We start from the raw sequence: 57,671 nt of genomic DNA, 5'->3' as shown, positions 1-57,671 counted from the left end.
GACCGGCTACTCCTCCCAGATCTACGGCTCCACCCAGCTGGAGTCCCTCGACCAGTCCGTGCTCGACGGCTCCGACCCCCGGCTGAAGAACCCCGGCCAGGCGCTCCTGCGGGAGCCCCCGAAGCCCGGCGATGTGATCACCACCATCGACCCGGCCGTGCAGAAGGCCGCGTACCAGGCGCTGGGCGGCAAGACGGGCGCGGCCGTCGCGCTCGACCCCGCCACCGGCAAGATCCTCGGCATGGCCAGCACCCCCTCGTACGACCCGAGCTCCTTCTCGGGCATGTCGGAGGCCGACCAGAAGGCGTGGGAGAAGCTCCAGAAGGACCCCGCGCAGCCCATGGTCAACCGCGCGCTGCGGCAGCCGCTCGCGCCCGGCTCGACCTTCAAGCTGGTGGTGGCCGCGGCGGCGCTGGAGAACGGCCTCTACTCCTCCATCGACGACAAGACCAAGACGCCCGACCCCTATCTGCTGCCGGGCACCCACACCTATGTGCACAACGAGAGCGCCGCGGACCCCTGCGAGAACGCCAGCCTCCGCCAGGCGCTCCAGTACTCGTGCAACACCGTCTTCGCGAACATCGCGGTCCACCTCGGCGAGCACAAGCTCAGCGAGCAGGCGGCGAAGTTCGGCTTCGACGACAACAAGATCGACGTCCCGACGCGGGCCTACAAGAGCGTCTTCCCTTCGGGGATGAACGCGGCCCAGACCGGCCTCTCCGGCTTCGGCCAGTTCGACGTCACCGCCACGCCGCTCCAGATGGCCATGGTCACCTCCGCCATCGCCAACGACGGCAAGCTGATGTCCCCCTACGTGGTGGACCGCACCACGGACGGCAGCTCCGGCGCGCTGGACGTCACCGAGCCGCGTACGTACAAGGACGGCCGGGTGATGTCCGCGGACACCGCCCACCAGCTCCAGTCCGCCATGCGGACCGTGGTCGAGAAGGGCACCGGCGGCAACGCGAAGATCGGCGGGCTGACCGTCGGCGGCAAGACCGGCACCGCGCAGCACGGCGTGGACAACAGCGGCAAGCCGTACGCCTGGTTCGTCTCGTACGCGCAGGACGGCCACGGCAAGCGGGTCGCGGTCGCCGTCATGGTCCAGTCCAGCGACGCCGAGCGGGCCGAGGTCTCCGGCAACGGCCAGGCCGCCCCCGTGGCGAAGGCCATGATGCGAGCCGCCCTGGGGTGACCCCCAGCACGACCGCGTTCTCCGTAGACTGGGCGGTGTGAGTGAGCGCCCCCGAAACGACGACGCCCAGAGCGACGGCCCCGACCGGTTCGACGAGGCCGGCGAGGCCGGAGCGGTCGATGAGTTCGACGAGATCGCAGCGGCCGAGACCGGCCGCGACCCCGACCTGGCCGTGATCGAGGCGGGCAGCCGGACCCTGCGCGCCCAGTCGGGGCCGCCGCAGGGCGACGGCGTGCCCGCCCGCCCGGCCGACCCCGAGGTGGAGCGCGCGCTGCGCGAGGTGGAGACGGAGCTCGCGGGGCGCTGGGGCGAGACCAAGCTCGACCCGTCCCTGGTGCGCATCGAGGCGCTGATGGACATCCTGGGGCAGCCGCAGCGCGCCTACCCCTCGATCCACATCACCGGCACCAACGGCAAGACCAGCACCGCCCGGATGGTCGAGGCGCTGCTCGGCGGCTTCGACCTCCGTACGGGCCGCTACACGAGCCCGCACGTCCAGTCGGTCACCGAGCGGATCAGCCTGGACGGCGCGCCGATCGCGCCCGAGCGGTTCGTCGAGACGTTCCGGGACATCGAGCCGTACGTCCAGATGACCGACGAGCGGCAGGGCTTCCGGCTCTCCTTCTTCGAGGTGCTGACGGCCATGGCGTACGCGGCCTTCGCGGACGCCCCGGTGGACGTCGCCGTCGTCGAGGTCGGCATGGGCGGCACCTGGGACGCGACCAACGTCATCGACGGATCGGTCGCCGTGGTCACCCCCATCTCCCTCGACCACACCGACCGGCTCGGCTCCACGCCCGGCGAGATCGCCTCGGAGAAGGCCGGGATCGTCAAGAAGGACGCCACGGTCGTCCTCGCGCAGCAGCCGGTGGACGCCGCCCAGGTGCTGCTCAAGCGGGCCGTCGAGGTGGACGCCACGGTGGCCCGCGAGGGCATGGAGTTCGGCGTGGTCTCCCGCGAGGTCGCGGTCGGCGGGCAGCTGATGACGCTGCGCGGGCTCGGCGGCGAGTACCCGGACATCTTCCTGCCGCTGCACGGCGCGCACCAGGCGCACAACGCCGCGGTGGCGCTGGCGGCCGTGGAGGCGTTCTTCGGGATCGGCTCGGAGCACGCCCGTACGCTCGACATCGACGCGATCCGCACGGCCTTCGCCTCGGTCGTCTCGCCGGGCCGGCTGGAGACCGTGCGGAGCAGCCCGTCCGTGGTGCTGGACGCGGCCCACAACCCGGGCGGCGCGCGGGCCGCGGCCGAGGCGGTCACCGAGGCGTTCGGCTTCAGCAGGCTGATCGGCGTCGTCGGGGCGAGCGAGGGCAAGGACGTACGGGGGCTGCTCGAAGCTTTTGAGCCGATTTTCACCGAGGTCGTGGTGACCCGGAACTCCAGCCACCGCGCGATGGACGCGGACGAGCTGGCCGCCGTCGCGGTCGAGGTGTTCGGGCCGGACCGGGTGCAGGTCGAGCCGCGCCTGGACGACGCGCTGGAGGCGGCGATCACGCTGGCCGAGGAGGAGGGCGAGTTCTCGGGCGCGGGGGTGCTGGTGACCGGGTCCGTGATCACGGTCGGCGAGGCGCGCATGCTGCTGGGGAGGGCCTGACATGCGTACGTTGTGCGCTTCCACTCTGATCGGTGAATTCTTCGTGATCGGCTTCGCCGGGCTGGTCGCCATGCAGACCAGCGACCTGTCGGCGGGCACGGTCTGGGCGGTCAGCGGCACCGCGATGGTGCTCAGCGTGCTGCTGTGCGGAATGCTGGGGCGGCCCGGCGGCGTGCAGCTCGGCTGGCTGCTCCAGATCGGGCTGGTCGCGAGCGGGTTCGTGGTGCCGATGATGTTCATCCTGGGCGTGGTCTTCGGCGGGCTGTGGTGGGCGTCGGTCCACTTCGGCCGGAAGGTGGACGAGGCCAAGGCCCGGTTCGCGGCGTCGCCCGACGCCGCGTAGCGACGCTGCGTAACGGCCTGTCCGATCCCCCCTGTAGCCTCAGAGGACTCTTAGCCGTACGCACCGAAGGAGCCCACCCCGTGAGCCAGCGCACCCTCGTCCTCCTCAAGCCCGACGCGGTCGCGCGCGGACTCGTCGGCGAGATCATCGGCCGTATCGAGCGCAAGGCGGGCTGGACGATCAGCGCGCTGGAGCTGCGGACCCTGGACCGGGCGATCCTTGAGCAGCACTACGCCGAGCACGTGGGCCGGGAGTTCTACGAGCCGCTGCTGGCCTTCATGTCCTCCGGCCCGGTGGCGGCGCTGATCGTCGAGGGCGAGCGGGTCATCGAGGGCGTGCGGACGCTGGCCGGGCCCACGGACCCGATCAAGGCCCAGGGCGGTTCGATCCGTGGCGACTTCGGCACCATCACCCGGGAGAACCTCATCCACGCCTCGGACTCCGAGGAGTCCGCGGAGCGCGAAATCAAGATTTTCTTCCCGGCCGCCGCCTGACACCCGATCAGCTCCATACCTTTCTGACCAGGGGCGACCGATACCCATCGGTCGCCCAGCGGTCCTTTCCGCGGCGAACGGGGGAACCCGTCACCCCGACACGGCGTCACCATTACTGGGGCAGGCTCATATTCCGCCGACAATGGCGGAGGAACCCTCGCACCGCGTTCGAGCGGGCGAGACTACGATGGAGGCTCCCGCGCCCCTTGGCGCACCACCACCTGCCGCCCTCAAGTAAGCATCGCTCCAGCTGGGAAGGCCAGACGTATCCTCATGGGGAACAACATGTCGTTCATCGGCCGTGACATGGCTGTCGACCTCGGGACCGCCAACACGCTGGTGTACGTCAGAGGCCGCGGCATCGTCCTCAACGAGCCGTCGGTCGTCGCCATCAACACCAACACCGGCGGCATCCTGGCGGTCGGCGCAGAGGCCAAGAAGATGATCGGCCGGACCCCCGGCAACATCGTGGCCGTGCGCCCCCTCAAGGACGGCGTGATCGCGGACTTCGAGATCACCGAGCGGATGCTCCGCTACTTCATCCTCAAGATCCACAAGCGCCGGTGGATGGCCCGCCCCCGCGTCGTGGTCTGCGTGCCCTCCGGCATCACCGGCGTCGAGCGCCGCGCGGTCATCGAGGCGTCCACCCAGGCCGGCGCGCGCCAGGTGCACATCATCGAGGAGCCGATGGCCGCCGCGATCGGTTCCGGCCTGCCGGTCCACGAGGCCACCGGCAACATGGTCGTCGACATCGGCGGCGGCACCACCGAGGTCGCCGTCATCTCGCTCGGCGGAATCGTCACGGCGCAGTCCATCCGCGTCGCCGGCGACGAGCTGGACAACGCGATCATCCAGCACATCAAGAAGGAGTACAGCCTCCTCCTCGGCGAGCGCACCGCCGAGAGCATCAAGATCACCATCGGCTCGGCGTACGACCTGGACAAGGACGAGCACACCGAGATCCGCGGCCGCGACCTCGTCTCCGGCCTCCCCAAGACCGTGGTGATCTCCGCCGCCGAAGTCCGCAAGGCCATCGAGGAACCCGTCAACTCCATCGTCGACGCGGTCAAGACCACCCTCGACAAGTGCCCCCCGGAGCTGTCCGGCGACGTCATGGACCGCGGCATCGTGCTCACCGGCGGCGGCGCCCTGCTCCGCGGCCTCGACGAGCGGCTGCGCCGCGAGACCGGCATGCCGATCCACATCGCCGAGGACCCGCTGGACTCCGTCGCCCTCGGCTCCGGCAAGTGCGTCGAGGAGTTCGAGGCCCTCCAGCAGGTGCTGGACGCCCAGCCCCGCAGATGACCACCGGCGCGGCCCCCTCCCGACCCGGCCACCGCCCGGCCGGGAGGGGCACACCGGGCACGGCCGACGACCATCTGCGCGGCGGATCGTTGATATACAGGCACGAGGGCCACTCCGCCCCCTGATCCACCCTGATCCCCAGGACAGGTCCTAACGCTCCCGATGACCGGTCCGGGCCCGCAGCCGACCGGCCCGACGAGAAGGGCACGCCGCCGCACGTGAGGGACACACGAGAGAGCCGGCTGCTACTGGTGCTGCTGGTCGCCATCGCGTTCGCACTGATCACGATGGATATCCGCGGCGGCGAGCAGTCCCCGCTCGACGGCGCCCGCAAAGCCGCCGCATCCGCCTTCGGCCCGGTCGAACGCGGCGTCGCAGCCGCCGTCGACCCCGTCGGCAACGCCGTCGCCGCCGTCCGCGACTCCGGCGGCCGGCACAGCCGGATCAGCCAACTGGAGCGCGAGAACACCGCCCTGCGGCAGAAGCTCGGCAGCGACGACCGCAACCGCGGCCGGGTCCGCGAGCTCGACAAGCTCCTCAAGACCGCCGGAGCCGGCCAGTACGGCATCAAGGGCGCCCAGGTCATCGCCATAGGAGCGGCCCAGGGCTTCTCCTGGACCGTCACCATCGACGCCGGCGGCAACGACGGCCTCAAGCGCGACATGACCGTCATAAACGGTGACGGCCTCGTCGGCCGCGTCACCACCGTCGCGCCCTCCACCGCCACCGTGCTGCTCGCCGGCGACCCCAAGTTCACCGTCGGCACCCGGATGGAGAAGACCGGCGAGATCGGCTTCGCGGGCGGCCAGGGCGAAGGCGCCCTGAAGGTCGAACTCCTCAACGGCAAGGCCGCCGTGAAGAAGGGCGACCGCCTCGTCACCTTCGGCTCCAGCAAGGACAAGCCCTTCGTCCCCGGCGTCCCGGTCGGCGAGGTGACCCGCGTCGACCCCTCGCACGGCGACCTGACCCGCACCCTCCAGGTACGGCCCTTCGTCGGCTTCACCAAGCTCGACATCGTCGGCATCGTCGTCCAGCCGCCGCGCCAGGACCCGCGGGACACCGTGCTGCCCCCGAAGTCCACCCCCAAGCCCACGCCGACGGTGACGGTCACCGCCACCCCCACCACGGGCGCCACCCCCAGGAGCTGACCGATGCGCCTCAACCGGACCCTGCTCGCCACGCTCCTGGTCGTCGTCGCCCTCGTGGTCCAGGTCTGCGTCCTCGCCCGCCTCCACCTGCCCGGCGCCGTTCCCGACCTGCTGCTGCTCGTCGTCGTCAGCCTCGCGCTCGTCTACGGGCATGTCGCGGGCTGCCTCATCGGCTTCGGCGCCGGACTCCTCGCCGACCTCGCGCCGCCCGCCGACCACGCCGCCGGCCGCTACGCCCTCGTGCTCTGCCTGATCGGCTACCTCGCCGGGCTGGTCAAGCCCGACAACGGCAGGCTCCGTTCGGCCGCCGGCCCGCTGGTCGTCGTGTTCGCCGCCGCCGTCGGCTCCACCCTGCTGTACGCGGGCGTCGGCTCCCTCGTCGGCGACTCCGCCGCCCGCCACGTGGGCGTCACCAGCCTCGTGTTCACCGCCGCCCTCTACGACGTGCTGCTGGCCCCCTTCACCGTGCCGCTGATCATGGCCCTGGCCCGGCGCACCGAGTACGACCCCCTCGCGGGAGAGGGGACCTCGGGATCGGCCGGCGGCGACAGCGCCTGGCTGACCTCGTACAGCACGGGCCGCGGCGGCAAGCTCGGCAAGGGCTCCGGCATCGGCGGCCAGCGCGGCGGGCTGCTCACCAAGCCGGCCAAGGGCAAGCCGGGCCGGCTCAAGGGGGTCAAGCGCCTGTGACGCCCCCTTCGAGGCCGCCCGTCCCGCTCTCCGCCCGGCCGCGGCCCCGCGCCGCCGGCCCGTACCGCGCCCGCCCGGACCAGGAACGGGACCACGGCCAGGACCACGACCAGCGACAGGAAGGGGCATCGTGACCAACATCCCGGAGACCGGCCGGACGTCCCGCGTCAACATCCGGCTCATCATCATCCAGGTGCTGGTCTTCTCCCTCCTGCTGACCCTCGGCGGCCGCCTCTGGTACCTCCAGATCCGCAACGGCGACGAATACACCGCCGAAGCCGCCAACAACCACATCCAGCAGGTCGTCGACCCCGCCACCCGCGGCTCGATACTGGACGCCCGCGGCGTGCCGCTCGCCGACAACGAGACCCGGCTCGTCGTCACCGCCGACCGCACCGAACTGATGCGGATGAAGGACCGCGGCAAGGCCGTGCTCGGCCGCCTCGCCGACGTCCTCGGGCTGAACGCGAAGGACGTCGCCGCCAAGGTCCGGCTCTGCGACGCCAAGACGCCCCGCCCCTGCTGGAACGGCTCGCCCTACCAGCCCATCCCCATCACCGACGAGGCCACCACCCAGCAGGCCCTCCAGATCCGCGAGCGCGCCGAGGACTTCCCCGGCATCACCGCCGAGCCCACGCCCGTACGCCGCTACGCGGGCCCCGGCAAGTCCAACACCGCCCAGGTGCTCGGCTACCTCTCGCCCGTCACCGACGACGAGATCACCAAGGCCAAGAACACCCGCTCCCCGCTGCTGCGCTCCGACCAGATCGGCCGCTCCGGGCTGGAGCGCCAGTACGACTCCGTGCTGCGCGGCAACGCGGGCGTCACCCGCTACGAGGTCGACAACCTCGGCCGCGTCATCGGCAAGGCCAAGAGCGACAAGTCGCAGCCCGGCTCCAACCTCGTCACCAGCATCGACGCCCGGGTCCAGGCCATAGCGGAGAAGGAGCTCAACCAGGCGATGAAGGACGCCCGCAAGGAGTTCGACAAGAACACCGGCCGCAACTACAAGGCCGACGCGGGCTCGGTCGTCGTGATGGAGGCCAAGACCGGCCGGGTCGTCGCCATGGCCTCCAACCCCACCTACGACCCCAACGCCTGGGTCGGCGGCATCTCCGGCAAGGACTACAAGCAGCTCACCGGCAAGGACTCCAACTACCCGCTGCTCAACCGCGCCATCCAGGGCCAGTCCGCCCCCGGCTCGGTCTTCAAGGCCATCTCCGCGACCGCCGCCGTCAACGCCGGATACGACTTCGACGGCAAGTACAACTGCTCCAGCTCGTACAGCATCGGCAACCAGGTCTTCAAGAACTTCGAGTCCAAGGGGTACGGACCGATCAACCTCGGCCGCGCCCTGGAGGTCTCCTGCGACACCGTCTTCTACGACCTGGCCTACCGCCAGTGGCAGAAGGACGGCGGCAACAACCCCAAGCACCCCGCCGACTGGTTCTACCGGACCGCCCACCAGTTCGGCCTCGGCAACGAGACCGGCGTCGACCTCCCCAACGAGGTCAGCGGCCGGGTCCCGGACCGCCAGTGGAAGAAGAAGTACTGGGACGCCAACAAGGACTCCTGGTGCCGGCAGGGCAAGGACGACGACAGCTACGCCGGGAAGATCGCCAAGGAGAACTGCGAATCCGGCATGCGGATGCGCGCCGGTGACTCCGTCAACTACTCCATCGGCCAGGGCGACACCCTCGTCACCCCCATCCAGATGGCCACCATCTACTCGGCCATCAGCAACGGCGGCACCCTCTACAACCCCACCGTCGGCAAGGCCGTCGTCAGCCCCGACGGCAAGCACGTCGACGAGATCCAGCCCAAGTCCCACGGCAAGCTGCCCTTCAAGGGCCGCACCCGCGACCAGCTCGACTCCGCACTCGCGGGCGTCGCGACCCGCGGCAGCGCCGCCTGGCGGTTCCAGGGCTGGCCCCAGAAGCAGATCCCGATGCACGCCAAGACCGGTACCGCGGAGGTCTACGGCAAGCAGACCACCTCCTGGTTCACGACGTACACCAAGGACTACACGGTCGTCATGACCATCTCCCAGGGCGGCACCGGCTCCGGCGCCTCCGGGCCCGCGGTGCGCAAGATCTACGACGCCCTCTACGGAGTCGACGACAAGGGCCACATCGACGAGAAGAAGGCGCTCCTGCCGAGCCCCGAGGCGAAGCTCCCCAAGATCGAGAGCGACGGCTCGATCGAGGCCCAGGCCATCGGCGCCGGGAGGCGGAAGCCGTGACCACCGCCCAGAAGTTCTCCATCAGCCGCTACGCGCCCGAGCGCTCCGCCTGGCGCAAGCTCACCGCACGCGACTCCATCGTCCGCCGCCTCGACTGGACGATGCTGCTGGCGGCCTTCGTGCTGTCCGCGATGAGCACCCTGCTCGTCTACTCCGCCACCCGCGGCCGCACCGAGCTCAACCACGGTGACCCCTACTACTTCCTGCTCCGCAACGCCCTCAACATCGGCATAGGGATCGCCCTCGCCGTCGGCACCATCTGGCTCGGCCACCGCACCCTGCGCGGCGCCGTGCCCATCCTGTACGGCATCTCGGTGCTCCTCACCGCCGCCGTCCTCACCCCGCTGGGCGCCACCATCAACGGCGCGCGCTCCTGGATCCAGCTCCCCGCGGGCTTCTCCATCCAGCCCTCCGAGTTCATCAAGATCACGATCACCCTCGGCATGGCCATGCTGCTGGCCGCCAAGGTCGACGCGGGGGACCGCCCGTACCCCGACCACCGCACGGTCCTCCAGGCCCTCGGCCTCGCCGCCCTGCCGATCCTGATCATCCTGCTGATGCCGGACCTCGGCTCGGTGATGGTGCTCGTCGTGATCGTCCTCGCCGCGCTGCTCGCCTCCGGCGCCTCCAACCGCTGGATCGTCGGCCTGATCGGCACGGGCGTCGCGGGCTGCCTGCTGATCTGGCAGCTCGGCGTCCTCGACGAGTACCAGATCAACCGCTTCGCGGCCTTCGCCAACCCCGCCCTCGACCCGGCCGGCGTCGGCTACAACACCAACCAGGCCCGGATCGCCATCGGCTCCGGCCGTCTCACCGGCTCCGGCCTCTTCCACGGCTCCCAGACCACCGGCCAGTTCGTCCCCGAGCAGCAGACCGACTTCATCTACTCCGTCGCGGGCGAGGAGCTCGGCTTCATAGGAGCTGGCCTGATCATCGTGCTGCTCGGCGTCGTCCTGTGGCGCGCCTGCCGCATCGCCCGCGACACCACCGAGCTGTACGGCACGGTCGTCGCCGCCGGGATCATCGCCTGGTTCGCCTTCCAGGCGTTCGAGAACATCGGCATGACGCTCGGCATCATGCCGGTCACCGGGCTGCCGCTGCCCTTCGTCTCCTACGGCGGCTCGTCGATGTTCGCCGCCTGGATCGCCATAGGGCTGCTCCAGTCCATCAAGGTGCAGCGCCCGCTCTCCGCCTGACGGACCGTCACGCGCGGTCCGGCCCCCTCCGCGGCGGCGCCGGCCGTGCTTCCTCCCTCCCGCCCGCCACGCCCTGACAACAGGGCGCGGCGGCGCGAGACTTGAGGGCGCACGACCGGAGCCCGACGACCGCACAGGAGGAGAACGATGCGACACGGTGACATCTCATCCAGCCCGGACACCGTCGGTGTCGCGGTGGTCAACTACAAGATGCCCCGCCTGCACACCCGGGCCGAGGTGCTCCAGAACGCCCGCCGGATCGCGGAGATGGTGGTGGGCATGAAGACCGGCCTGCCCGGCATGGACCTCGTCGTATTCCCGGAGTACTCCACCCAGGGCATCATGTACGACACCGACGAGATGTACGCCACCGCCGCCACCGTGCCCGGCGAGGAGACCGACATCTTCGCCGCGGCCTGTCGCGAGGCGGGCACCTGGGGCGTCTTCTCGCTCACCGGCGAACGCCACGAGGACCACCCGGGCAAACCCCCGTACAACACGCTCGTCCTCATCGACGACCGCGGCGAGATCGTCCAGAAATACCGCAAGATCCTGCCGTGGTGCCCGGTCGAGCACTGGTACCCGGGCGACTCCACCTTCGTCTCCGAGGGCCCCAAGGGCCTGCGGATCTCGCTGATCATCTGCGACGACGGCAACTACCCGGAGATCTGGCGGGACTGCGCCATGAAGGGCGCCGAGCTGATCGTGCGCTGCCAGGGCTACATGTACCCCGCCAAGGACCAGCAGATCATGATGGCCAAGGCGATGGCCTGGGCGAACAACTGCTACGTCGCCGTCGCCAACGCCGCCGGCTTCGACGGCGTGTACTCCTACTTCGGGCACTCCTCGATCGTCGGGTTCGACGGCCGTACGCTCGGCGAGACCGGCGAGGAGGAGTACGGCGTCCAGTACGCGCAGCTCTCCGTCTCCGCCATCCGCGACGCGCGCGCCCACGACCAGTCCCAGAACCACCTGTACAAGCTGCTGCACCGCGGCTACTCCGCGCTCCACGACGCCGGGGAGGGGGCGGTGGGCGTGGCGGACTGCCCGTTCGACTTCTACACGCTCTGGACCACCGACCCCCGCAAGGCCGCCGAGAACGTCGAGGCGATCACGCGCGACACCGCCGGGGTGCCCGGGTGCCCCGTCGGCTCCCTGCCCGTCGAGCGCCCGCGCGAGTGAGTCCGCGGCCGAGCCACGGACGCCCCGCGCGGGGACTGCCCAGACCCGTGGCCCAGGACTAGATTCCGGCCCATGGCGGACACCGTGCGGGAGTACGAGCGGAAGTACGAAGCGGCCGGTACGGCCCGGCTGCCCTCGCTGACCGGCGTGAGCCGGGTCGCGACCGTGGCCGACGACGGCGTCGTCGAACTCGACGCCGTCTACTACGACACCGCGGACCGCCGGCTGGCCGCCGCGGGCATCACCCTGCGGCGGCGCACCGGCGGCGAGGACGCGGGCTGGCACCTCAAGCTGCCGGTCTCCCCGGGCGTACGCGACGAGGTCCGCGCCCCGCTCGCCGACGCCGTGCCGGGCGCGCTCACCGCGCTCATACGGTCGCGGGTGCGCACCGCCCCCCTCGTACCGCTGCTGCGGCTGCGCACGCGCCGGGGCGTACACCGGCTGCTGGACGGCGACGGCCGGCAGCTCGCGGAGGTCGCCGTCGACTCCGTCGCGGCGCGGCGGCTGGACGCCGGAGGCGGTGCACGGACCGCGCGGTGGTCCGAGATCGAGGTGGAGCTGGCGGAATGGGGCGACGAGGCGCTCCTCGACGCCGTGGAGAAGAAGCTCACGAAGGCCGGACTGCGGCCGGCGACGGCCGCTTCGAAACTGGCGCGGGGGCTGCGGGAAACGGAGACGGAACCGGAGCCGGGGCCGGAGCACGAGAGGGCGAACGGCGGCAAGGGGGAACAGGGCGAGAAGACCGGTAAGGGCGGTAAGACCGGTAAGAGGGACAAGGCCGGCGAGCCGAGTGCCCTGTCGGGGGCCCCTTCGGACAAGCCGCCGGACCGGCCCCCGGACCGGCTCCCGGCGGCCGAGTGGACCGCCGCCGACCATGTTCTGACGTACGTACGACGGCAGGTCGACGCCATCGTCGTACTCGACCCGGCCGTACGCCACGACCAGCCCGACTCCGTGCACCAGATGCGTGTGGCGACCCGGCGGACCCGCAGCGCGCTGCGCTCGTACGGAAAGATCCTCGACCGGGCGGCCACCGACCCCATCGGCTCCGAACTACGATGGCTGGCAGGCGAGTTGGGCGTGGACCGGGACCGGGAGGTGCTCGCCGACCGGCTGACAACCGCCCTCGGCAAACTGCCGGGCGAACTGCGCACGGGCCCGGTCCGCACCCGGCTGCGCACCTGGTCCCGCGCCCGCCGCCACGGCTCGCGGCGCCGGCTGCTCGCCGTCCTCGACGGCGAGCGCTACCTGACGCTCCTGGACACCCTCGACGCGCTCGTCGCCGATCCGCCGCTGCGCCCGAAGCGCCCGGAGCGGCCGGAGAACGCGCTGGCCGCGGCCGTACTGCGGGAGTACGAGCGGCTGGGCGGACAGATCGCCGAGGCGCTGGAGGCGCCCGCGGGCCCGCGGCGCGACATCGCCATACACGAGGCGCGCAAGTCGGCGAAGCGCGCGCGGTACGCGGCGGAGGCGGCCGCTCCCGCGCTCGGCGAACCGGCCGAGAGCGTCACCGCGCACACGAAGGCGCTCCAGAGCCTGCTCGGCGAGCACCAGGACAGCGTCATGGCCCGGCTGGCCCTGCGCGAGCTGGCGGCGCTGGCGCAGGAGGCGGGGGAAAGCGCGTTCACCTACGGGGTGCTGTACGGGCGCCAGGAGCGGGCGGCGGCGGACTGCGAGGAGGGGCTGATGCGCAACGGGACGCGGCTGATGCCGGACCGGATCGCGGCCCTCAAGGGTGAGCCCCCGCCGCCCCGCCCGCGCGTGCGCCGGTGGCTCACGAAGGAGGAGGCCGAGGCCATGGCGTCGGGCGCGGACGAGCCGCGGGCGGACTGCGCGCGGTGAACGGACGTACGCGGCCCGTCTCCCGGCCCAGCCGTCCTGGTCCGGCCATCCCGGCCCGGCCGTCCTGATCCGGCCCCCTGGCCCGGCCGCTCTGGCCTGGCTGTTCCGGCCCGGCCGTCCGAACCCGGCCGGACGCCGTACGCCGGGCCGCTCCAGGGGCGTTACGCTAGAGAGTCGCCCCCCAGTCAGCTCAGGAAAGTTCTCGATGTCTGTCGATTCGGTCTTCCCACAGCTCGAAGCTCTGCTCCCGCATGTGCAGAAGCCCATTCAGTACGTCGGCGGTGAGCTGAACTCCACCGTCAAGGACTGGGACGCCTGCGCTGTCCGCTGGGCGCTCATGTACCCCGACGCGTACGAGGTGGGGCTGCCCAACCAGGGCGTCATGATCCTCTACGAGGTGCTCAACGAGCGCCCGGACGTCCTGGCCGAGCGCACGTACAGCGTCTGGCCGGACCTCGAAGAGCTGATGCGCGAGCACGAGGTCCCGCAGTTCACGGTGGACGCGCACCGCCCCGTCGGCGCCTTCGATGTGTTCGGGCTCTCCTTCTCCACCGAGCTCGGCTACACCAACATGCTCACGGCCCTGGACCTCGCGGGCATCCCGATGGAGTCCAAGGACCGCACGGTCGAACACCCCATCGTGCTCGCCGGCGGCCACGCCGCCTTCAACCCGGAGCCGATCGCGGACTTCATCGACTGCGCGGTCGTCGGCGACGGCGAGCAGGCGGTCCTGGAGATCACCGACATCATCCGGGACTGGAAGGCGGAGGGCCGCCCCGGCGGACGGGACGAGGTGCTGCTGCGCCTCGCGCGGACCGGCAGCGTGTACGTACCGCGCTTCTACGACGTCGAGTACCTGGCCGACGGCCGGATCGCCCGCGTCGTGCCCAACCGCTCGGGCGTGCCGTGGCGGGTGTCCAAGCACACCGTCATGGACCTCGACGAGTGGCCCTACCCGAAGCAGCCGCTGGTCCCGCTCGCGGAGACCGTGCACGAGCGCATGTCGGTGGAGATCTTCCGCGGCTGCACCAGGGGCTGCCGCTTCTGCCAGGCGGGCATGATCACGCGCCCGGTGCGGGAGCGGTCGATCACCGGCATCGGCGACATGGTGGACAAGGGGCTCAAGGCGACGGGCTTCGAGGAGGTCGGCCTGCTCTCGCTGTCCTCCGCGGACCACACCGAGATCGGCGAGATCGCCAAGGGGCTCGCGGACCGGTACACGGAGGACAAGGTCGGCCTGTCGCTGCCGTCCACCCGCGTCGACGCCTTCAACATCGACCTCGCCAACGAACTGACGCGCAACGGCCGCCGCTCCGGACTGACGTTCGCCCCCGAGGGCGGCTCCGAGCGCATCCGCAAGGTCATCAACAAGATGGTCTCGGAAGAGGACCTGATCCGGACCGTCTCGACGGCGTACGGCAACGGCTGGCGCCAGGTGAAGCTGTACTTCATGTGCGGCCTGCCCACCGAGACGGACGACGACGTCCTCCAGATCGGCGACATGGCCGTCAACGTGATCGCCGAGGGCCGCAAGGTCTCGGGGCAGAACGACATCCGCTGCACCGTCTCCATCGGCGGCTTCGTCCCCAAGCCGCACACGCCGTTCCAGTGGGCCCCGCAGCTCTCCGCCGAGGAGACCGACGCCCGGCTCCAGAAGCTCCGCGACAAGATCCGCGGCGACAAGAAGTACGGCCGCTCCATCGGCTTCCGCTACCACGACGGCAAGCCCGGCATCGTCGAGGGCCTCCTCTCCCGCGGCGACCGCCGTATCGGCTCCGTCATCCGCGCGGTCTACGAGAGCGGCGGCCGCTTCGACGGCTGGCGCGAGCACTTCAGCTACGACCGCTGGATGATCGCCGCCGAGAAGACGCTCCCCGAGTTCGGCGTGGACGTCGCCTGGTACACCACCCGCGAGCGCACCTACGAGGAGGTCCTGCCCTGGGACCACCTCGACTCGGGCCTCGACAAGGACTGGCTCTGGGAGGACTGGCAGGACGCGCTCGACGAGACGGAGGTCGACGACTGCCGGTGGACTCCGTGCTTCGACTGCGGCGTCTGCCCGCAGATGGACACCGAGATCCAGATCGGCCCTACGGGCAAGAAGCTGCTCCCGCTTGAGGTCAAGAAGTAGCCCGGGTATGGCGGTGCTCCCAGCGGAGCGCCGGGCTGCCGTCGAGCCAGTAGATGTGGGACCGGGCGGTGACGCGGAGCCGTAGGGCGGAGATGCCGGGGCTTCCCGCGTCCCGCCACGCGGTGAGCGTCCGCTCGACGTCGTCCCACAGGTCGACGGGGCCGCCCTGGCGTACGGACCAGCCGTCGCCGTTCCCGTCGCCGTCGGGGGTGAACTCGGCGAACGACTCGCGCTCAGAGTCGAAGAGATAGAACAGCCGGGCCCCGTCCTGGGCTGTCGCGCGGACCAGCTGGGCCCCGAGCGCGGCGAGCTGGGCGAGGGGAAGGCGGGCATCCCTTCCGCCAGCAGAACGGGCGGCACCTCCGCCGCCCGCTCGCTGTCGGCATAGGCCGTACGGGCGGACAGATCCCCGGTCACCGGCCAGGTACACACCTGGCTCCAGGAACAACTCCCGCGGCACGGCCTCGACCGCTGCGCGCCACTGGGAGGTGACGAGGACGCCGGCTTCCTCCAGCCTGGCGGCGAGGGCGCGCCGCTCGGATGCTGTGTCGGCTCCCCGCAGGCGGGAGGTGAACCGTGCGTCGGAAGAAGTCGTCACGTGGACTCCTCGGAGTGGGTTTCGGTTCGTGAACCGTGCCGTGAGGAGAGGGGTGCGTTGCGCGTCGGCGGCAGCGGGTGGCGATCGGTTGACGCTCGCACAGCATTCCGTATTGCCGACTGGATGGGCGAAATGTTTCTGCATTGGTGCTGGCTCGGTATCCTGAATGCGCATTCGCAGCCAATTGCGGCACCCCTTTGAGAGGGCGGCTCTTATGTCCAAGACCATGATCGATATTGATGACGAGGCTCTGGCGTTGGCGGCCGAGGCGTTGGGGACGAAGACGAAGAAGGACACCGTCAACGCGGCGCTCGCGGAAATAGGGGCACGGCTTCGGCGGCAGCGGGCGTGGGCCGACCTGGTTGCCCTGGATGAAGAAGGCGCTTTTGACAAGGCGCGCGAACCTGGGTTCAAGGAGGAGGTCAGGGGGGCGTGGGGGACTGCGGAACGGATTGCTTCTTGATCGATACCTCGGCCGCCGGGCGTATCCACAGGGCGGGTCCCATGGAGAAGTGGGCACCCGTCCTACGTCAGGGGCGCATTGGCATGTGTGCGCCGACGGAAGCAGAACTGCTCTTTTCGGCTCGATCCACCGATCAGTACGAGCGGATACACGAGGGTTTCGGGGCTCTCTACGCGTGGCGGGGAGTTCCGGACGATGCTTGGGCCCGGGTGCACGAGTTGCAGAGCGGATTGGCTCGTGCGGGGTGTCACCGTTCCGCCGGAATCGTTGACCTCCTCGTAGCCGTGACAGCCCTGCACCACCGCCTCACGCTGCTGCACTACGACCGTGACTTCGAGACCGTCGCCGAGCACACGGGGCTCAGGACTCAGTGGGTCGCGGAGCCCGGGGCCGTCGACTGATCTTCTCGGGCGGTTTGCGGGCGTCGGTGCACAATGACCCGATGCCACAGCTCATCGCGCCCACCGCTCGCGTTCACGCCTCTTTCCTCGCCGCCATGGACGAGTTCCGGGCCGAGGGGTACGGGAGCACGGTGCGGCAGTCGACCATGGCCCGTGAGATTCGCGAGTACGACGGGAAGTGGGACGACACCGACGGCTTCGCCGCGTATATCCGGATGCTGGCGGACGGCCTGGCGGGGGAGTCGCAGGGGTGGGTGGCCGTGACCACGCTCTGGTACGTGGACGGGGACGAGTACCTCGGGCGGCTTTCCGTACGGCATCGCCTCACCCCCGAGCTGCTCGAACTCGGCGGGCACATCGGCTACGGCGTACGGCCCTCCGCGCGTCGCCGCGGGCATGCCACCGGGATGCTGCGGGCCTCGCTGCCCGTCGTGCACGGGCTGGGGATCGATCCGGTGCTCGTCACCTGTGACGTCGGCAACACGGCCTCCCGCAGGGTGATCGAGGCGTGCGGCGGTGAACTGGAGGACGAGCGCGGGGGCAAGCTGCGGTACTGGATCGCCACGGCGGGGTGACCCGGCGCCCGGCACGGGGCAGGGCTCGGCACTGGACAGGGGCCCGCGCAGGTCCGGACCTGGCGGCGGGCGGAGCCCGCGGGGGAGCGGTGCGGCGTGGGGCACGTACCCTGGGAACAACGTCCGGGCGCGACTGTTGTCCCCGCCCACGCGGGGGCGATCCGGACAGGACGGCGCTCGACGTGCGCCATCCGGGACGGTCCCCGCCGACGCTGGGACGGCGTCCAGTAGCGCCCCCGCACCAAGGAGAAGTAACACTGGGCAAGCGACAGCCCGAAGGCCCGCCGCCCGCACCCGCGGTGCAGCGCATCCGCCTGCGCTACACCAAGCGCGGCCGCCTCCGGTTCACCAGCCACCGTGACTTCCAGCGCGCCTTCGAGCGCGCGCTGCGCCGCGCCGAGGTGCCCATGGCGTACTCGGCGGGATTCACCCCGCACCCCAAGGTGTCATACGCGAACGCGGCCCCCACCGGTACGGGCAGCGAGGCCGAGTACCTGGAGATTCAGCTCACCACCGAGCGGGACCCCGAGAAACTCCGCGTCCTGCTGGACGAGTCGATGCCCGCCGGGCTCGACATCACCGACGCGGTGGAGGCTCACACCTCGTCGTTCGCCGACCGGCTCCAGGCGTCCGTATGGGAGCTGAGGCTCGACGGCGTACGGGCCGAGGACGCCGAACGGGCCGTCGGGGCGTTCCTGGCGGCGGAGACCGTGGAGGTCGAGCGCCGTACGAAAAACGGGTTGCGGACCTTCGACGCGCGTGCCGCGGTCGTCCGTCTCGAAGCGTTCACGGCCCCGGCCGATAGGCCCGACCTCACTGCCTGTGCGATACTGCGGCTGGTTGTTCGGCATTTGACACCTGCCGTTCGACCCGACGACGTCCTGTCCGGTCTCCGCGCCACGGCCGACCTGGCGCCGCCGGTCCCCGCTGCGGTGACCAGGCTGGCGCAGGGGCTGCTCGATGAGGAGTCCGGCACGGTGACCGACCCGCTCGCGCCCGACCGCGACGCTGCCACGGCCGCCCCACCCACGGCCGCCGGGCTGAGTGCCGCGAAGGCGACGGCCGGGGACTCCCCGCCGAAGGCCGGGGAAGGTTCCGCGTAGGACGGCCGTCGACGCGCCGCCGATCCACCAGGGAGCCACCCGGGCCCGGCAGGCGCACTGACCAGGAGACTTTCGCCGGTGCCGACGACTCGGACCCGGCGAGCGAGACGACAGCTCCCGTGCGGCGCCCGCGCCCCGGAGGCGGAACCGCGCACATCACGCGGACCGCAGACCGGACACAGACGCGGCGCCCGGGAGCGTGACGGGAGAACCGCCCGCATGTTCGAGCCGATCGAACCCAATGAGGCGGCGCGCTACAGCGCTGCCGGGGACAACACAGACGACACCCCCAGCGACACCCTGCCGCCGCGCCGCCGGCGCCGCGCGGCCTCCCGGCCGGCGGGCCCGCCGGCCCCGGTAGCGGGCGATGCCGCCGCACCGGCCGCCGCCGAGCGTGTTCAGCCGGCGTCGGAGAACTCCGCGGCACCGGCCGCCGAGGCCCCGGACGACGCCGCGCCCGCGCGTCCGCGCCGCCGTGCCACCCGCAAGGCGACCGCCCCGGCGGGCGCGCCCCGGAACGGTACGGACGCCGAGGCCCCGGCCGTAGCCGATACGGCGGCGCCGAGTGCTCCGGCCGTGGAGACCTCGGCCGCCGAGCCGGCCGAGGCGAGCGGGGACGCCAAGCCCGCTCGTACGCGCCGCCGTGCCACCCGCAAGGCGGCCGCTCCCGAGGGCGCGCCCCAGACGGCCGCCGCCCAGACGGATGCCGTGCAGACGGATGCTGTGGAGCCGGACGCGGACCAGGCGAAGGGTGAGGCCGCCGCCGAGCGGGCCGAGGCGCCCGTCGAGGAGACGAAGCCCGCTCGTACGCGCCGCCGCGCCACCCGTAAGACGGCCGCCCCGGTGGCGGAGCCCGTGGTCGAGGAGCCCGCGACGGACGAGGCCGAGTCCGAGGATGACGAAGCCGAGGCTGTCTCCGCCGAGCCCGTAGCCCCCGAAGCCGCCGCCCCGGCCGCCGAGAGCTCGAAGCCCGCCCGTACGCGCCGCCGTGCGTCCCGCTCCGAGAGCGCGCCGGAAGCCCGTGCCGAGAGCGCTGAGAGCGCCGCGCCCGCCGTCGCGGAGAAGGCGGAGAAGCCGGAGAAGGCCGAGAAGCCCGCCGAGTCGGGAGAGCCCGGCGAGGACGCGCCGCGCGGCCGTGGCCGTCGCCGCGCCGTCCGGCCGCCGTCGGCCGTCTTCCAGGCGCCGGTGTTCACCGAGCCGATGTTCCAGACGCCGGAGAGCGCCGCGGCCGCGGCCGCCGCCTCCGTGGAGCCGGAGCAGGACGAGCCCGAGGCCGAGACCGAGACCGTGGAAGAGGCTCCGGCCGAGCAGCGGCAGCCCGCCGCGGGCGGCCGTCGCCGTCGCCGCCGTCGCGGTGAGGCCGCCGAGCCCGAGCAGGCCGCTGCCCCCGCGCCCGCCCCCGCCGAGGAGAGCGCGGATGCGGATGCCGACGCGGAGCAGGCCGACGACTCCGAGGACGCCGCGAACGGCGACGACGAGTCGGGCGACCGCCCCTCGCGCCGCCGCCGCCGGGGCGGCCGTCGCCGCCGCCGTGGCGAGGCCGCGGACTCCGACGACGAGCAGGAGCAGGAGAGCGAGAAGTCCGACGCCGAGCCGGAGGCCGGGCGGGACGCCGAGTCCGCCGACGACGACTCCGACGACGAGGACGATCAGGGCGGTTCGGGCTCCGCGAGCAGCCGCCGCCGGCGCCGTCGCCGGCGCCGCAGCGGGGACGGCCAGGACGCCGAGGGCGGCGGCGACGACCCGGAGCGTACGGTCGTCAAGGTCCGCGAGCCCCGTAAGAAGGAGGCCGAGCGCGAGCCCGGCACCGGCTTCGACGAGGTCCAGTCCATCAAGGGCTCGACCCGTATGGAGGCCAAGAAGCAGCGCCGCCGCGAGGGCCGCGAGCAGGGCCGCCGCCGGGTGCCGATCATCACGGAGGCCGAGTTCCTGGCCCGCCGCGAGGCCGTCGAGCGCGTGATGGTGGTGCGCCAGAGCGGTGAGCGCACCCAGATCGGCGTGCTGGAGGACGACGTCCTCGTCGAGCACTTCGTCAACAAGGAGCAGGCCACCAGCTACGTCGGCAACGTCTACCTGGGCAAGGTCCAGAACGTGCTGCCGTCCATGGAGGCCGCCTTCGTCGACATCGGCAAGGGCCGCAACGCCGTCCTGTACGCCGGTGAGGTCAACTTCGAGGCGCTCGGGATGGCCAACGGCCCCCGGCGCATCGAGACCGCCCTGAAGTCCGGTCAGCCCGTGCTGGTCCAGGTCACCAAGGACCCGATCGGCCACAAGGGCGCCCGGCTCACCAGCCAGGTGTCGCTGCCGGGCCGCTACCTCGTGTACGTGCCCGAGGGCTCGATGACCGGCATCAGCCGCAAGCTCCCGGACACCGAGCGGTCGCGGCTGAAGCAGATCCTCAAGAAGATCGTTCCCGAGGACGCGGGCGTCATCGTCCGCACCGCCGCCGAGGGCGCGAGCGAGGACGAGCTGCGCCGGGACGTGGAGCGCCTCCAGGCGCAGTGGGAGGAGATCCAGAAGAAGGCGAAGAGCGGCGGCGGCTCCAACGCCCCGACCCTGCTCTACGGCGAGCCGGACATGACCGTCCGGGTCGTCCGCGACATCTTCAACGAGGACTTCTCCAAGGTCATCGTGAGCGGCGCCGACGCCTGGGAGACGATCCACGGATACGTCGCGCACGTCGCGCCCGACCTCACCGACCGGCTGCAGAAGTGGACGTCGGACGTCGACGTCTTCGCCACGTACCGGATCGACGAGCAGCTGATGAAGGCGCTGGACCGCAAGGTCTGGCTGCCCAGCGGCGGCTCGCTCGTCATCGACCGGACCGAGGCGATGATCGTCGTCGACGTCAACACCGGGAAGTTCACCGGCCAGGGCGGCAACCTGGAGGAGACGGTCACCAGGAACAACCTGGAGGCGGCCGAGGAGATCGTGCGCCAGCTGCGGCTGCGCGACCTCGGCGGCATCATCGTGATCGACTTCATCGACATGGTGCTGGAGTCCAACCGCGACCTCGTGCTGCGGCGGCTGCTGGAGTGCCTGGGCCGGGACCGCACCAAGCACCAGGTGGCCGAGGTCACCTCGCTGGGCCTGGTCCAGATGACCCGCAAGCGGGTCGGGCAGGGGCTGCTGGAGTCCTTCTCCGAGCCGTGCGTGCACTGCAACGGCCGCGGCGTGATCGTCCACATGGACCAGCCGACCGCCGCCGCCGGTGGCGGCGGTGGCGGCAAGCGCGGCAAGAAGAAGGGCAAGTCCGGGGGCGGCGGCCAGCAGCACGACCACGATCACGAGCACGACCACGAGCAGCCGCTCGCGGACGAGCCGGCGGCTGTGGCCGAGCGGGAGCCGCAGCCCGAGCTGGAGCCCGTGGCGGTGACGGAGGCCGAGCTGCGGCCGGCGGTCGAGGCGGACGACGAGTGGTTCGGCAGCCCGGCGGAGGCGCAGGCGGCCGCCGAGTCGCGCGGCCGTGGGCGGGGGCGCCGTCGGGCGACCCGCAAGGTGTCGGCTCCGGCGGGCCCGCCGAAGGCCGAGGCGGAAGCCGACGCGGAGGCCGAGGCCGCGGCCACGGTGGTCGTGCCGGCCGAGCCGGAGCCGGTGGCCGAGCCCGAGCCGGTGGCCGAGGCCCCGGCGAGCGAGCCGGAGGCAGCCTCCGAGCCCGTCGTCCAGCAGGACGCCGAGCCGAAGCCGGTACGTACGCGCCGCCGGGCGACCCGCAAGGCGACCGCTCCGGCGGGCTCCCCGACGGCTGCCGAGGACGCTTCCGTGGTCGTCGTCAGCGCGCCCGCGGAGGAGCCGAAGCCGGAGCCGGAGGCTGAGTCGGAGACGGCGGCCGTCGAACCGGCGGCCGTCGAACCGGCGGTCGCCGAGGCGGCAGAAGAGCCGTCCGCCGACGCCGAGGAGGCCGCACCGGCCAAGAAGGCGGTCCGCAAGAAGGCCGCCGCCACGGCGAAGAAGGCCCCGGCCAAGAAGGCGCCGGCGAAGAAGGCCGCTGCCGCCAAGAAGACCGCGGCGAAGAAGACGACGGCCAAGAAGACGGTCGCCAAGAAGACGACGGCGAAGAAGGCCCCGGCCAAGAAGACGACGAAGAAGGCCGCGGCGGCGGAGCAGCCGCAGTCCTCCGTCTCCGCTTCCACCGAGGACTGAGCCGCAGGCACGTCGTCAGTGCTGCCGGGAACCGATCGTCTCGGTGACCCGCGCAAGGGGCCGGTACGCATCCGTGCGTACCGGCCCCGGCCCGTACCGCCGGCTCCGGCTCGTACGGGCCCGTAGGCTCGTACGGGCGGCGGTACGGGGCAGCCCGTCCGGGGCGGCGGGGGCCGGTTTGACCCCGTGGTCAAGGGCCCCGTAACCTGGAGCGTCGGCGTGTGCAACGCGCCAAACCCCTGAGCACATCCCTTCCGGCTCCGCCGGTAGAGGCCGCTCGTCCATTCGGATCTCACGGGCCGTTCGCGGACCGTGTGAGCGGCTGGCATCAGAGGTCCCGTTTACTAGCGAGAGAGTGAGATCCGCGTGTACGCAATCGTGCGTAGCGGCGGCCGTCAGCACAAGGTTGCTGTTGGTGACGTCCTTGAGGTCGACAAGATTTCCACCGGCAAGGTTGGCGACGCGGTCGAGCTCTCGACGCTGCTCGTCGTCGACGGCGACGCGGTCACCAGCGACCCGTGGGTGCTGGCCGGCGTCAAGGTCCAGGCCGAGATCGTGGACCACCACAAGGGTGCCAAGATCGACATCCTGAAGTACAAGAACAAGACCGGCTACCGCAAGCGGATCGGTCACCGCCAGCAGTACACGGCGATCAAGATCACCGGCATCGACGCGGCTGCTAAGTAAGGGACTGAGGAGACATGGCACACAAGAAGGGCGCATCGTCCACTCGGAACGGTCGCGACTCCAATGCTCAGCGGCTCGGCGTCAAGCGCTTCGGCGGCCAGGCCGTCAACGCCGGCGAGATCCTGGTCCGCCAGCGCGGTACCCACTTCCACCCGGGCTCGGGCGTCGGTCGCGGTGGCGACGACACCCTGTTCGCGCTGGCCGCCGGTGCGGTGCAGTTCGGCACGCACCGTGGTCGCAAGGTAGTGAACATCGTCCCGATCGCTGAGTAATCAGCTTCCGGCACGACCCAGCACCTTTTCCGAGGGCGGACCAGGCTTTCCCGGCGACGGGGAAGCGGGTCCGCCCTCGGCGTGTTAGTACAGAGAACAATCCCGTCCTTATCTGGAGGCAACCGTCATGACCACCTTCGTGGACCGCGTCGAGCTGCATGTCGCCGCGGGTAACGGGGGCCACGGCTGCGCCTCCGTCCACCGTGAGAAGTTCAAGCCGCTCGGCGGCCCGGACGGCGGCAACGGCGGCCGGGGCGGCGATGTGATCCTGGTCGTCGACCAGTCGGTCACCACCCTCCTGGACTACCACCACAGCCCGCACCGCAAGGCCACCAACGGCAAGCCCGGCGAGGGCGGCAACCGCTCCGGCAAGGACGGCGGCGACCTGGTCCTGCCCGTGCCGGACGGCACCGTCGTGCTCGACAAGAAGGGCGAGGTCCTCGCCGACCTGGTCGGCGAGGGCACCACCTTCGTCGCCTCCCAGGGCGGCCGCGGCGGCCTCGGCAACGCCGCGCTGGCCTCGGCCCGCCGCAAGGCCCCCGGCTTCGCGCTGCTCGGCGAGCCGGGCGACTCCGGCGACGTGGTCCTGGAGCTCAAGACCGTCGCGGACGTCGCGCTCGTCGGCTTCCCCAGCGCCGGGAAGTCCTCGCTGATCTCGGTGCTCTCGGCCGCCAAGCCGAAGATCGCCGACTACCCCTTCACCACCCTGGTGCCCAACCTCGGCGTGGTGACGGCCGGCTCGACCGTCTACACCATCGCCGACGTGCCCGGCCTCATCCCCGGCGCCAGCCAGGGCAAGGGCCTCGGCCTGGAGTTCCTGCGGCATGTCGAGCGCTGCTCGGTGCTCGTGCACGTACTGGACACGGCGACCCTGGAGTCGGACCGCGACCCGCTCTCCGACCTCGACCAGATCGAGGCGGAGCTGGCGGAGTACGGCGGGCTGGAGGACCGGCCGCGGCTCGTCGTCCTCAACAAGGTCGACATCCCCGACGGCAAGGACCTCGCCGACATCATCCGGCCCGAGCTGGAGTCCCGCGGCTACCAGATCTTCGAGGTGTCGGCCGTGTCCCGGCTGGGCCTGAAGGAGCTGTCCTTCGCGCTCGCGGGGATCGTGGCCGAGGCGCGCGCCGCCAAGCCGAAGGAGGAGGCGACCCGCGTCGTCATCCGCCCGAAGGCCGTGGACGACGCGGGCTTCACGGTCGTCCCCGACGAGGACGGCATCTTCCGGGTGCGCGGCGAGAAGCCGGAGCGCTGGGTGCGGCAGACCGACTTCAACAACGACGAGGCCGTCGGCTACCTCGCCGACCGGCTCAACCGCCTCGGCGTCGAGGACGCCCTGCTCAAGGCGGGCGCCCGCGCGGGCGACGGCGTCGCGATCGGCAGCGACGAGGACTCGGTCGTCTTCGACTGGGAGCCGACCCTGGCCGCCGGCGCGGAGATGCTCGGTCGCCGGGGCGAGGACCACCGCATGGAGGAGCCGCGGCCGGCCGCGCAGCGCCGCCGGGACCGCGCCGACTCGCGGGACGACGCGGACCAGGAGTTCGACGAGTTCAAGCCGTTCTGAGCGGACGTACGGTCGTGCGGACCGCGGCGGATACGCGATTACGCGGATAACACGGATAACGCGGATATGGGGAAGGCCCCGGGAGATCTCTCCCGGGGCCTTCCCCATGCGGTCGCACCGCGGCTCACACCGTGGCGCGGTTCTCCGGCGCGTCGTCCGAGGCCGGCTGCATCTCGTCGGCCGCCGGGTCCATATCGCGGGGCGAGGGGACGTCGCCGGGGGCGCGGGCCGCCATCCGGGCGCGGCGCTCGTCGGCCTTGCCGCACAGCGCGAGCGCGGCGGCGTTGAAGCGGGTCAGCGAGGGCGGGTCCGAGGGGCCCAGCAGCTCCACCTTCAGCTCGGCGCGGGCCGTGGCGAGGCGGTCCTTGGCGGGGTTGCGCACGGCCTCCAGGAGCGCCGGCACGCCCTCGGCCTGGGGAGAGAGGATGGTGGCCGCGCTGACGGTCGGGAAGCCCGCGACGAACTCGTCCTCCGGCATGCCGCTGGTGTTGGCCACCGCGTACGGCTTCTCGCTGCTCAGGTAGTCCGAGACGACGCTGGACACATCGCTGATGAGCAGGTCGGACTGGTTGAAGCAGGTGTAGAGGGCGGGCCGCGCGGCGGTGATGACCTGGTGCTCCCAGGCCGGCAGCGAGGCCCAGTAGGCGGCCTCCCAGGCGGTGGTGGCCGCCTCCACGGTCGCGGCGCGGCCAGGCTCGGGGGCGCCCTGGAGCATCATCCGCTCGACCTCGTCGGCGCTCTCCCGGAAGGTGCTGGTGGTCAGGCGGTCCAGCTCGGCGGTGCGGCGGGCCAGTTCGGCCGCGGCCTCGGGGCCGGGGCGGGCGCCGGAGCGCTTGGCGTTGGCCTCGCGGACCATCGCCATCATGCGCTCGTTGGCGCGGCCGGCCCGCGGGTCGACGGAGCCGGTCATCGGGTGCGGCTTGTAGATCAGGCGGACCTTGGGGTCGGCGAGGAGCTCCCGGACGATGTTCTCGCCGGCGAGCATCACCGAGGTGTTGCCGGGGTTGCCGTCCCAGCCCTCCCAGGTCGGCGCGTACAGCACGGTGGTGAACTCGCCCTCGGGCGCGCCCGCGTACGGCTGGATGGGGGCCAGCTGCGGGCGGCCGACCTCGACGACGTCCTTGTCCTCGACGCCGATGTCGGCGAGCTGGTAGCGCTCGCGGGCGGCGGGGCCGGCGACCCAGACCTCGTCGTACGCCTTCGAGTACGGGTTGCAGCTGGAGAGCTTGTCGCTCTCGCCGTGGTTGGTGAACGCGTGCTTGATCGAGGGCATGCGCAGCACCTGCGAGGTCTTACCGGAGTTGGCCGGGTGCAGCATCATCTTGATCGACGATTCCTCCAGGGCCATCAGGTGGACGACCTTGGGGATGCAGATGATGGGCACGTCGGTGGCCTCGATCTTCTGCACCATGAACCGCTCGCGGAGCACGATGACCGGGTTGCCGTCCAGCTCGGCGAGGGTGGAGAGCCACATGTTCGCCTGGTAGGCGGAGGAGGTGCCGCCGGAGAAGTACATGCCGACGGTGGGCTGGTACGCGGCCAGCCACTTGTCCAGCCAGGCGAGCGCCTGCTGTTCGAGGGCGATGCGCTTCTTGGGCAGCAGCCAGGTGGCGAGGTAGGCCGTGCCGCCGATGGCGAAGACCAGCGCGACGCCGAGGCCGATCTCGCCCCACAGGGCGTTGCCGGTGGCGGCGGTGGTGAGCAGCCCGGCGCTGGCCGGGGCCGTGAAGCGCAGCAGCCGGCGGCCCTGCTGACGGGACAGCAGGCGCGGCGGGGCGGCGGACAGCCGCAGTCCGGACGCGTCGATGTTGCGGGTCAGGAACGGCAGCGTACGGGCCCGGCGGACGACCACCGCGACGGCCTGGCAGGCGAAGTGCGCGCAGTAGAAGAGCAGCAGCCCGATGAAGAGCGGCGCGTGCTCGTGCGTCGGGTCGATGTTGTGGACGCGCAGCAGCCCGACCATGATCAGCATGTCGCGCAGCAACTGCCGGACCGTGACATCGAGACGGATCCTGCTCAGCAGCGAGAGCAGACCTGGATCGCGGTGCTGCAGAACGAGGTCGAGGGCGAGCCCCGCTGCCGAGGCGGCGACGAAGACCGGCACATTGGGCAGCAGCGCGCCGACGAGCTGGGCGGCGAAGAACACGAGCATCGCGAGCAGCGCCGCGAGCGCTGCGGCTCGGCGGGAGGCTGTTCCGGCAGAAGGCACTGGGCGGGCTCCTGGCAGCAGGACTGGAGGGTTGGGGGCGACCATTATGGGGAACGGTCGACCACTGACCGTATGTCGAGCGTTGGCCTGGTAGCAATCTGCCGTGATGTGAATCACCCTAAAAAGGATTATTCACCTGCGCTCAGGGGGATATCCTCCGCCCTCGCATCGCGGACCCCGTGAACACCCGCGTCCCGTCCGGGGGGCGAAACGCCCCGGCACGACCGTAGGCGCCTGCCGTAGATTTGCGAATCGGACAAGACCGGCAGGACCGGCATCGGCGAGCACAGGGGTTGTACGCGCGTGGCACAGGCGAGACAGGACGTGACGGACGCCCGCAGGGTCGTGGTCAAGGTGGGCTCCTCCTCGCTCACCACCGCGGCCGGCGGGCTCGACGCCGACCGGGTCGACGCGCTCGTCGACGTCCTCGCCGGGGCCCGCGGGCCCCGGCCCAGGGAGATAGTCCTGGTCTCCTCCGGCGCCATCGCCGCCGGCCTCGCGCCGCTCGGCCTCGACCGGCGCCCCGGCGACCTCGCCCGCCAGCAGGCCGCCGCCAGCGTCGGCCAGGGCCTGCTCATCGCCCGCTACACGGCCTCCTTCGCGCGCTACGGACGCCGCGTCGGCCAGGTGCTGCTGACCTCCGACGACACCAGCCGCCGGGCCCACTACCGCAACGCCTACCGGACCCTCGACCAGTTGCTCGCCATGAGGGCCGTACCGATCGTCAACGAGAACGACACGGTCGCGACGGATGAGATCCGCTTCGGCGACAACGACCGCCTCGCCGCGCTCGTGGCCCACCTCGTCCGGGCCGACCTGCTCATCCTGCTCTCCGACGTGGACGGCCTCTACGACGGCGACCCCAGCATCCCCGGCACCGCCCGGATCGAGGAGGTCCGCGGCCCGGCCGACCTCGACGGGATCACCATCGGCAGCGCGGGCAAGGCAGGTGTGGGCACCGGCGGCATGGTCACCAAGGTCGAGGCCGCCCGGATCGCCGCCGCCGCGGGCATCCCGGTCGTCCTGACCTCCGCCAGCCAGGCCGCCGACGCACTGGCCGGGCGGCCCACCGGCACGTACTTCCACCGCACCGGCCGGCGCTCCGCCGACCGCCTGCTGTGGCTCGCGCACGCCTCCGCGCCGCGCGGCGCGCTCACCCTGGACGAGGGCGCCGTACGGGCCGTCCTGGAGCGGCACGGCTCGCTGCTGCCCGCCGGCATCGAGGCGGTCGAGGGGGAGTTCGCGGCGGGGGACCCGGTCGAGCTGCGGGACGGCGCCGGGCGCGCGGTGGCGCGCGGCCTCGTCAACTTCGACGCCAAGGAGATCCCTCAGCTGATCGGCCGCTCCACCAGGGACCTGGCGCGCGAACTCGGACCGGAGTACGAACGCGAGGTCGTGCACCGGGACGACCTGGTCGTGCTGGACACCTGAGCGCGAGCGGGGGCCGGGGGCCGGGGCGCGGAGCGGGGGAGCCGGAGCTGCGGCGCTGGAGCCGGGGAGCCGCGGAGCCGGAGCCGGGGAGAAGTCCGGCCTTTCACCAGTCTTTGTACGGACACCTTCGCGAAAACCGCCACGCGGCCGCCCCCGGACTGGTCAACTTTGAAGAACGGGCCGCCTTGGGCAGCGGCCCGTCCGCAACGGACATGCTGCGAGCAGCAGCGGGCAACAGCACGGAACGGCTCCGCCGCACGCGCGCGGAGCAGCGATCAACAGGAGGCCGCCGGTGAGACGAGGGCGCCCGGGCGCGCTGCCCCGAGGGACGGCGGAGCGCGCACTGACCAGCGTCGGGACAGGCGAGGAGGCACAGGCGCCGGGTGGGGCCGGCACCGCGGAGACGAGCTCCGAACCGCAGCCGCGAGGCGCCGAGGAATCGCGGCTGTGGCACATCACGCTCAGCGTCTCGGGCGCCGAGGCGCCGCTGAAGGAGGTCCGGCGGGCGCTCGAACAGCTCGCGCACGACCACCCCTTTCTGCTGACCAGCCGCTATGCCAACGACCACGCCGAGATCCGCTACTGGGAAGAGGCCAGGGACCTGCACGACGCCGCTGCGGTCGCGCTCCGGCTCTGGGGCGAGCACCGCTCGACGGCCCGGCTCCCGCCGTGGGAGATCGTCGGCCTGGAGGTCATCGACCGCGGGACCTACCACCAGCGCATCGCGGAGGGCTACGGACCGCCGCCGGCCTCTCCGGTGGGCGTGCACCCGTTCTGAGGGGTGCGCCGGGCGCGGGCCCGTTGGGAGAGCCGGGCCCCGCGTGGGGCCGTTGTGGGAGATGTGCCCGGCGCGGGCCTGACGGCCGGGGCCGGACGGGGGCCGGGGCCGCGCACGGTCCCCGCTCCGGCCCGCGGCGGCGCCGCCGCGCTGCTCACGGCCGTGATCGCCGTCTCGCAGTGCGGGATATGCGCCATAAGGGGTGGGACCGGGCCCCGCGCTCAGTAGGCTGCCGTCATGAGCAGTGTCTTCCCCTCGCCCCTGGCCGACCCCATGCCGCAGTCCCCGGTGCTGCGCGCCGCCTACCGCGCCCGCGCCGCGGCCGCCGACCTCGCGCCACTGCCGCGCTCGGTCAAGGACGAGGCGCTGCTGGCCATGGCCGACGCCCTGGAGGTCCGTACGAAGGACATCGTCGCGGCCAACGCGGAGGACGTCGGGCGCTCGCGGGCCGCCGGCACTGCCGAGTCCGTGATCGACCGGCTGACGCTGACCCCCGAGCGGGTCCGCGCCATCGCCAAGGACGTACGGGACGTGGTGGCCCTGCCCGACCCGGTCGGCGAGGTGGTGCGCGGCTCCACCCTGCCGGGCGGCATCGACCTGCGCCAGGTCCGGGTGCCGCTCGGCGTCGTCGGGATCATCTACGAGGCCCGCCCGAACGTGACCGTGGACGCCGCGGCCCTCTGCCTCAAGTCCGGCAACGCCGTGCTGCTGCGCGGCTCGTCGTCCGCGTCCGCCTCCAACGCCGCCCTCGTGAAGGTCCTGCGCGACGCCGTCGGCGGTTCCGGGCTGCCCGCGGACGCCGTGCAGCTGGTGCCGGGGGAGAGCCGGGAGTCCGTACGGGAACTGATGCGCGCCCGCGGCATGGTGGACGTGCTCATCCCGCGCGGCGGGGCCTCGCTGATCCGCGCGGTCGTCGAGGAGTCCACGGTCCCGGTGATCGAGACCGGCACCGGCAACTGCCATGTGTACGTGGACGCGGAGGCCGACCTCGACATGGCCGTCGACATCCTCGTCAACTCCAAGGCGCAGCGCCCGAGCGTCTGCAACGCCGCCGAGACGCTGCTCGTGCACCAGGACATCGCCGCCGAGTTCCTGCCGCGCGCGCTGGCCGCGCTGGCCGAGGCCGGTGTCACGGTGCACGGCGACGAGCGGGTGCTGGAGCTGGCCGAGGGGTCGCCGGCGACCGTGGTCGAGGCGACCTTCGAGGACTGGGAGACCGAGTACCTCTCGTACGACATCGCCGCCGCCGTCGTGGAGTCGCTGGACGCGGCCGTCCACCACATCCGGCTCTGGTCCTCGGGCCACACCGAGGCGATCGTCACCTCCTCGCAGCCCGCCGCACGCCGCTTCACCCGGCTCGTGGACTCGGCGGCGGTCGCGGTCAACGCCTCCACCCGCTTCACGGACGGCGGCCAGTTCGGCTTCGGCGCGGAGATCGGCATCTCGACGCAGAAGCTGCACGCGCGCGGGCCGATGGGGCTGCCGGAACTGACGTCGACGAAGTACATCGTGACGGGGGACGGGCACACGCGCTGAGGTCCCCCCGGCCCGCTGTCCCGGGGCCCGCGCCTCCGCGGCGGGCGGCCTCGGGAAGCGACCCCCGGAACGTACGTCCCGGGGCACACAGCCGCAGGTCTCACGGCCTCCGGACACTCGTTCCGGCATGTGTTAATTGCCGTACTCTCTGCCCAAATTGACGCCTCCGGCGCTACCCTGGAGACGTGCCGGACGACGCGGGGGGCAGGCCGTTCCCGGACGGCGAAGAGCCCGACAGCCAGAACCACGGCCATGGGGACGCGGAAGACCCGTTCGCCTCCGTGGTACTCGACGAGGATTTCGTACGGTCCGCCAAGATCCACGAGCCCAGTGCGGTCGAGCGGATGCTCGCGGCGGCCCAGTCCCGCCGCGCGCTCTCCCCGCCCGCCGACGAGGACGCGTACGACGAGACGTACGACGAGGGCCGCGGCGGCCTCCGCCGCCGCGCGGCGGGCGCCCGCGACCTCGACCCGGACGACGCCTACGGCCCGTACGGGCGCTACGGCGGCCTCCGCCGCCCCTACCGCGGCCACGCCCGCTGGCACCGCCCGGTGGCCTGGGTGCTCGCCGTGCTGATGGGCATCGGCGTGGTCGCCCTCGCCTTCACCGCCGTCTACCGCGGCGCCTCCTCCAACAGCCGGCAGGGCCCGGCGGCCCCGCCCGCCACGAGCGGCGTGGACAGCCCCGCCAAGGAGCACTCGGACCCCCTGCCCTCGGTCTCCGCGGACTCCGAACCGCCCGTGGCCTCGGCCGCGCCCCGCCACCCCTGACGAGCGGTGCGCCACCCCTGTGGAGCGGTGCGCCATCCCCGAGGGGCGGTGCGCCCGAACCGCTCCGACGCGTCAGCTTTCGTCCGAACTTGTCGTGTACCAGGGCGTTTACCTGAGCGTCCGCAGACCTACTCTTGAAGTATGGCCGGGCCTGGAGAGCCACCTGAGGGGACTCCCGAAGGCATCCCCGGAAGCAGCGACGACGAGTACGGTTCCGTCGCCTTCGACGAGTCGTTCGTGCGCGCTGCCCGGCTCCAGGAGTTCTCCGCCCGGGAGCGGATGCGCGACCACGCCCAGGCGGTGCGCAACCGCTCGCCCTGGGCGCGTATCGGCGCCCCGCGCCAAGTGCTCGTGCTGGTGCTGCTGATCGCCATGGCCTTCGGCACCGCCGTCTACCTGGGCGTGCGCCACCCCTACAAGGAAACGCCGCCGCCCGCCGCCGACCCGCTGCGCACCACGCTCATCCCGCTCGCGCCGGCCGGCGCGGTCGTCGGCTCCTTCGCCCGCGACCTCTTCGACCACAGCCCCGCAGCGCAGTTCAGCGACGGCTCCGAGGGCGTGGCGCTGCCCGCCGCCCGCAAGACCCAGCACTTCTCCGAGAGCCAGGTGCTGGCCGCGCTCGCCGCCGCCAAGGAGTACATCGTCAAGTCCTCCCTCGACCCGGGCGTGCTCACCGGCGGCGACACCCGGACCACGCGCGTACTGCTCGACCCCTCCCAACTGGCCCAGTACGACCAGAGCCTCGCCCACCCGCAGGACGACGGGCGGCACGCGGCCACCGGCTGGCTGGTCCGCTTCGACGCCTCGAAGGTCGCCCTCGCGGACACGCCCGTACGGGTCCGGGGCACCCTCTCCGTGACCGAATCGGCCGGCGCGCTGGAGGTCACCGCCGACCACACCTTCGTCTACCCGCTGCGCCCGGCACGGGCCGGCCGCGGCCCGGCGGCCGGGGCGGACCAGGTCTCGCTCTTCACCGTCCGGCGCGAGATGCGCTTCCGCTTCGACCGGGACGACCTGCGCGACCACCACATCGAGGTGGCGCAGGCCAATGTGCAGGCGGGGCCCGAGTCCTGCGCGGCGGACGCGGCCGGGTATCTGCGGCCCCTGCTGGCCGGTGAGCGGGCGAAGGACGAGGGCCCGGCCGGTACGGACCCGTACGCGACCGGCCGGGCCACAGCGTCGCTGTGCGGCGTGCTGGCGGCCAGTGCTCTGCCGACTCCTGTGGGCCGCCGTTAGCGCCCTGCCGACTCCTGTGCCGCCGTTAGCGCCGCCCTGCGGCCGTGGACCGCGCGGGGGCCGTCGCCACTAGCGCCCAGCGGCCGCACAGGCCGTCGCCGCTAGCGCTCCGTGGACCCCCGCTGGCCGCCGTCGGCGTCGCCCGGCGGGTCCTCGGGGCCCTCCCCGGGGCCCTGCTTGGTGGACGTCCCGCCCCGGCCCGTGAAGGTGTCCCGGAGCTTGCCGCCCAAGTCGCCCGCGCCGCCCGCGATGTCCCGTACGAGCCCCATCAGCGGGTCCTTGCTGGACCGCACCGATTCGGCGTAGTGCGTCGCGGACTCCTTGAAGGAGTCGGTCACCGAGGTGTCCTTGTCCTCGTCGCGGCGCGGGTAGTGGCCGTCCATGAGCCGCTGGTAGTCGCGGCTCTCGGCCCACTTTTTGAGCTCGGCGGCCCGTACGGTCGTGAAGGGGTGGCTGCGCGGCAGCACGTTCATGATCTTGAGCACGGAGTCCCGCAGATCGCCGCCCGACTCGTACTCCTCGGCCTGCGCGAGGAACGCGTCCACGTTCATCTCGTGCAGATGGTTGCCGCCCGCGATCTTCATCAGGCCGCGCATCGACGCCCGCAGATCCTGCCCGACCAGCAGCCCGGCCCGGTCCGCCGACAGCTCCGACTTGCGGAACCACTCGCGCAGTGCCGTGACGATCGCCATGATCGCGATATTGCCCAGCGGTATCCAGGCGACCTTGAGTGCGAAGTTGGTGAGAAACAGCAATATGGTGCGGTAGACGGAGTGCCCGGACAGCGCGTGGCCCACCTCGTGGCCCACCACGGCCCGCATCTCCTCCTCGTCGAGCAGCTCGACGAGCCCGGTGGTGACCACGATGATCGGCTCGTCCAGGCCGATGCACATGGCGTTGGGCTGCGGGTCCTGGGTGACGTACATCGGCGGGACCTTCTCCAGGTCCAGGATGTAACAGGCGTCCAGCAGCATGGTGTGCAGATGCTGGAACTGCTGGTCGCCGACGCGCACCGAGTCGGAGAGGAACAGCAGCCGCAGGCTGCGCTCCGGCAGCAGCCCGCTCAGCGCCTTGAAGACGGTGTCGAAGCCGCTCAGTTTGCGCAGCGCCACCAGCGCCGACCGGTCCGCCGGATGCTCGTACGCACGTGAGGAAATACCCGGGAACCGCTTCCGTTCCCGGCCGGGAACCTGCTCGTGTCCCCCGCCGCCGCTGTCACTGTCGCTCATGGTGACCCCCTTCACTGGGCTGATCAGGCTGATCCGAACCCGTCCCCCGCTATCCGGACCCCAGCCTAGATGTTGATACCGGGCTGGCTACCGTGGAGCCATGCCCGACATGAATGGCCTGACCGGCTACCCCGGCTTCACGGAACTGCTCGCCGTCTCCAAGGACGGGGGGTCGGGCATGCTGCTGCCCACGATCGTCGTCATCTCGGTCGTCGGCATCGCCTTCCTCGCCTGGTTCCTGCTGCGCGGGTACGGCAGCAAGGACTGATCGCCGGACGCCGCCCGCGCCCGGCCCGCGGTGCGCCGGCCGTTGTCGAACGTGCCTGAGCAGGACTCCGACTGTCGTCGGACGGGCCTGCGCAGGCTGTGCCGACCGCTGCCGGACGTGCCTGAGCAGGACGTGCCGACCGCTGCCGGATGCGTCTGAGCAGGACGTGCCGGTTGCCGCCGGACGTGCCTGCCCAGGCTGTGCCGACTGCCGCCGGACGTGCCTGACTAGGACGGACGCGCGGAGTCGCCGTGAGGTTGCCGGCCGCTGCCGCATACGATGTGTCAGAAGTCTCTGCCCGATCCCATCCCGGATAGGTCCTGCCGAAGATGACCGCATTCAGCACCGCCCACACCGCCCTGGTCACGCTCGCCGCCGAGGGCGAGCACGTGGACACCCACGAGAGCATCAGCCCCTTCATGACGGGCGGCGCGGCCCTCGTCATCCTGCTGCTCCTGCTGTGGGGCGTCACCCGTTTCAACCGCGACCGCTGAACCGGCGTCCCGGTGTGCGGCCGCGCCCAGTAGGGTCTGCACGCATGGGAGAGCAGACAGAGCCCGCGAAGCGGCGACTCGGCGTGATGGGCGGGACCTTCGACCCGATCCACCACGGCCACTTGGTCGCCGCGAGCGAGGTGGCCTCGCAGTTCCACCTGGACGAGGTGGTCTTCGTACCGACCGGGCAGCCATGGCAGAAGAGCCACAAGCAGGTGTCCCCGGCCGAGGACCGCTATCTGATGACGGTCATCGCCACCGCGTCCAATCCGCAGTTCTCGGTCAGCCGCATCGACATCGACCGCGGCGGCGCCACCTACACCACCGATACGCTGCGGGACCTGCGCGCCGAGCACGGTGACGCGGACCTCTTCTTCATCACCGGAGCCGACGCGCTCTCGCAGATCCTCACCTGGCGGGACACCGAGGAACTGTTCTCGCTGGCCCACTTCATCGGAGTGACGCGGCCCGGGCACGTACTGACCAACCCGGGGCTTCCGGAGGACGGCGTCTCGCTGGTCGAGGTGCCCGCGCTGGCGATCTCCTCGTCCGGCTGCCGGACACGCGTCGCACAGGGCGATCCGGTCTGGTATCTGGTGCCGGACGGCGTGGTCCGCTACATCGACAAGCGCAAGCTGTACCGGCACGACGGCTGAATCGGCAGACACCGGCGGAGACCGGTTGAAGGGGCTCTGGTGAACGACCGACAGGACCCGTACGCACAGGAACCACTGGTGTACGGCTACGACGCCTATGGGCAGCCGGTGTACCAGCCGAACGACCCGCAGCGGGTGTACGACCAGTACGGGCAGCCGATTCAGCAGCCGGGCCAGCCGGGGCAGTCGGGACAGCACGGTCAGCACGGGCAGTCGATTCCGCAGCAGCAGCCGTATCAGTCCGAGCAGCCGTACCAGCAGGCGCAGCAGTCGTACGACCCGTACGGGGCCGGGGCGCAGCAGGGGTACGGCTACGACCCGTACGCGCAGCAGAGCTACCAACAGCAGCAGCTGTATCCGCAGCATCAGCAGTCGGCTCAGCAGCCCGAGCAGCAGCAGTACCAGCAGCCTCAGCAGGTTCCGCAGTCTTCGCATCAGCAATCCCAGCAGCACCAGCCTCAGCAGCAGGTCGTGCAGCAGGAGTGGATTCCGCAGCAGGCCGCGGCCCCGCACGACGAGGAGCGCGCCGACGCGTCGGCCGGCACCGCGACGGACCAGCAGGGGCGGTCCGAGCGTTCGGACAAGGCCGCCGCCGACGGGGGCGAGGAGTACCGGACCGAGCAGTTCTCCTTCATCGAGGAGCCGGACGAGGACTCCGAGGACGTCATCGACTGGCTCAAGTTCAGCGAGAGCCGCACCGAGCGGCGCGACGAGCGCAAGCGCCAGGGCCGCAACCGCGTCGTCGTGCTCGCCGTCGTCCTCGCGCTCGTCGTGGCCGGCGGCGTCGGCTACCTCTGGTACGCGGGGATGCTGCCCGGCACGGGCGGCGACTCCAAGGGCGCGGCGGCCTCCGGGGGCGCGCAGAAGCGCGACGTGATCGTCGTGCACCTGCGCGAGACCAAGGGCGGCGGCAGCTCCACCGCCCTGCTCGTCGACAACGAGACCACCAACCGGGGCACCACGGTCCTGCTGCCGAACACGCTCGCCGTCTCCAGCGACGGCGGCAGCGCCACCACGCTCGGCAAGTCGGTGCAGGACGGCGGCACCGGAGGCACCCGCGACGCCCTGAACACGCTGCTCGGCGCGGACATCAAGGGCAGCTGGCGGCTGGACACCCCCTACCTGGAGAACCTCGTCGAGCTGGTCGGCGGCATCACGCTCGACGCGGACGCCACCATTCCGGGCGCGAAGAAGGACGACAGCCCGAAGGTCAAGGAGGGCAAGGACCAGGGGCTGAACGGCCAGGCGGCCGTCGCGTACGCCACCTACCGCGCGCCCGGAGAGGCCCAGGCCAAGCAGCTCGCGCGGTTCGGCCAGGTCATGCAGGCGGTCCTGAAGAAGGTCTCCACGGACACCGGCTCGGCCGTCAACACGGTGGAGTCGCTCGCCCAGATCCCCGACCCCTCGCTGTCCGAGCAGCAGCTCGGGGCCTCCCTGGCGAAACTCGCCGGACTGGCCAAGAAGGGCTCGTACGACACCAAGCTGCTGCCCGTGCAGGGCAACGGGTCGCTCAGCGAGAACGCCACCGACTCGGTGATCAAGGACGTGCTCGGCGGCACGGTGCAGAAGACCGCCGCGGACGCGCCGCCGCGGGTGAGCGTGAAGAACGCGACGGGAAAGAAGGCGGCGGCCGGTTCGGCGCAGGTCGCCCTCGTCAACGGCGGCTACACCGTCGTCGACGGCGGTACGCAGAGCGCGGGGCAGTCCGCGTCGAAGGTGACGTACTCCGACGAGAAGCGGGCGGCGCAGGCCAAGGAGATCGCCAAGACGCTCGGCCTGCCGGCCGGGGCCGTGGCCAAGGGCGACGGCGCGTCGAACGCGGACGTCACTGTGGTCATCGGGAGCGACTACAAGGGGTGACGGCCCCTGTGGGGCCCGCGGCCCCTGGGGCGCGGTGCACCGCGCCCCGGCCCGTACGGCTCGACGACCGTACGGGCCGGGGAACGCGGAGAAGCGCGGCGGCGGAGGAGGCGGCCGGTAGGGCCCCGACACGCGCGGCGGCGGGGTGGTCGGCGGAGCGTGAGACCCTTGACGGGTACCTGATTCCCGATCGAAAGCTTGGCCAGTGACCGCCACGGACCGCTCCATCGAGCTCATCAAGGCCGCCGCACAGGCGGCCGCCGACAAGCTCGCGCACGACATCATCGCGTACGACGTCAGCGACGTACTGTCGATCACCGACGCCTTCCTGCTGGCCTCGGCTCCCAACGACCGCCAGGTCAAGTCGATCGTCGACGAGATCGAGGAGCGGCTGAACAAGGAGCTCGGCGCCAAGCCGGTGCGCCGCGAGGGCGACCGCGAGGCGCGCTGGGTGCTCCTCGACTACGTCGACATCGTCGTGCACGTGCAGCACAGCGAGGAGCGCGTCTTCTACGCCCTCGAACGGCTGTGGAAGGACTGCCCGCAGCTCGAACTGCCCGCCGACGCCGTCGCGACCTCCGGCAAGGCCGAGGAGCACGCCAAGACGCTCGCCGCGGAGGACGACCGGGACGGTGAGCTGAGCTGAACGGCGCCAAGGGCGGCCGGGGCCGCCGCATCGTCCTGTGGCGGCACGGCCAGACCCTGTGGAACCTGGAGCGCCGCTTCCAGGGCACCACGGACATCGAACTGACCGGGACCGGCGTCGAGCAGGCCCGCCGCGCCGCCCGGCTGCTGGCCGCGCTGCGCCCGGACGCGATCGTCGCCTCCGACCTGCGGCGGGCCGCGGCGACGGCGGCGGAGCTGGCCGCCGTCACCGGCCTGGAGATCGCCCACGACGCACGGTTGCGGGAGACCTTCGCCGGCGAGTGGCAGGGGCTCACGCACGAGGAGATCCTCGCCCGCTTCGGCGAGCAGTACACGGCGTGGAAGCGCGGCGAGGCGGTCCGCCGCGGCGGCGGGGAGCTGGAGACCGAGGTCGCCGAGCGGGCCGCGCCGGTCGTGCTCGACCACGCGGAGAAGCTGCCCGACGGCGGCACCCTCGTCGTCGTCAGTCACGGCGGCACCATCCGCACCACCATCGGCCGGCTGCTCGGCCTGGACCCGTACACCTGGGAGTCGCTCGGCGGCCTCTCGAACTGCTGCTGGTCCGTGCTGGGCGAGGGCGCGCGGGGCTGGCGGCTCCAGGAGCACAACGCCGGGACGCTCCCCGAGCCGGTGCTCGGCGACGACGACTGAGCGGCCGCCGGGGCCGGATTTCACATCCGGGCAGGTCGCAGGCTAAAGTTCATCTTGTTCGCGGAACGGCGGGGGAAGCCCCGAGAGCCGCAGAACAGCGGGGCTATAGCTCAGTTGGTAGAGCGCCTGCATGGCATGCAGGAGGTCAGGAGTTCAATTCTCCTTAGCTCCACAGTTCGGAAGATCCCGCCCCTCTGACAGAGGGGCGGGATCTTCTGTTGTTGCGGCTGCGCGGACGGGGCGCCCGCGGCGTCGCCCGGTCCGCCGCTCAAAGGGCGAGCGCGGCCCGTATCTCCGACAGCGGGCGCGCGTGCGCCGGGCAGCCGATGACCGGGTCCTCGATCGAGCACACCTTGCCGATCAGCTCGCGACTCTCCTCGTCGTGCGGCGTGTAGACCACGATCCGGGTCTCCGGGACGCCGCCCACCGCCAGCGAGGTCGAGTTCAGCCGCACCTCCCCGAGGGAGGAGTGGCGGAAGACCTTTATACGGGGGCCGGGCGGGGCCACGTCGCCGTTCTCCCACAGCCGCGCGAAGGTCTCGCTGGCCGTCGACAGCCTCTCGATGAAGCTCTCCCAGGCGGGCTCGCCCACATGGCAGCCGTACGCCCCGCGCAGACTCGCCACGAGGAACGGCAGCTCCTCGGCGTGGTTGAGGTACGGGTTGCAGCACGCCGGCCGGGTGAACAGCTGCCACAGCACGTTCCCGCCGCGACCGGTGGTGCTGTACACGGCCGGGAAGAGGCCGCGGTACGTGGCGTTGGTGGCCAGGATGTCGTAGCGGGCGCTGTAGACGACGGCGGGGAGCGCTTCGAGGGAGTCGACGATGCTCTGCACCTCGGGGCCCGCCGCCTCCGCGTCGCCCTGGTGGTCGCGTACGTACGGCACCTCGGCGAGGTGGTAGAGGTGCACGCGCTCGGTACGGTCGAGCCGGAGCGTACGGGCGATGGCGTCCAGCACCTGGATGCTGGCGTTGATGGGCCGCCCCTGCTCCAGCCACGTGTACCAGGTGACGCCGACGCCGGAGAGCTGGGCCACCTCCTCGCGGCGCAGGCCCGGTGTGCGGCGGCGCAGGCCCGCGGGCATGCCCACGTCGGCCGGGGTCACTCTCGCCCGGCGGCTGCGCAGGAAGGCGGCCAGCTCGGGCCTGCGGCGTCCGGTCGTCGTCGCCATCGTCGTCACGTCCCCCATCGTCGGCCGTCGTCCTCGCTGTGTCCCGAGTGCTGCCTGGTGCTGTCGGTACCAGCATCGGCGGGCTCTCGTGACCTGGGCCCGAGCCGGGTCAGTATCGGACGCATGACCGATACCTACGTTCCGATTCCGGTGGCCGGACCGGAGGCCAGTAAAGACGACGGCACTGACAATCGACGCCGAGGAGCCGGGGCGCGGCAGCCGCCCCGCCCCGGCAGGCTGCTGGCCATCGTGCTCACCGGCCAGTTCATGGCGCTGCTCGACGCGTTCATCGTGAACGTGGCGGCCCCCGCCATCCGCGGCGATCTGCACGCCTCGGGCTCCGGGCTCCAGTTGGTCGTCGCCGGCTACACCATCGCGTACGCGGTGCTGCTGATCACCGGCGCGCGGTGCGGCGCCCGGTACGGGCACGGGCGGGCCTTCATGGCGGGGCTCGCGGTCTTCACGGCCGCCTCGCTCGCCTGCGGGCTGGCAGGCGGCGCCGGGCAGTTGATCGCCTTCCGCTTCGTCCAGGGCGCGGGCGCCGCCGTGATGCTGCCGCAGGTCCTCAGCCTCATCCAGCGTACGTACACGGGAAGTTCGCGGACGCGGGCCCTCGGCGCGTACTCGGCCGTGCTCGCCTCCGGCGCCGCGGCCGGGATGGCGGTGGGCGGCATGCTGGTCAGCGCGGATCTCTTCGGGACGGGCTGGCGCCCGGTCTTCCTGGTGAACGTGCCGATCGGGCTGGCGCTGCTCGTCCTCGCGCCGAAGGCGCTGCCGAGCGAGCGGGACGAGCCCGGGGAGCGGGCGGAGGGCGTCCGGCGCGGCTTCGATCTGCCGGGCCTGGTGCTGCTCGCCGCGGCGGTGATGGCGCTCACGGTCCCGCTGGTGCTGGGGGAGGAGCAGGGCTGGCCGCTGTGGGGCTGGATCTCGCTCGCCGGGAGCGCGCTGCTGGTGGCGGTCTTCGCGGTGTACGAGTCCCGGCTCGCGCGGCGCGGCGGTGCGCCGCTGATAGCGCCGCGGGTGCTGCGGGCTCCGGGGATCCCGCTGGCCGTCGCCCGTATCGGCCTGGCCATGGCGCTGAACGCGGGCTTCCTCTTCGTCCTGACGCTCCATCTGCAGAGCGGCCTCGGGTACAGCGCGCTGCGGGCCGGGCTGATGTTCGTGCCCATCTCGGTGGCCTTCGGCGTGATCGGGCTCAACTGGCGGCGGCTCCCGGAGCGCTGGCACGAGGCGTTGGCGCCGGCCGGGTTCCTGCTCGCGGCCGGTTCGTTCGCCGGGGTCGGGCTGGCGCTGCGCGGCGGCGGCAGCGGCGGGCCGGGGCTCTACGCGGCGCTGGCCGGCGTCGGTTGCGGGGTAGGGGTCGCGTACAGTCCGACGCTCACCCGGGCGCTGGCCGCGATACGGCAGCAGGACGCGGCGGACGCCAGCGGCGTGCTGGTGACGGCCGCTCAGCTCGGCCTGCTGGCAGGCGTGGCCGTCTTCGGCGCGGTCTTCCTCGGCGGGGCGGGGGCGGCTCCGGGGGCGCGTTCGTCCTCCCACGCGCTGTGGGTGACCGTCCTCGCGCTGGCCGGCACGGCGGTGGCCGCGGCGGGTGCGGGCCTGCTGCGACGGCGGCGCTGACCTCGTAGCCGGCGCATGGCAGAATCGGACGGCCGGTAGGTGGACGGGGTCGAAGGGGAGGGAAGGTGACATGTCGGCGCGCATTCTTGAGGAGGACGGTGCAAGCGGTGCCCTTCTCGCGTCGGCTGCCCCTGATCGTCCGTTCCGCCGGCGGCCCGGCCAGGGGGCCCAAGCGCCCGCCGACCGAGGCGCGGTGTCCTATGGGTGCGTGGCCCGCGGCCAAGCCTGGAGCTGACTGATGGGTGCACACAGCCGGAAATGCGACTGGTGCGGCAGCGGGACGCCGATCGTCCGCGACATGGAGCCGCTCAACTCCGCCTACCAGTACTGGTGCGTGGAGTGCGCGCGGGCGCTGATCATAAAGGGCGACCCGATCGAGACATACCGGGAGCTGGAGGGCGAGCCGATCTACGGGCGGCTGCTCGACGAGCACTGCGCGCTGAAGCGTTTCTACTCGTTCGCGACGGCCTGACGCCGTTTCACGCAGCCTGGACGGATCAGGCTCCGCTACTGCCCGATTCCAAGACTGCCCGGCTCCGGTACTGCGTGGCTCCGCTACTGCCCGGCTCCGGTACTGCCCGGCTCCGGTTTCGTGACGGCCTGGTGCTGCTTCGTGACGTTCTGCCCCGGTGCCGGGCCTTGGTCCGAATTCTCCGCGGAAGCCGGAACTCCCCCGGAACCTACGCGCGTTAACCGGTCAGGAGTTGCCGCCGGAAACGGTCGGCGGCACGGGGGAGCGACACGGGGGTCGCAGCATGACCGATACGGAGATCCAACCTGTCCGGGATCCGGCGGAGGCCGGCGGCGCCACGGAGTCCGCGAAGCGGGCGGCCGCGGCGGAACTCACGCCGTTCATCGACGCCTTGCCCATACCGCCGGCGCTGCGGCCGGGCCGGCAGGAGGCGTTGAACGGCATCGACATCGATCTGACGGCGACCTGGGTCCGGCTGCACTCGCAGTTGCCGCCGACCAAGGTGTGGGCCTACGAAGGCCACTACCCGGGGCCGACCATCGAGGTTCCCAGGGGGCGGCGGCTGCGCGTCCGGTGGAACAACCGGCTCGCGGGGAGCTATCCCGTGACGGCGGTGGAGGCCGTGCCGCAGCAGGGCTCGCCCTCGCCGAGCGATGTGCCGGGCCGCAGCGGCGCGGGGCCGCTCGCCGACGTCGCGGCGCTGCCGCCGTGGACGGTCACGCATCTGCACGGCGCGGTGACCGGGGGCGGCAACGACGGCTGGGCGGAGAACGCGGTGTCGCCCGGCGACAGTCAGCTCACCGAGTACCCCAACGACCACCGGGCGGCCACCTGGTGGTATCACGACCATGCTATGGACATCACCCGTTGGAACGTCTTCGCGGGGCTGGCCGGCCTGTATCTGGTACGGGACGACGAGGAGCGGGCGCTGCGGCTCCCGTCGGGGGAGCACGAGGTGCCCCTGATCATCCAGGACCGCAACCTCGACCAGGACGAGGACGGCAGGCTGACCGGGCGGCTGCTGCACAAGACCGTCGTCGTCGGGAAGGACGCCGCCGACAGGAATGTGACGTTGCCGTTCGCGGGCCCGTACACCCTGGTCAACGGCGTCATCTGGCCGCACCTGGACGTGGCGGCGCGCTGGTACCGCTTCCGGCTGCTCAACGCGGCCAACGCCCGGACCTTCCAGCTCCGGTTGGTCGACGACGTGACGGGGGAGCAGGTGCGCGGCGCGGCGTGGCAGGTCGGTTCGGACGGCGGGCTGCTGCCCCGGCCCGTACCGGTCGACGAGCCGCTGTCCGTCGCGCCGGCCGAGCGGATCGATCTGCTGGTCGACTTCGGGCGGCTGCGGGGGCGCCGTGTCCGGCTGGAGAACGCGGCGCCGGGCGTTCCGTACCCGCAGATCATGCAGGTGCGGGTGGGCGCAGAGCCGGTGCGCGACCCGTTCGTGCTGCCGCAGGTGGTCTCGGCGACCTTCCGGCGCATCACCCATGAGACCGCGCCGAAGCACGTGCACCGGATGGTGGCGCTCACCCCGCCGGGCACGGCGGGCAACGCGCACCCGGAGATCTGGGAGCTGCACGAGGTCGATCCGGGCCACGTCAAGATCCCCAGTGAGGGCGTGGTGCAGGTCAAGGGCGCCGATGGCAAGGTGCGTACGTACCAGCGGGGCGCCCGTACCTTCGACGACGCCCTCGGCTTCATGGTCGAGCACGACGCCTGGGAGCAGTGGAGCTTCCTCAACCTGGGCGGCGCGGGGACCCACCCGATGCATATCCACCTGATCGACTTCCAGGTGCTCAGCCGTGATGTCTATCCGCAGGGCCCGGGGAGCCCGTTCGATGTCCAACTGGGCGGCACCCGCAACCCGCTGGAGTACGGGGGGACCGTTCCCATTTCGCCGGGTGATGCGGCGTGGAAGGACGTCATCCAGGTTCCGGCGGGGCAGATGGTGAATGTGATCGGCCGCTTTCACGGAGCGCACGGCCGCTTCATGTACCACTGCCATCTGCTGGAGCACGAGGACATGGGGATGATGCGGCCGGTGGTGGTGATGCCCGCCGAGGTGATGAAGTTCCACCACGGCGACGCGGGCCACGGGCACGGCGGCCACGAAGGGCACTGAGACGCGGGGCGGCGGCGGCCGCGGATGTCAGGCGCCGCGGAGAACGGGCGGGCGCGGGGTTCGGCTGTACCCCGCGCCCGTGCGCTTCAAGCGTCGGCCGGCAATCGATTTGGCAAGGGACGGGGGCATCCGTGTAATGTAGGCGACGCCGCCGGGGAAACCGGGCGGGCCGAAACAAGGGGCTATAGCTCAGTTGGTAGAGCGCCTGCATGGCATGCAGGAGGTCAGGAGTTCAATTCTCCTTAGCTCCACAATCACGGAGATCCCGCCTGGTCGAATCGACCGGGCGGGATCTTTTTGTGGTCGGGGGTCGTCTGGCCCGTGGGACGGTCCTCCGCGGGGCGGCCCTGCGCCGGTCGGTCTTCCGCCGGCCGGTCCTCGCTGGGACTCGTCCTCGGGCGTGCGCGACGGCGCGGGCGCGGCGCGGGCGCGGTAGGGGCGCGGTGGGGTCCGTACGCTCCGTGCCGTCGGCCAGGGCGTGCGCGGCCTCCCGGAGCCCCAGGCGCAGCACTGGCCCCGGCCGCCGTCACTCCCTCCGCTCCAAACGCAGCGCCAGCGCCGGGCAGCGGCGTACGGCGCGCAGTGCGCGCCCCCTCGAAACCGCCGGGACGTCCCCGGCCGCGAGCGCCGGAAAGCCGTCCGCGCCGAGGTGTACGAGCTCCGGCAGCAGTCCCGCGCACAGTCCGTGGCCCTCGCACAGCGTCCAGTCGACGGCCAGCCGCTCGCCGCTCGGGGCGCCCGGCGCGTCGGGGCCGCCGGGCGACGGCAGCGGCAGTACCCCCGAGGTGCCGCGTCCGCAGCCGTCGCCCAGGACGTGTGCCGCAAGGTCGTCCGTGAACGCCGTGAGGGCCGACAGCACGAAGCGGGCCGCGCCGTCCGGGTGCCCGCAGGCGCCCCGGCGGCGTACGGACTGAGCCGTCTGCCGCACCGCCTCCAGGGCGTCCCGTCCGCCGCCGCCCACCACGTCCGCGAGCGCTCCGGCCAGCGCGGGCAGCCCCAGCCGGCACGGGCCGCACTGGCCGGCCGACTCGGCGGCGAGCCACAGCGCGGCCCGTACGGTCTCGCCGAGCGGGCATGTGGCGGCGGGCAGCGGGAGGACGGCACCAGCGCCGAGGGTTCCCCCTTGGGCGCGCAGCCCCTCGTACGAGAGGGCGGCGCCGTACGCGGTCGCCTGGTCCAGCCAGCCGCCGTGGTAGCCGCCGACCAGCACCCCCGGGGGCGCCGGATCGGCCCCGCAGGACTCCAGTACGTACGGCAGGGGCACGCCGCTGGGCGCTTCGACGACGCGCGGGCGGCCGACCGCGCCGGCCACGGTGAGCAGCAGCGTCCCCGGTTCGGACGGGGTGCCGGTAGTGGCGTAGCGGGCCGTGCCGAGGCGGGCGGCGAGCGCCAGCTGGGCGAAGGTCTCGGTGTTGGACAGCAGCGTGGGCACGCCGCCGAGCCCTTCCTCCGAGGCGTGGACGCGCCGCCCGGGCGGCAGCGGAGGGCCGCCGTCCGCCCCGCGCAGCAGCGCGGACGCCTCGCCGGAGACCAGCCGTTCGGGCAGCCGGACGACCCGCGCGCGCAGCGCTCGCCCGCGCCGGTCGGCGAGCCCCTGTTCGGCCAGGGCGGCCCGTACGGACTCCTCGGTCGCCTCCCGCGTCACGCCGACCACCAGCGTGCGCGCGCCCAGCGCGCCGGCCGCCAGCAGCGCGCCGTCCAGCACCAAGTGCGGCGCGCGGCGCAGCAGTACGGCGTCCTTGCGGCACGCCGGTTCGCCCTCGCAGCCGTTGACCACCACGGCGGGCCGTGTCCCGCGCCGTCGGGCGGCCTCGCCGACGGCCCGCATCTTCCGCGCGAACGGGAAGCCCGCTCCGCCCCGCCCCCTCAATCCGATCGTATCGGCGACCTCTGTCACTTGGTCCTCGGTGAGCGAGGGCATCGAACCGTGCACCACCAGATGCGCCCGCCGCTCCAGCCGCTCCGCGTCGCCGAACCCGGCCGTCAGCCGCGGCACCCCGAGGGTGAGCACCTCGGGCACGTCGGGCAGCGGCCCGGAGGCCGCCCGCTCCCCGGGGGGCGCGTTCACGATCCATCACCCGCGGCGGCGTCGCGCGAGGGGCTCCCGAGGGCGGGGGAGAGCGGGGCGGACCCGGAGCGCGGCCGGGGGACCAGCGGCGCGTCGGCGGCCCGTTGCCGCGCCGGCGGCGTCGTGCGCGCCGGGCGCGCGGAACCGGCGTCGCGCCGTCCGGCGCGGCGGGTGCGGACGACCCGCAGGACCAGCGCGCCCGCCACCGCCGCCAGGCACAGCCCGTAGCAGACGCTCACCCAGGCGGTCGGCGGGCGGCCGGACTTGAGGCCGTGCAGGATCGCCGCGCACCACGCCGGGTACGCGCACGCGTGCAGGGCCCGCCAGCGGCCCGCGGCCCGGCCGCGCCCCGCGAAGGCGCTGCGCAGGACGCCCGTGGCCGCGGCGAGGACCATCAGATGGCCGGCCAGCGCCCCCAGCCCGATGAGCCCGCCCGCGCCCCGTACCCCCATGGAGAACGGCAGCAGGGCGGCGAGCGGGCCCACATGGGCGTCCGCGACCTTGAGGGCGACGTGCAGCAGCAGGAAGCCGAGGGCGCAGACCGCGGTCGCGCGGTGCACGGCCTGCGCGAGCAGCCGCCCGCGAGGGGTGAGCAGCGCGCGGCCGGAGGCGATGAGGCCCCAGACGACCGTGGCGGTCAGGGAGAGCAGCGTGAGCACGCCGCCGGTGTAGTCGAGGAACCGGCGCGCTCCGCCACCCGCCGCGAACGGCAGCACCAGCGCGAGGGCGAGCAGTGCGAGGGTCCCGGCGGCGAGCGCCTGACGGGGCGGTCCCAGGGTCCCGGCGCGGCCCCAGCGGTGGATGTGCATGCCCGCACGCTAGGCACCGGGGCCCGGCGGTACGGCGGCCTTCCGGCAACCGCGACGGCCGGCGGGGCGTCGCTGCTAACGTCGGTCCGTTCACCGGGCCTTCGCCGCCGCCGTGCCTCGCGGATGTCTTCCGGCGGCCCGTCGGCAAGCGGCTGCGAACGCCGCCCAGCATTCCTGATCATGACCCTTCCTTGGGCCCTTCTTGGTGAACGCATGCCCCCTGTATGAACACTTGGCCGAAAGAGTGGCGGTTTACGTGGGTGCTACATCCAGCACCTCCGTCATATGCGATGGATCGGACCGCAGGGGGTTCCATGAGATCAAGCCGCTCCAGAGTGCGCGCCGGACTGGCCGCGGCGGCGACGCTGCCGCTGGTCGCCGGCGCTCTCGCGCTCGGCGTGCCCACCGCCGACGCCGACTCCGGCCCGCACGACCGGCACGCGCTCCAGGGCACCAAGCCCCTGTGGGCCACGCCCAAGGCCGACCGCGGTGACACGCCCAAGTCGAACAAGGTCGCCGTGCGCGTCTACCTCGCCGGGCGCGACGCCCCCGGCCTGGCCGCGTACGCCCGGTCCGTCTCGGACCCGAACTCGGCCTCGTACGGCAAGTACTTGAGCGCGAAGCAGGCGAAGGCCCGCTTCGGCGCCACCACGGCGCAGATAGCCAAGGTCAGCGACTGGCTGACCTCCTCGGGCCTCAAGGTGACCGGCGCCAACGGCCACTACGTCTCCGTGAGCGGCGACACGGCCGCCGCCGAGAAGGCGTTCGGCACCAAACTGCACAACTACGCGAAGGACGGGAAGACCTACCATGCCCCGTCCAGCGACGCCACCGTGCCCACGGCGCTGAACGGCGCGGTCCTCACCGTCGTCGGCCTCAACAACGCCCCCCGGCTGGCCAAGCACGACGCGACGCTGCCGCCCCCGAGCGCCGTCTACCGCAACTCCGGCCCGTTCTCCACGTACTACGGCTCGAAGGTCAATAAGAACCTGCCGTCGGCCTACGGGACGCACCAGCCGTACGCGGTCAAGGGCTACACCGGCAAGCAGCTGCGCGCCGCCTACGGGGCCAAGAACTTCACCGGCAAGGACGTGACCGTCGCGATCACCGACGCGTACGCCTCGCCGACCATCGCCGCGGACGCCCAGCGGTACGCCAAGCGCAACGGCGACAAGAGCTACCGCAAGGGCCAGCTCTCCCAGGTGCTGCCCGACGAATACACGCACACCGGCGAGAACGAGTGCGGCGCGGCCGGCTGGTACGGCGAGGAGACCCTCGACGTCGAGGCCGTGCACGCCGTCGCCCCCGCGGCCGACATCGTCTACGTCGGCGCCGCGTCCTGCCAGGACGACGACTTCATCGACACCCTGAACAAGGTCGTCGACAACCGCCTCGCCGACATCGTCTCCAACTCCTGGGGCGACGTCGAGGCCAACGAGACCCCGGACACGGCCGCGGCCTACGACCGGATCTTCCAGCTGGGCGCCGTCGAGGGCATCGGCTTCTACTTCTCCTCCGGCGACAACGGCGACAACGTCGCCAAGACCGGCACGAAGCAGGTCGACACCCCCGCGAACTCCCCGTGGGTCACCTCCGTCGGCGGCACCTCGCTCGCCGTCGGCAAGGGGAACAAGTACCAGTGGGAGACCGGCTGGGGCACCCACAAGAGCGACCTGTCCAAGAGCGGCGACAGCTGGACCTCGCTGCCCGGCGCCTACAACAGCGGCGCCGGCGGCGGCACCAGCAAGCTCTACGAGCAGCCCTTCTACCAGCGCGGCGTGGTCCCGGACTCGCTCTCCAAGGCGAACGGCTCCAAGCCGATGCGCGTCGAGCCCGACATCTCCGCGGTCGCCGACCCGCAGACCGGCTTCCTGGTCGGCCAGACCCAGACCTTCCCGGACGGCTCGCAGCAGTACGCCGAGTACCGGATCGGCGGCACCTCGCTGGCCGCGCCGGTGATCGCGGGCGTCCAGGCGCTCGTCCAGCAGGCGCGGCACGGCGTGCCGGTCGGCTTCGCCAACCCGGGCATCTACGACCGGTACGGCACCGGCGCCTACCACGACGTCACCGACCACCCGCTGGGCCAGGGCCGCGGCCTCGGCGTGGTGCGCGTCGACTACGCCAACGGCTTCGACGCCAAGGACGGGCTGCTCACCTCGCTGCGCAGCCTGGGCGGCGACAGCTCGCTCTCCGCGACCGTCGGCTACGACAACGTCACCGGCGTCGGCTCCCCGGCGAGCGACTACGTGACCTCGTACCGGCCTGGGAAGCGCCACTGAGCCTCCCCGTACCGGCAGGGCGCCCGCCGGCCGCTCAGCGGCCGGCGGGAGGCCCGTACGGCGACGACAGGGCCCGCACCGGGGCGAACCTCGGTGCGGGCCTTTCGGCGGCTGCGGTAACCTGACCCCATGCGTGCCGTACGCCTTCTGCTTAGCCGGCCGCGCTGATCAGCACCGACTGGCGGATTCGGCCAGTCGGACTCGGCGCGGCGTCCCCTCCTGTGCGAGGGGATTTTGCATTTCAGGTGCAGTTTCCGGATGCAGTCCAGATGCGGGCAGACAGCAGAGACGATCGATGGAGCTAGGACGATGAGCGAGACCAATTCCGCCGCCGAGACGGCCGCGCCGCACCGTTACACGGCCGCACTGGCCGCTGACATCGAGGCACGCTGGCAGGACTTCTGGGACGCGAACGGCACGTACGAGGCGCCCAACCCCAGCGGCGACCTGGCGGGCGCGCCCGAGACCGTGGCGCTCCCCAAGAAGTTCATCATGGACATGTTCCCCTACCCGTCGGGCTCGGGGCTGCACGTAGGCCACCCGCTGGGCTTCATCGCCACCGACGTGCACGCCCGCTACCACCGCATGACCGGCCACAATGTTCTGCACACGCTGGGCTTCGACGCCTTCGGGCTGCCCGCCGAGCAGTACGCGGTCCAGACCGGCACCCACCCCCGCGCCTCCACCGAGGCCAACATCGTCAACATGCGGCGGCAGCTGCGCCGGCTGGGCCTGGGCCACGACAAGCGCCGCTCGGTCGAGACGATCGACCCCGACTACTACAAGTGGACGCAGTGGATCTTCCTGCGGATCTTCAACTCCTGGTACGACGACGAGGCCCGGCGCGCCCGCCCCATCGACGAACTGGTGGAGCAGTTCGCCAGTGGTGAGCGGCCGACCCCGGACGGCCGCCCCTGGAGCGGCCTGAGCGCCGCCGAGCGCGCCGACATCCTGAGCGGCCACCGCCTGGCCTACGCCTCCGACGCGCCCGTCAACTGGTGCCCCGGCCTGGGCACCGTACTGGCCAACGAAGAGGTCACCGCCGAGGGCCGCTCCGAGCGCGGCAACTACCCCGTCTTCAAGGCCAAGCTGCGCCAGTGGAACATGCGCATCACCGCCTACGCCGACCGGCTGCTGGACGACCTGGACGGGCTGGACTGGCCCGAGGCCATCAAGCTGCAGCAGCGCAACTGGATCGGGCGCAGCGAAGGCGCGCGGGTGGCCTTCCCCGTAGGGGAAGAGAAGATCACCGTCTTCACCACCCGGCAGGACACGCTGTTCGGCGCGACCTACATGGTGCTGGCCCCCGAGCACGAACTGGTCGAGAAGATCACCCCGGCCGCCTGGCCGGAGGGCACCCACGAGGTCTGGACCGGCGGCCACGCCACCCCCGCCGACGCCGTCGCCGCGTACCGCAAGCAGGCCGCCTCGAAGTCCGACGTCGAGCGGCAGGCCGACGCCAAGGAGAAGACCGGCGTCTTCACCGGCGCGTACGCGACCAACCCGGTCAGCGGCGAGCGGACCCCCGTCTTCATCGCCGACTACGTGCTGATGGGCTACGGCACCGGCGCGATCATGGCCGTCCCCGCGCACGACAGCCGCGACTTCGCCTTCGCCCGCGCCTTCGAGCTGCCGATGCGCTGCGTCGTCGAGCCCGCCGACGACCGCGGCACGGACCCGGCCGCCTGGGACGCCGCCTTCGACTCGTACGACGCGAAGCTGCTCGACTCCGCGAACGAGGAGATCTCGCTGAACGGCCTGGGCGTCGCCGACGCCAAGGCGGCCATCACCGAGTGGCTGGCCGAGCGCGGCATCGGCGAGGGCACCGTCAACTTCCGGCTGCGCGACTGGCTGTTCAGCCGCCAGCGCTACTGGGGCGAGCCCTTCCCGATCGTCTACGACGAGGACGGCGTCGCCCACCCGCTGCCCGAGTCGATGCTGCCGCTGGAACTGCCCGAGGTCGAGGACTACTCCCCCCGGACCTTCGACGCCGACGACGCGGACACTTCCCCGGAGACCCCGCTGTCCCGCAACGAGGACTGGGTGAACGTCACCCTGGACCTGGGCGACGGCAACGGCCCGAAGCGGTACCGCCGCGAGACCAACACCATGCCCAACTGGGCCGGCTCCTGCTGGTACGAACTGCGCTACCTGGACCCGCACAACAGCGAGCGGCTGGTCGCCCCGGACACCGAGCGCTACTGGATGGGCCCGCGCGAGGGACAGCCGCACGGCGGCGTCGACCTGTACGTCGGCGGCGCGGAGCACGCCGTGCTGCACCTGCTGTACGCGCGCTTCTGGTCCAAGGTGCTGTTCGACCTGGGGCACATCTCGTCGGCCGAGCCGTTCCACAAGCTGTACAACCAGGGCATGATCCAGGCGTACGTCTACCGGGACAGCCGCGGCATCGCCGTGCCGGCCGCCGAGGTGGAGGAGCGCGACGGCGCGTACTACTACCAGGGCGAGCAGGTCAGCCGGCTGCTGGGCAAGATGGGCAAGTCCCTGAAGAACGCCGTCACGCCGGACGAGATCTGCGCCGAGTACGGCGCCGACACGCTGCGCCTGTACGAGATGGCGATGGGCCCCCTGGACGTCTCGCGCCCCTGGGACACGCGGGCCGTCGTCGGCCAGTACCGGCTGCTGCAGCGGCTGTGGCGCAACGTCGTGGACGAGGCCACCGGCGAGGTCGCGGTCGTCGACGCCGAGCCCGGCGAGGACACGCTGCGCGCCCTGCACAAGGCCATCGACGGCGTCCGGCAGGACCTGTCCGGGCTGCGCTTCAACACCGCCATCGCCAAGATCACCGAGCTGAACAACCACGTCACCAAGGTGCGCGAGGTGCCCCGGTCCGTCGCCGAGCCGCTGGTGCTGCTGATCGCGCCGATGGCCCCGCACATCGCCGAGGAGCTGTGGCGCAAGCTGGGCCACCAGGACTCCGTGGTCCACCACGACTTCCCGGTCGCCGACCCCGCGTACGTCGTGGACGAGACCGTGACCTGCGTCGTACAGCTCAAGGGCAAGGTCAAGGCGCGCCTGGAGGTCTCCCCGTCGATCTCCGACGAGGAGCTGGAGAAGTTGGCGCTGGCCGACGAGGCCGTGGTCGCGGCGCTGGGCGGAGCGGGCATCCGGAAGGTGATCGTCCGGGCGCCGAAGCTGGTGAACATCGTTCCGGCCTAACCGCCGCGGCGACGTCTCGGGGTCTTTCCCTAAGGGCAGGTTGCGGGTTCAATCGGGACCCGCGGCCTGCCCGCGGCGTTTACGGTGGAGGAAGGCGAAAGACCACTGACCACTGACCACCGACCGATGGATGCCGGGAGAGCCGGAGAGCCGGAGAGCTGGAAAGTCGGCAAGCTGAAGAGCCGACCGGAAGAAGGCGCTGTGGAAACCGAAGCGGGACTGTCGGCTGTTGTTGGTTTTGACCGTTGGTTGTTGGCCGTTGGTTGTCGGAAAACATTCCTGCCGAGCCGCTGAGGAGCGCCCATGGAGGCCGTAGCCGTGATCGTTGCGCTGTTCTTCGCGGCATTCGTGGCGCTGGGGGTGATCGCCGCCGTCAAGACCGTACGGGCCGTGAAACGCGGCGTCGACCGCACGGTCCACCAGACCCGGCGGACGGTCGAGGACACCCGGCTGAAGGCCAAGCAGTACACCCAGCCCGGCGCCGCCGGCGAGCTGGCCGAGCTGCGGCTGTCGCTGCGCACGGCGATGCGGGCGACGCAGGACGCCCTGAACCTCGCCGCCACGGAGGACGCCTCGCTCTCCGAGGCGATGGGCCTCTTCAAACGGCTCAGCGAGCACGGGCACAAGCTCGACGACGAGCTGCGGCGGCTGGAGGGCGAGCCGGACAAGGCCCGGATCGCCGCCCGGCTGCCGGAGCTGCGGGAGCGTACGGACCGGGTCCGGCACTCCGCGAACTCGCTGCGGTGGGCGGCGCAGGACCGGGCCCGGCAGTTCGGCGACGACGACTTCGCGGCGCTCCACGACCAGATCGATCTGGAGGCGGGGGCGCTGCGGCACTGGGTGCCCGCTGCGGATGGGGTCGACGGGGTCGATGGGGCCGGCAGGGCTTCTGGGGCGGGTGAGGTGCCGGGTGCCGCGGGTCCGGTAGGTTCGGCGGGTTCGCGGGGCGGTGTGAACGGCGCGGCACGGGCCGGTTCCGGCAGCGCTGCGGGCGAGGGCGGGAAGGAGCGCGAGGGCGACGGCGAGGGGCTCGGGGGCAGGCCGTCCGCGATCTCCGACGGCCGTGGCCGACAGCGTCCCGCCTACCCCTGGCAGAAGACCAGTCGCCCCGAGAACAGCCTCTGACCTCACTGGGCACGCACGTAAGGTGGGATGATCACCCGGCAGGGTCGGCACTGCCGCCGCGAGAGCCTGACGGGTAACCTCCGGGGCATGTCCCCCCATGTCGCGATCATCACCGATTCCACGGCCTACCTGCCGCAGCAGGCGATGGAGCGGCACCGCATCACGAGCGTTCCGCTGACGGTCGTACTCGGCGACGAGGCGCTCGAAGAGGGCACCGAGATCTCGGCCCGCTCCGTCGCGACGGCCCTCCAGAAACGCAGGCCGGTGACGACTTCCCGGCCCAGCCCCGCGGTCTTCGCCGCCGCCTACCGCGCGGCGGCCGAGGCGGGGGCCGCGGGCATCGTGTCGCTGCATCTGTCGGCCGAGTTCTCCGGTACGTACGACGCGGCGGTGCTCGCGGCGCGGGAGGCGCCCGTTCCGGTACGGGTCGTGGACACCGGCATGGTCGCGATGGCGCTGGGCTTCTGCGCCCTGGCGGCCGCCGAGACGGCGGACGCCGGCGGGTCCCTGGACGAGACCGTCGCGGCGGCCGAGAAGCGCGCCGAGGGCACCGCCGCGTACTTCTACGTCGACACCCTCGACTACCTGCGGCGGGGCGGCCGGATCGGCGCGGCACAGGCGCTGCTGGGCTCGGCGCTCGCCGTCAAGCCGCTGCTGCGACTGGACGGCGGCCGGATCGAGCTGATGGAGAAGGTGCGTACGGCGTCGAAGGCCATAGCCCGGCTGGAAGAGCTCGTGGTCGAACGGGCCGGGGCGAGCCACGTCGATGTCGCGGTACACCATCTGGCAGCCGCCGAACGGGCCGACGCACTCGCCGAACGGCTCCGGAACCGGCTGCCGGACCTCGCGGAGCTGCATGTCAGCGAGGTGGGCGCGGTGATCGGGGCCCACACGGGTCCGGGGCTGCTGGGGGCTGTGGTCTCGCCTCGATGACCACCCGTGCGGGTGGCCGAGTTATCCACAACTGGCAAGTTATCCACGGAACTTGAGGGCTCTCAGCGGGATCGGCTGATCGCGCGTACCGTCGCTCGACATGACACCACGATCACGCACAGCGACGACGGGTCCGGGCCGTGGCCCCGACCCACGCACCGGCCGACGCCGCGTCGTGCACCGCGCCGTGCGCCGCGCACCGAGTACGGCTCCGACTGCCGTCCGCGAGCGTGCGGCCGGACTCTTCGCGGGGGTGCCGGGGCGGGCTGCCGCCGCGGCTACGGCCGTGTCCACGGCTGTGTCTACGGCTTCTGCTGCGGTGGCGGTTGCGGAGGGTGCGGCGCCGGGGGGTGGTGGGGGAGAGCGTGGGGCGGGTGCGCCTCGTGTTACGAGGGCGGTTGGGGCGCGGACATTGGGGGCGGGGGCTGCGCCGGTGCTGGTGCCGGTGCTCTCGCCGGGTGCGGGGAGCGGGTCCGGGGCGGCGGGCCCTGCTCCCAGTGAGCGGTTGCCTGCGCCGGAGCCGGGGTTGGTGTCCTCGTCGGGTGCGGGGAGAGATTCCGGGGCGGCGAGCTTCGGACATCGAGAGGGACTGTCCGAAGTGTTTCGGGCGAGGCTGGAGAGCTACGCGAGCGGGGGCTCAGCGGCTCCACCCGAGGGCGCTGTTGGCGCCGTCGGCGGTAGCGGCGATGGCGACGGTAGCGGCGATGGCGATGGCGGCGGGGCTCGCGTCCGGGGGCGGCGCGGTCACTGGGCGCGCGGCCTGGGGGAGCGGACGCGCCTGTGGGTGCAGCTTCGTTGCGGCATCGAACCCAAGACGCTGGCAGCCGTGGCGGCAGTGCTGCTGGCCGTGTGCGTCTTCACGGTCCACCACTTCTGGACCGGGCGTCCGCAGACGGTACGGGCGCCCGCCGCCGAATCCGCGAGGCCGCGCCCCACCCCGGCTCCGCCGCCCCTGGCGGGCCGGAGTGCCCAGCGGGTCGTGGTCGACATCGTGGGCAAGGTGCGTACACCCGGTGTGCGGCGGCTGCCGGCCGGGTCGCGGGTCGCCGACGCGCTCAGGGCGGCCGGCGGCGTCCGGGAGGGGACGGACACCAGCGGATTGAACCGGGCCAGGGTCCTGACGGACGGCGAACAGATCGCGGTGGGCAAGGCCCCGGCCGCCGCCCCCGCTCCGGCTGCCGCTCCGGCGCAGGGCGGCACGCCGGGCGGAGCCCCCGGCTCGGCCGCGCCGATCAGCCTCAGCTCCGCCACCGCCGCGCAGCTGGACACCCTCCCCGGCGTCGGCCCCGTGCTGGCCCAGCACATCCTCGACTACCGCTCCCAGCACGGCGGGTTCACCTCCATCGACGAACTCCGCCAGGTCAACGGCATCGGCGCCCGCCGCTTCGCCGACCTCCGCCCGCTGGTTCAGCCATGACCGTTCCCCGCCTCGCGGTCCACGCCACCGCGCGCTCCCCGCACGGCAACGCCGACCCGCATCAGGAGGGCCCGCCCGACCTGCGCCTTGTCCTTCCCGCCCTCGGGACATGGGCGGCTGCGGCCGTCGCACTGACCGCCCCCGGCATCGCGGTAGCGGTGGCCTGCGGGGGTGCGGTCCTGGTGGCCGCCCTGTTGCTGCTGATCGCGCGCCGAGGCGCGGGCCCGACGGCACGCGTCGCTGAGCCGCTGTCGCCGCCATTGCCGCCGGCCCCCGGACTGCCCGGGCGGCCCGAACCGGCTCCACCGGGGCGGCCGGGCCCGACGGCTCCGGCGGTAGGGGCAAGTTCGGGGGACGGGCCGGGCAGGGCCCTTGCGGGACGACCAGATTCGAGCAACGGGCCGGACAGGGCCCCGGTGGTACGGGCAGGTTCGGGCGCGGTGCCGGGCAGGGCCCCGGTGGTGCGGGCTGGGCGGCCGGGCGTGCCGGAGAGTGGGCCGACGCAGCGGTGGCGTGCGTCCGGTACGCGGGTGGCGGTCGCGACCGTGTTGCTCTGTGCGGCAGCCGGGGCGGCCTCGGCCGCTCTGCATGCCGCGGACACGCGGCGCGGGCCGCTTCCGGGGCTGGCCCGGCAGTACGGCGAGGCGGCTGTGGAGCTGACGGTCACCAGCGACCCGCGCGTGGTCCGCCCGCGGGTGCGCGGGGCGGTGATGGCCGCGCCGGGCGTCATGTTCGAGGCGGAGGCGAGCCGGGTCACCGCGGCGGACGGGCGTACGACGGCCACCCGGACGCCGGTGCTCGTCATCGTCCGGCAGCCCCGCGCCAAGGCCCGGCCGCCCGCTGCCGCCGGCTGGCTGAGCCTGCTGCCGTCCACGCGGCTGCGCGTACGGGGGCAACTGGCGCCGTCTTCGCACGAAGGCGAACGGATCGCCGCCGTGGTGCGCGTCGGAGGCGGCGGGCCGCCGCGGGTGACCGGTCCGCCGACGGCCGCGCAGCGCGTGGCGGGGCGGCTGCGCGCGGGGTTGCGCGACGCGACGGACGGGCTCGGGCCGGACGCCCGAGCACTGTTGCCGGGGCTGGTGGTGGGCGACACGGCACGAGTGTCGCCCGAGCTCGACGCGGCGTTCCGGGCCACGGATCTGACGCATCTGCTCGCGGTGTCCGGCAGCAACCTGACGATCATCATCGTGCTGCTGATCGGCCCCGCGCACCTCGCCGTGCGCGCGGAGCGGCGCGGGCTGGCGGCGCGGCTCGGGGTGCCGCTGCGGGCCACGGCGTGGCTCGGCGGTGGGTTGACGCTCGCGTTCGTCATCGTGTGCCGCCCGGACCCCAGCGTGCTCCGGGCCGCGGCCTGCGGGCTCGTCACGCTGCTCGCCATCGGCACCGGACGCCGCCGTTCCCTGCTGCCCGCGCTGGCCGCGGCCGTGCTGCTGCTGGTGTTCTACGATCCGTGGCTGGCGCGCAGTTACGGATTCCTGCTGTCCGTGCTCGCCACCGCCGCCCTTCTGACCATCGCCCCGCGCTGGAGTGCGGCCCTGCGGCGG

46 protein-coding genes, 2 tRNA genes and 1 pseudogene (2 of these 49 cut by a window edge) are annotated in these 57,671 nt (G+C 72.2%); 43 read left to right on the top strand and 6 right to left on the bottom strand.

Features of this window, described 5'->3' with window-relative positions; genetic code table 11:
* The 12 genes from AB0I22_RS18200 to AB0I22_RS18145 form a co-directional block, all read left to right on the top strand.
* A protein-coding gene (locus AB0I22_RS18200; RefSeq protein ID WP_363131797.1) for a penicillin-binding transpeptidase domain-containing protein crosses the window boundary here: on the top strand, nucleotides 1-1,195 show its 3' portion. It extends 260 nt beyond the left edge of the window; the window shows 1,195 of its 1,455 coding nt (coding positions 261-1,455); the start codon falls outside the window, past its left edge; the stop codon is at nucleotides 1,193-1,195.
* 133 nt (nucleotides 1,196-1,328) lie between these two features.
* Nucleotides 1,329-2,789 carry a folylpolyglutamate synthase/dihydrofolate synthase family protein gene (locus AB0I22_RS18195; protein ID WP_363131877.1) on the top strand — a complete coding sequence of 487 codons (1,461 nt, stop codon included), beginning with the start codon at nucleotides 1,329-1,331 and terminating at the stop codon, nucleotides 2,787-2,789.
* Between the two features lies 1 nt (nucleotide 2,790).
* Nucleotides 2,791-3,132 carry a DUF4233 domain-containing protein gene (locus AB0I22_RS18190; protein ID WP_363131796.1) on the top strand — a complete coding sequence of 114 codons (342 nt, stop codon included), beginning with the start codon at nucleotides 2,791-2,793 and terminating at the stop codon, nucleotides 3,130-3,132.
* An 80-nt stretch (nucleotides 3,133-3,212) separates the two neighbouring features.
* Nucleotides 3,213-3,626: a nucleoside-diphosphate kinase gene (gene ndk, locus AB0I22_RS18185; RefSeq protein WP_363131795.1), complete on the top strand. Its 414-nt coding sequence runs from the start codon at nucleotides 3,213-3,215 to the stop codon at nucleotides 3,624-3,626.
* A gap of 285 nt (nucleotides 3,627-3,911) precedes the next feature.
* Entirely contained in the window at nucleotides 3,912-4,931 is a 1,020-nt protein-coding gene (locus tag AB0I22_RS18180) for a rod shape-determining protein (RefSeq protein ID WP_030890125.1), read from the top strand.
* A gap of 218 nt (nucleotides 4,932-5,149) precedes the next feature.
* Nucleotides 5,150-6,079 carry a rod shape-determining protein MreC gene (mreC, locus tag AB0I22_RS18175; RefSeq protein WP_363131794.1) on the top strand — a complete coding sequence of 310 codons (930 nt, stop codon included), beginning with the start codon at nucleotides 5,150-5,152 and terminating at the stop codon, nucleotides 6,077-6,079.
* Between the two features lie 3 nt (nucleotides 6,080-6,082).
* Nucleotides 6,083-6,769 carry a rod shape-determining protein MreD gene (gene mreD / locus AB0I22_RS18170; RefSeq protein ID WP_363131793.1) on the top strand — a complete coding sequence of 229 codons (687 nt, stop codon included), beginning with the start codon at nucleotides 6,083-6,085 and terminating at the stop codon, nucleotides 6,767-6,769.
* Nucleotides 6,770-6,899: 130 nt separating this feature from the next.
* Entirely contained in the window at nucleotides 6,900-9,011 is a 2,112-nt protein-coding gene (gene mrdA / locus AB0I22_RS18165) for a penicillin-binding protein 2 (RefSeq protein WP_363131792.1), read from the top strand.
* Entirely contained in the window at nucleotides 9,008-10,207 is a 1,200-nt protein-coding gene (gene rodA / locus AB0I22_RS18160) for a rod shape-determining protein RodA (protein ID WP_363131791.1), read from the top strand. Before mrdA ends, rodA begins: the two co-directional genes overlap by 4 nt.
* A gap of 147 nt (nucleotides 10,208-10,354) precedes the next feature.
* Nucleotides 10,355-11,389, top strand: a complete 1,035-nt coding sequence (locus AB0I22_RS18155) for an aliphatic amidase (protein ID WP_363131790.1) — start codon at nucleotides 10,355-10,357, stop codon at nucleotides 11,387-11,389.
* 72 nt (nucleotides 11,390-11,461) lie between these two features.
* A complete protein-coding gene (locus AB0I22_RS18150; RefSeq protein ID WP_363131789.1) occupies nucleotides 11,462-13,231 on the top strand; it encodes a CYTH and CHAD domain-containing protein in 1,770 nt (589 codons plus the stop codon).
* A gap of 205 nt (nucleotides 13,232-13,436) precedes the next feature.
* The gene (locus AB0I22_RS18145) at nucleotides 13,437-15,362 is read left to right on the top strand and encodes a TIGR03960 family B12-binding radical SAM protein (protein WP_363131788.1); all 1,926 of its coding nucleotides are present in this window, start codon (nucleotides 13,437-13,439) and stop codon (nucleotides 15,360-15,362) included.
* On the opposite strand, the gene AB0I22_RS18140 is transcribed toward AB0I22_RS18145, so the two are convergent.
* Nucleotides 15,352-15,960 (bottom strand): hypothetical protein, encoded by a 609-nt coding sequence (locus tag AB0I22_RS18140; RefSeq protein WP_363131787.1) that lies wholly within the window; start codon nucleotides 15,958-15,960, stop codon nucleotides 15,352-15,354. The two genes, AB0I22_RS18145 and AB0I22_RS18140, sit on opposite strands and share 11 nt — an antisense overlap.
* Before the next feature lie 214 nt (nucleotides 15,961-16,174).
* Here AB0I22_RS18140 and AB0I22_RS18135 point away from each other — a divergent pair, with 214 nt between their 5' ends.
* The 9 genes and pseudogenes from AB0I22_RS18135 to obgE all read left to right on the top strand — a co-directional run bounded on the left by AB0I22_RS18135 (nucleotide 16,175) and on the right by obgE (nucleotide 25,168).
* Nucleotides 16,175-16,423: a type II toxin-antitoxin system VapB family antitoxin gene (locus tag AB0I22_RS18135; RefSeq protein WP_363131786.1), complete on the top strand. Its 249-nt coding sequence runs from the start codon at nucleotides 16,175-16,177 to the stop codon at nucleotides 16,421-16,423.
* A gap of 41 nt (nucleotides 16,424-16,464) precedes the next feature.
* Nucleotides 16,465-16,824: a PIN domain nuclease gene (locus AB0I22_RS18130; RefSeq protein WP_363131785.1), complete on the top strand. Its 360-nt coding sequence runs from the start codon at nucleotides 16,465-16,467 to the stop codon at nucleotides 16,822-16,824.
* A 33-nt stretch (nucleotides 16,825-16,857) separates the two neighbouring features.
* Nucleotides 16,858-16,914: pseudogene (locus AB0I22_RS18125) on the top strand (hypothetical protein); the annotation flags it as partial.
* Nucleotides 16,915-16,919: 5 nt separating this feature from the next.
* Nucleotides 16,920-17,399: a GNAT family N-acetyltransferase gene (locus AB0I22_RS18120; protein WP_363131784.1), complete on the top strand. Its 480-nt coding sequence runs from the start codon at nucleotides 16,920-16,922 to the stop codon at nucleotides 17,397-17,399.
* A 299-nt stretch (nucleotides 17,400-17,698) separates the two neighbouring features.
* Complete coding sequence (locus AB0I22_RS18115; RefSeq protein WP_363131783.1) at nucleotides 17,699-18,502, top strand: TIGR03936 family radical SAM-associated protein; 804 nt, start codon at nucleotides 17,699-17,701, stop codon at nucleotides 18,500-18,502.
* A gap of 219 nt (nucleotides 18,503-18,721) precedes the next feature.
* Nucleotides 18,722-22,645: an Rne/Rng family ribonuclease gene (locus AB0I22_RS18110; RefSeq protein WP_363131782.1), complete on the top strand. Its 3,924-nt coding sequence runs from the start codon at nucleotides 18,722-18,724 to the stop codon at nucleotides 22,643-22,645.
* 366 nt (nucleotides 22,646-23,011) lie between these two features.
* Entirely contained in the window at nucleotides 23,012-23,332 is a 321-nt protein-coding gene (rplU, locus tag AB0I22_RS18105; RefSeq protein WP_030876900.1) for a 50S ribosomal protein L21, read from the top strand.
* A gap of 14 nt (nucleotides 23,333-23,346) precedes the next feature.
* Nucleotides 23,347-23,604: a 50S ribosomal protein L27 gene (gene rpmA, locus AB0I22_RS18100; protein WP_030876897.1), complete on the top strand. Its 258-nt coding sequence runs from the start codon at nucleotides 23,347-23,349 to the stop codon at nucleotides 23,602-23,604.
* Nucleotides 23,605-23,731: 127 nt separating this feature from the next.
* Complete coding sequence (gene obgE / locus AB0I22_RS18095) at nucleotides 23,732-25,168, top strand: GTPase ObgE (RefSeq protein WP_363131781.1); 1,437 nt, start codon at nucleotides 23,732-23,734, stop codon at nucleotides 25,166-25,168.
* A 124-nt stretch (nucleotides 25,169-25,292) separates the two neighbouring features.
* Here the strand turns inward: obgE and AB0I22_RS18090 are convergent, their stop codons facing one another.
* Complete coding sequence (locus AB0I22_RS18090) at nucleotides 25,293-27,377, bottom strand: hypothetical protein (RefSeq protein ID WP_363131780.1); 2,085 nt, start codon at nucleotides 27,375-27,377, stop codon at nucleotides 25,293-25,295.
* Nucleotides 27,378-27,701: 324 nt separating this feature from the next.
* Here AB0I22_RS18090 and proB point away from each other — a divergent pair, with 324 nt between their 5' ends.
* The 5 genes from proB to AB0I22_RS18065 all read left to right on the top strand — a co-directional run bounded on the left by proB (nucleotide 27,702) and on the right by AB0I22_RS18065 (nucleotide 33,128).
* Nucleotides 27,702-28,808: a glutamate 5-kinase gene (gene proB, locus AB0I22_RS18085; RefSeq protein ID WP_363131876.1), complete on the top strand. Its 1,107-nt coding sequence runs from the start codon at nucleotides 27,702-27,704 to the stop codon at nucleotides 28,806-28,808.
* Nucleotides 28,809-29,100: 292 nt separating this feature from the next.
* Nucleotides 29,101-29,586 (top strand): hypothetical protein, encoded by a 486-nt coding sequence (locus tag AB0I22_RS18080; RefSeq protein ID WP_363131779.1) that lies wholly within the window; start codon nucleotides 29,101-29,103, stop codon nucleotides 29,584-29,586.
* Between the two features lie 237 nt (nucleotides 29,587-29,823).
* Nucleotides 29,824-31,122, top strand: a complete 1,299-nt coding sequence (locus tag AB0I22_RS18075; protein ID WP_363131778.1) for a glutamate-5-semialdehyde dehydrogenase — start codon at nucleotides 29,824-29,826, stop codon at nucleotides 31,120-31,122.
* A gap of 185 nt (nucleotides 31,123-31,307) precedes the next feature.
* Nucleotides 31,308-31,892 carry a hypothetical protein gene (locus AB0I22_RS18070; RefSeq protein ID WP_363131777.1) on the top strand — a complete coding sequence of 195 codons (585 nt, stop codon included), beginning with the start codon at nucleotides 31,308-31,310 and terminating at the stop codon, nucleotides 31,890-31,892.
* A gap of 141 nt (nucleotides 31,893-32,033) precedes the next feature.
* The gene (locus AB0I22_RS18065; protein ID WP_363131776.1) at nucleotides 32,034-33,128 is read left to right on the top strand and encodes a hypothetical protein; all 1,095 of its coding nucleotides are present in this window, start codon (nucleotides 32,034-32,036) and stop codon (nucleotides 33,126-33,128) included.
* A 101-nt stretch (nucleotides 33,129-33,229) separates the two neighbouring features.
* Here AB0I22_RS18065 and AB0I22_RS18060 read toward each other — a convergent pair whose 3' ends face one another.
* Nucleotides 33,230-34,357, bottom strand: a complete 1,128-nt coding sequence (locus AB0I22_RS18060) for a M48 family metallopeptidase (RefSeq protein WP_363131775.1) — start codon at nucleotides 34,355-34,357, stop codon at nucleotides 33,230-33,232.
* A gap of 100 nt (nucleotides 34,358-34,457) precedes the next feature.
* Between AB0I22_RS18060 and AB0I22_RS18055 the strand changes: the two genes are divergently transcribed.
* The 7 genes from AB0I22_RS18055 to AB0I22_RS18025 all read left to right on the top strand — a co-directional run bounded on the left by AB0I22_RS18055 (nucleotide 34,458) and on the right by AB0I22_RS18025 (nucleotide 39,103).
* Nucleotides 34,458-34,625, top strand: coding sequence for a hypothetical protein (locus AB0I22_RS18055; protein ID WP_363131774.1), 168 nt, complete (start codon nucleotides 34,458-34,460; stop codon nucleotides 34,623-34,625).
* 329 nt (nucleotides 34,626-34,954) lie between these two features.
* Complete coding sequence (locus AB0I22_RS18050) at nucleotides 34,955-35,119, top strand: hypothetical protein (RefSeq protein WP_363131773.1); 165 nt, start codon at nucleotides 34,955-34,957, stop codon at nucleotides 35,117-35,119.
* A gap of 44 nt (nucleotides 35,120-35,163) precedes the next feature.
* On the top strand, nucleotides 35,164-35,775 hold the full coding sequence (gene nadD, locus AB0I22_RS18045) for a nicotinate-nucleotide adenylyltransferase (protein ID WP_363131772.1): 612 nt from the start codon (nucleotides 35,164-35,166) through the stop codon (nucleotides 35,773-35,775).
* 39 nt (nucleotides 35,776-35,814) lie between these two features.
* On the top strand, nucleotides 35,815-37,635 hold the full coding sequence (locus tag AB0I22_RS18040; RefSeq protein ID WP_363131771.1) for an LCP family protein: 1,821 nt from the start codon (nucleotides 35,815-35,817) through the stop codon (nucleotides 37,633-37,635).
* Nucleotides 37,636-37,840: 205 nt separating this feature from the next.
* A complete protein-coding gene (gene rsfS, locus AB0I22_RS18035; RefSeq protein WP_363131770.1) occupies nucleotides 37,841-38,281 on the top strand; it encodes a ribosome silencing factor in 441 nt (146 codons plus the stop codon).
* Nucleotides 38,278-38,931 (top strand): histidine phosphatase family protein, encoded by a 654-nt coding sequence (locus AB0I22_RS18030; protein WP_363131875.1) that lies wholly within the window; start codon nucleotides 38,278-38,280, stop codon nucleotides 38,929-38,931. The genes rsfS and AB0I22_RS18030 overlap by 4 nt, the downstream gene beginning before the upstream one ends.
* Nucleotides 38,932-39,030: 99 nt before the next feature.
* Nucleotides 39,031-39,103 (top strand) — tRNA-Ala (locus tag AB0I22_RS18025).
* A 96-nt stretch (nucleotides 39,104-39,199) separates the two neighbouring features.
* Here the strand turns inward: AB0I22_RS18025 and AB0I22_RS18020 are convergent.
* Nucleotides 39,200-40,120: a helix-turn-helix transcriptional regulator gene (locus tag AB0I22_RS18020; protein ID WP_363131769.1), complete on the bottom strand. Its 921-nt coding sequence runs from the start codon at nucleotides 40,118-40,120 to the stop codon at nucleotides 39,200-39,202.
* A gap of 105 nt (nucleotides 40,121-40,225) precedes the next feature.
* On the opposite strand from AB0I22_RS18020, the gene AB0I22_RS18015 reads away from it, so the two are divergent.
* From AB0I22_RS18015 to AB0I22_RS18000, 4 genes are all read left to right on the top strand, one after another.
* Nucleotides 40,226-41,722 carry an MFS transporter gene (locus AB0I22_RS18015; protein WP_363131768.1) on the top strand — a complete coding sequence of 499 codons (1,497 nt, stop codon included), beginning with the start codon at nucleotides 40,226-40,228 and terminating at the stop codon, nucleotides 41,720-41,722.
* Between the two features lie 238 nt (nucleotides 41,723-41,960).
* Entirely contained in the window at nucleotides 41,961-42,194 is a 234-nt protein-coding gene (locus AB0I22_RS18010) for a hypothetical protein (RefSeq protein WP_030366518.1), read from the top strand.
* A gap of 283 nt (nucleotides 42,195-42,477) precedes the next feature.
* Nucleotides 42,478-44,319 carry an O-aminophenol oxidase PhsA gene (gene phsA, locus AB0I22_RS18005; protein ID WP_363131767.1) on the top strand — a complete coding sequence of 614 codons (1,842 nt, stop codon included), beginning with the start codon at nucleotides 42,478-42,480 and terminating at the stop codon, nucleotides 44,317-44,319.
* A gap of 178 nt (nucleotides 44,320-44,497) precedes the next feature.
* Nucleotides 44,498-44,570: transfer RNA gene (locus AB0I22_RS18000), tRNA-Ala, on the top strand.
* A gap of 275 nt (nucleotides 44,571-44,845) precedes the next feature.
* Here AB0I22_RS18000 and AB0I22_RS17995 read toward each other — a convergent pair.
* On the bottom strand, nucleotides 44,846-46,387 hold the full coding sequence (locus AB0I22_RS17995) for an NADH-ubiquinone oxidoreductase-F iron-sulfur binding region domain-containing protein (RefSeq protein WP_363131766.1): 1,542 nt from the start codon (nucleotides 46,385-46,387) through the stop codon (nucleotides 44,846-44,848).
* Nucleotides 46,384-47,196 (bottom strand): hypothetical protein, encoded by an 813-nt coding sequence (locus AB0I22_RS17990; protein ID WP_363131765.1) that lies wholly within the window; start codon nucleotides 47,194-47,196, stop codon nucleotides 46,384-46,386. The genes AB0I22_RS17995 and AB0I22_RS17990 overlap by 4 nt, the downstream gene beginning before the upstream one ends.
* A 314-nt stretch (nucleotides 47,197-47,510) precedes the next feature.
* Between AB0I22_RS17990 and AB0I22_RS17985 the strand changes: the two genes are divergently transcribed.
* The 6 genes from AB0I22_RS17985 to AB0I22_RS17960 all read left to right on the top strand — a co-directional run.
* Nucleotides 47,511-49,475 carry a S53 family peptidase gene (locus AB0I22_RS17985; RefSeq protein WP_363131764.1) on the top strand — a complete coding sequence of 655 codons (1,965 nt, stop codon included), beginning with the start codon at nucleotides 47,511-47,513 and terminating at the stop codon, nucleotides 49,473-49,475.
* 309 nt (nucleotides 49,476-49,784) lie between these two features.
* Nucleotides 49,785-52,652 (top strand): leucine--tRNA ligase, encoded by a 2,868-nt coding sequence (leuS, locus tag AB0I22_RS17980; RefSeq protein WP_363131763.1) that lies wholly within the window; start codon nucleotides 49,785-49,787, stop codon nucleotides 52,650-52,652.
* A 303-nt stretch (nucleotides 52,653-52,955) separates the two neighbouring features.
* Nucleotides 52,956-53,777, top strand: coding sequence for a hypothetical protein (locus AB0I22_RS17975; protein WP_363131762.1), 822 nt, complete (start codon nucleotides 52,956-52,958; stop codon nucleotides 53,775-53,777).
* Nucleotides 53,778-53,864: 87 nt separating this feature from the next.
* On the top strand, nucleotides 53,865-54,710 hold the full coding sequence (locus tag AB0I22_RS17970; protein ID WP_363131761.1) for a DegV family protein: 846 nt from the start codon (nucleotides 53,865-53,867) through the stop codon (nucleotides 54,708-54,710).
* A 589-nt stretch (nucleotides 54,711-55,299) separates the two neighbouring features.
* Nucleotides 55,300-56,127 (top strand): ComEA family DNA-binding protein, encoded by an 828-nt coding sequence (locus AB0I22_RS17965; protein WP_363131874.1) that lies wholly within the window; start codon nucleotides 55,300-55,302, stop codon nucleotides 56,125-56,127.
* On the top strand, nucleotides 56,124-57,671 hold the 5' portion of the coding sequence (locus AB0I22_RS17960; protein WP_363131760.1) for a ComEC/Rec2 family competence protein. Its footprint extends 1,320 nt past the window's final position; only the first 1,548 of its 2,868 coding nucleotides appear in the window; the start codon lies at nucleotides 56,124-56,126; its stop codon lies off the right edge, out of view. Before AB0I22_RS17965 ends, AB0I22_RS17960 begins: the two co-directional genes overlap by 4 nt.

The sequence above is a fragment of the Streptomyces sp. NPDC050610 genome (assembly GCF_040654875.1).
Classification (GTDB): domain Bacteria; phylum Actinomycetota; class Actinomycetes; order Streptomycetales; family Streptomycetaceae; genus Streptomyces.
Note: the sequence above shows the minus strand (reverse complement) of the source record. Positions and strands in the feature narration are given on the sequence as shown.

What these genes read in the sequence shown, in the direction of transcription:
- AB0I22_RS18190 (WP_363131796.1), top strand. Translation starts at nt 2,791, where the DNA reads ATGCGTACGTTGTGCGCTTCCACTCTGATCGGTGAATTCTTCGTGATC.
- AB0I22_RS18180 (WP_030890125.1), top strand. Translation starts at nt 3,912, where the DNA reads ATGTCGTTCATCGGCCGTGACATGGCTGTCGACCTCGGGACCGCCAAC.
- mreD (WP_363131793.1), top strand. Translation starts at nt 6,083, where the DNA reads ATGCGCCTCAACCGGACCCTGCTCGCCACGCTCCTGGTCGTCGTCGCC.
- AB0I22_RS18155 (WP_363131790.1), top strand. Translation starts at nt 10,355, where the DNA reads ATGCGACACGGTGACATCTCATCCAGCCCGGACACCGTCGGTGTCGCG.
- AB0I22_RS18150 (WP_363131789.1), top strand. Translation starts at nt 11,462, where the DNA reads ATGGCGGACACCGTGCGGGAGTACGAGCGGAAGTACGAAGCGGCCGGT.
- AB0I22_RS18145 (WP_363131788.1), top strand. Translation starts at nt 13,437, where the DNA reads ATGTCTGTCGATTCGGTCTTCCCACAGCTCGAAGCTCTGCTCCCGCAT.
- AB0I22_RS18135 (WP_363131786.1), top strand. Translation starts at nt 16,175, where the DNA reads ATGTCCAAGACCATGATCGATATTGATGACGAGGCTCTGGCGTTGGCG.
- AB0I22_RS18130 (WP_363131785.1), top strand. Translation starts at nt 16,465, where the DNA reads ATGGAGAAGTGGGCACCCGTCCTACGTCAGGGGCGCATTGGCATGTGT.
- AB0I22_RS18120 (WP_363131784.1), top strand. Translation starts at nt 16,920, where the DNA reads ATGGACGAGTTCCGGGCCGAGGGGTACGGGAGCACGGTGCGGCAGTCG.
- AB0I22_RS18110 (WP_363131782.1), top strand. Translation starts at nt 18,722, where the DNA reads ATGTTCGAGCCGATCGAACCCAATGAGGCGGCGCGCTACAGCGCTGCC.
- rpmA (WP_030876897.1), top strand. Translation starts at nt 23,347, where the DNA reads ATGGCACACAAGAAGGGCGCATCGTCCACTCGGAACGGTCGCGACTCC.
- obgE (WP_363131781.1), top strand. Translation starts at nt 23,732, where the DNA reads ATGACCACCTTCGTGGACCGCGTCGAGCTGCATGTCGCCGCGGGTAAC.
- AB0I22_RS18075 (WP_363131778.1), top strand. Translation starts at nt 29,824, where the DNA reads ATGAGCAGTGTCTTCCCCTCGCCCCTGGCCGACCCCATGCCGCAGTCC.
- AB0I22_RS18065 (WP_363131776.1), top strand. Translation starts at nt 32,034, where the DNA reads ATGGCCGGGCCTGGAGAGCCACCTGAGGGGACTCCCGAAGGCATCCCC.
- AB0I22_RS18060 (WP_363131775.1), bottom strand. Translation starts at nt 34,357, where the DNA reads ATGAGCGACAGTGACAGCGGCGGCGGGGGACACGAGCAGGTTCCCGGC.
- AB0I22_RS18055 (WP_363131774.1), top strand. Translation starts at nt 34,458, where the DNA reads ATGCCCGACATGAATGGCCTGACCGGCTACCCCGGCTTCACGGAACTG.
- AB0I22_RS18050 (WP_363131773.1), top strand. Translation starts at nt 34,955, where the DNA reads ATGACCGCATTCAGCACCGCCCACACCGCCCTGGTCACGCTCGCCGCC.
- nadD (WP_363131772.1), top strand. Translation starts at nt 35,164, where the DNA reads ATGGGAGAGCAGACAGAGCCCGCGAAGCGGCGACTCGGCGTGATGGGC.
- AB0I22_RS18020 (WP_363131769.1), bottom strand. Translation starts at nt 40,120, where the DNA reads ATGGGGGACGTGACGACGATGGCGACGACGACCGGACGCCGCAGGCCC.
- AB0I22_RS18015 (WP_363131768.1), top strand. Translation starts at nt 40,226, where the DNA reads ATGACCGATACCTACGTTCCGATTCCGGTGGCCGGACCGGAGGCCAGT.
- AB0I22_RS18010 (WP_030366518.1), top strand. Translation starts at nt 41,961, where the DNA reads ATGGGTGCACACAGCCGGAAATGCGACTGGTGCGGCAGCGGGACGCCG.
- phsA (WP_363131767.1), top strand. Translation starts at nt 42,478, where the DNA reads ATGACCGATACGGAGATCCAACCTGTCCGGGATCCGGCGGAGGCCGGC.
- AB0I22_RS17990 (WP_363131765.1), bottom strand. Translation starts at nt 47,196, where the DNA reads ATGCACATCCACCGCTGGGGCCGCGCCGGGACCCTGGGACCGCCCCGT.
- AB0I22_RS17985 (WP_363131764.1), top strand. Translation starts at nt 47,511, where the DNA reads ATGAGATCAAGCCGCTCCAGAGTGCGCGCCGGACTGGCCGCGGCGGCG.
- leuS (WP_363131763.1), top strand. Translation starts at nt 49,785, where the DNA reads ATGAGCGAGACCAATTCCGCCGCCGAGACGGCCGCGCCGCACCGTTAC.
- AB0I22_RS17975 (WP_363131762.1), top strand. Translation starts at nt 52,956, where the DNA reads ATGGAGGCCGTAGCCGTGATCGTTGCGCTGTTCTTCGCGGCATTCGTG.
- AB0I22_RS17970 (WP_363131761.1), top strand. Translation starts at nt 53,865, where the DNA reads ATGTCCCCCCATGTCGCGATCATCACCGATTCCACGGCCTACCTGCCG.